This is a genomic window from Chitinispirillales bacterium ANBcel5, assembly GCA_029688955.1.
Taxonomy (GTDB): domain Bacteria; phylum Fibrobacterota; class Chitinivibrionia; order Chitinivibrionales; family Chitinispirillaceae; genus Cellulosispirillum; species Cellulosispirillum alkaliphilum.
Window position 1 is genome coordinate 57,672 of record JARUKZ010000003.1, and the last position, 57,671, is coordinate 115,342.

General features: G+C 43.6%; 51 protein-coding genes (1 of these 51 only partly in view). 22 read left to right on the plus strand and 29 right to left on the minus strand.

Going from position 1 to position 57,671, the window contains the following annotated elements; translation table 11 throughout:
• The 6 genes from QA601_02410 to QA601_02435 all read right to left on the minus strand — a co-directional run.
• On the minus strand, positions 1 to 905 hold the beginning of the coding sequence (locus QA601_02410) for an HDIG domain-containing protein (GenBank protein MDG5813915.1). Its footprint begins 1,399 nt before the window's first position; the window shows 905 of its 2,304 coding nt (coding positions 1-905); it begins with the start codon at positions 903 to 905; its stop codon lies off the left edge, out of view.
• 283 nt (positions 906 to 1,188) lie between these two features.
• Positions 1,189 to 1,461: a hypothetical protein gene (locus QA601_02415; GenBank protein MDG5813916.1), complete on the minus strand. Its 273-nt coding sequence runs from the start codon at positions 1,459 to 1,461 to the stop codon at positions 1,189 to 1,191.
• Between the two features lie 124 nt (positions 1,462 to 1,585).
• Positions 1,586 to 3,373 (minus strand): aspartate--tRNA ligase, encoded by a 1,788-nt coding sequence (aspS, locus tag QA601_02420; protein ID MDG5813917.1) that lies wholly within the window; start codon positions 3,371 to 3,373, stop codon positions 1,586 to 1,588.
• A 120-nt stretch (positions 3,374 to 3,493) separates the two neighbouring features.
• Positions 3,494 to 4,249 carry a nickel pincer cofactor biosynthesis protein LarB gene (gene larB / locus QA601_02425; GenBank protein MDG5813918.1) on the minus strand — a complete coding sequence of 252 codons (756 nt, stop codon included), beginning with the start codon at positions 4,247 to 4,249 and terminating at the stop codon, positions 3,494 to 3,496.
• Positions 4,250 to 4,253: 4 nt separating this feature from the next.
• Positions 4,254 to 5,213 carry a tRNA dihydrouridine synthase DusB gene (gene dusB, locus QA601_02430; protein ID MDG5813919.1) on the minus strand — a complete coding sequence of 320 codons (960 nt, stop codon included), beginning with the start codon at positions 5,211 to 5,213 and terminating at the stop codon, positions 4,254 to 4,256.
• 86 nt (positions 5,214 to 5,299) lie between these two features.
• Entirely contained in the window at positions 5,300 to 6,058 is a 759-nt protein-coding gene (locus QA601_02435; protein ID MDG5813920.1) for a glycosyltransferase, read from the minus strand.
• A 467-nt stretch (positions 6,059 to 6,525) separates the two neighbouring features.
• On the opposite strand from QA601_02435, the gene QA601_02440 reads away from it, so the two are divergent.
• From QA601_02440 to QA601_02485, 10 genes are all read left to right on the plus strand, one after another.
• A complete protein-coding gene (locus QA601_02440; GenBank protein ID MDG5813921.1) occupies positions 6,526 to 6,954 on the plus strand; it encodes a septal ring lytic transglycosylase RlpA family protein in 429 nt (142 codons plus the stop codon).
• A gap of 168 nt (positions 6,955 to 7,122) precedes the next feature.
• Positions 7,123 to 8,010, plus strand: a complete 888-nt coding sequence (locus tag QA601_02445; protein ID MDG5813922.1) for a radical SAM protein — start codon at positions 7,123 to 7,125, stop codon at positions 8,008 to 8,010.
• A gap of 227 nt (positions 8,011 to 8,237) precedes the next feature.
• Complete coding sequence (locus QA601_02450) at positions 8,238 to 8,507, plus strand: DUF5763 domain-containing protein (GenBank protein MDG5813923.1); 270 nt, start codon at positions 8,238 to 8,240, stop codon at positions 8,505 to 8,507.
• Between the two features lie 110 nt (positions 8,508 to 8,617).
• Positions 8,618 to 8,932 carry a hypothetical protein gene (locus QA601_02455; protein ID MDG5813924.1) on the plus strand — a complete coding sequence of 105 codons (315 nt, stop codon included), beginning with the start codon at positions 8,618 to 8,620 and terminating at the stop codon, positions 8,930 to 8,932.
• Positions 8,933 to 8,999: 67 nt separating this feature from the next.
• Positions 9,000 to 9,530 carry a macro domain-containing protein gene (locus QA601_02460; GenBank protein ID MDG5813925.1) on the plus strand — a complete coding sequence of 177 codons (531 nt, stop codon included), beginning with the start codon at positions 9,000 to 9,002 and terminating at the stop codon, positions 9,528 to 9,530.
• A gap of 156 nt (positions 9,531 to 9,686) precedes the next feature.
• Positions 9,687 to 11,096: a nicotinate phosphoribosyltransferase gene (locus QA601_02465; GenBank protein ID MDG5813926.1), complete on the plus strand. Its 1,410-nt coding sequence runs from the start codon at positions 9,687 to 9,689 to the stop codon at positions 11,094 to 11,096.
• A 376-nt stretch (positions 11,097 to 11,472) separates the two neighbouring features.
• Positions 11,473 to 12,999 carry an NAD(P)/FAD-dependent oxidoreductase gene (locus QA601_02470; protein ID MDG5813927.1) on the plus strand — a complete coding sequence of 509 codons (1,527 nt, stop codon included), beginning with the start codon at positions 11,473 to 11,475 and terminating at the stop codon, positions 12,997 to 12,999.
• A gap of 102 nt (positions 13,000 to 13,101) precedes the next feature.
• Positions 13,102 to 13,527: a CBS domain-containing protein gene (locus tag QA601_02475; GenBank protein ID MDG5813928.1), complete on the plus strand. Its 426-nt coding sequence runs from the start codon at positions 13,102 to 13,104 to the stop codon at positions 13,525 to 13,527.
• Positions 13,528 to 13,674: 147 nt separating this feature from the next.
• Entirely contained in the window at positions 13,675 to 15,444 is a 1,770-nt protein-coding gene (gene dnaG / locus QA601_02480) for a DNA primase (GenBank protein ID MDG5813929.1), read from the plus strand.
• Positions 15,441 to 16,988: a sigma-70 family RNA polymerase sigma factor gene (locus QA601_02485; protein ID MDG5813930.1), complete on the plus strand. Its 1,548-nt coding sequence runs from the start codon at positions 15,441 to 15,443 to the stop codon at positions 16,986 to 16,988. The genes dnaG and QA601_02485 overlap by 4 nt, the downstream gene beginning before the upstream one ends.
• A 399-nt stretch (positions 16,989 to 17,387) precedes the next feature.
• On the opposite strand, the gene QA601_02490 is transcribed toward QA601_02485, so the two are convergent.
• From QA601_02490 to QA601_02500, 3 genes are all read right to left on the minus strand, one after another.
• A complete protein-coding gene (locus QA601_02490; protein MDG5813931.1) occupies positions 17,388 to 17,711 on the minus strand; it encodes a hypothetical protein in 324 nt (107 codons plus the stop codon).
• Between the two features lie 70 nt (positions 17,712 to 17,781).
• Positions 17,782 to 18,552 (minus strand): PD-(D/E)XK nuclease family protein, encoded by a 771-nt coding sequence (locus QA601_02495; protein ID MDG5813932.1) that lies wholly within the window; start codon positions 18,550 to 18,552, stop codon positions 17,782 to 17,784.
• Between the two features lie 87 nt (positions 18,553 to 18,639).
• Positions 18,640 to 19,173, minus strand: a complete 534-nt coding sequence (locus QA601_02500; protein ID MDG5813933.1) for a hypothetical protein — start codon at positions 19,171 to 19,173, stop codon at positions 18,640 to 18,642.
• A gap of 525 nt (positions 19,174 to 19,698) precedes the next feature.
• On the opposite strand from QA601_02500, the gene QA601_02505 reads away from it, so the two are divergent.
• The gene (locus tag QA601_02505) at positions 19,699 to 20,478 is read left to right on the plus strand and encodes a hypothetical protein (protein MDG5813934.1); all 780 of its coding nucleotides are present in this window, start codon (positions 19,699 to 19,701) and stop codon (positions 20,476 to 20,478) included.
• 126 nt (positions 20,479 to 20,604) lie between these two features.
• Here QA601_02505 and QA601_02510 read toward each other — a convergent pair whose 3' ends face one another.
• From QA601_02510 to QA601_02520, 3 genes are all read right to left on the minus strand, one after another.
• Positions 20,605 to 21,114, minus strand: coding sequence for a hypothetical protein (locus QA601_02510; GenBank protein ID MDG5813935.1), 510 nt, complete (start codon positions 21,112 to 21,114; stop codon positions 20,605 to 20,607).
• A 1,027-nt stretch (positions 21,115 to 22,141) separates the two neighbouring features.
• Positions 22,142 to 22,795 carry a redox-sensing transcriptional repressor Rex gene (locus QA601_02515; GenBank protein MDG5813936.1) on the minus strand — a complete coding sequence of 218 codons (654 nt, stop codon included), beginning with the start codon at positions 22,793 to 22,795 and terminating at the stop codon, positions 22,142 to 22,144.
• Positions 22,796 to 23,051: 256 nt separating this feature from the next.
• Positions 23,052 to 24,263 carry a T9SS type A sorting domain-containing protein gene (locus QA601_02520; protein MDG5813937.1) on the minus strand — a complete coding sequence of 404 codons (1,212 nt, stop codon included), beginning with the start codon at positions 24,261 to 24,263 and terminating at the stop codon, positions 23,052 to 23,054.
• Between the two features lie 209 nt (positions 24,264 to 24,472).
• Here QA601_02520 and QA601_02525 point away from each other — a divergent pair, with 209 nt between their 5' ends.
• Together QA601_02525 and adhE are read left to right on the plus strand one after the other, a co-directional pair.
• A complete protein-coding gene (locus tag QA601_02525; protein ID MDG5813938.1) occupies positions 24,473 to 26,419 on the plus strand; it encodes a Ser-Thr-rich GPI-anchored membrane family protein in 1,947 nt (648 codons plus the stop codon).
• 571 nt (positions 26,420 to 26,990) lie between these two features.
• Positions 26,991 to 29,621, plus strand: coding sequence for a bifunctional acetaldehyde-CoA/alcohol dehydrogenase (adhE, locus tag QA601_02530; GenBank protein ID MDG5813939.1), 2,631 nt, complete (start codon positions 26,991 to 26,993; stop codon positions 29,619 to 29,621).
• A gap of 874 nt (positions 29,622 to 30,495) precedes the next feature.
• Here the strand turns inward: adhE and QA601_02535 are convergent.
• The gene (locus QA601_02535; GenBank protein ID MDG5813940.1) at positions 30,496 to 30,924 is read right to left on the minus strand and encodes a GNAT family N-acetyltransferase; all 429 of its coding nucleotides are present in this window, start codon (positions 30,922 to 30,924) and stop codon (positions 30,496 to 30,498) included.
• A 40-nt stretch (positions 30,925 to 30,964) separates the two neighbouring features.
• The gene (locus QA601_02540) at positions 30,965 to 32,236 is read right to left on the minus strand and encodes an aminotransferase class I/II-fold pyridoxal phosphate-dependent enzyme (GenBank protein ID MDG5813941.1); all 1,272 of its coding nucleotides are present in this window, start codon (positions 32,234 to 32,236) and stop codon (positions 30,965 to 30,967) included.
• A 1,838-nt stretch (positions 32,237 to 34,074) separates the two neighbouring features.
• On the opposite strand from QA601_02540, the gene QA601_02545 reads away from it, so the two are divergent.
• The 3 genes from QA601_02545 to QA601_02555 all read left to right on the plus strand — a co-directional run bounded on the left by QA601_02545 (position 34,075) and on the right by QA601_02555 (position 37,185).
• A complete protein-coding gene (locus QA601_02545) occupies positions 34,075 to 34,332 on the plus strand; it encodes a DUF4160 domain-containing protein (protein ID MDG5813942.1) in 258 nt (85 codons plus the stop codon).
• A gap of 3 nt (positions 34,333 to 34,335) precedes the next feature.
• Positions 34,336 to 34,596 carry a DUF2442 domain-containing protein gene (locus tag QA601_02550; GenBank protein ID MDG5813943.1) on the plus strand — a complete coding sequence of 87 codons (261 nt, stop codon included), beginning with the start codon at positions 34,336 to 34,338 and terminating at the stop codon, positions 34,594 to 34,596.
• Between the two features lie 1,254 nt (positions 34,597 to 35,850).
• Positions 35,851 to 37,185, plus strand: coding sequence for a hypothetical protein (locus tag QA601_02555; protein MDG5813944.1), 1,335 nt, complete (start codon positions 35,851 to 35,853; stop codon positions 37,183 to 37,185).
• Between the two features lie 177 nt (positions 37,186 to 37,362).
• On the opposite strand, the gene QA601_02560 is transcribed toward QA601_02555, so the two are convergent.
• From QA601_02560 to QA601_02575, 4 genes are all read right to left on the minus strand, one after another.
• Positions 37,363 to 37,554 carry a ferredoxin gene (locus QA601_02560; protein ID MDG5813945.1) on the minus strand — a complete coding sequence of 64 codons (192 nt, stop codon included), beginning with the start codon at positions 37,552 to 37,554 and terminating at the stop codon, positions 37,363 to 37,365.
• 148 nt (positions 37,555 to 37,702) lie between these two features.
• Positions 37,703 to 38,932: a DUF438 domain-containing protein gene (locus tag QA601_02565; GenBank protein MDG5813946.1), complete on the minus strand. Its 1,230-nt coding sequence runs from the start codon at positions 38,930 to 38,932 to the stop codon at positions 37,703 to 37,705.
• Positions 38,913 to 39,593 carry a hypothetical protein gene (locus QA601_02570; GenBank protein MDG5813947.1) on the minus strand — a complete coding sequence of 227 codons (681 nt, stop codon included), beginning with the start codon at positions 39,591 to 39,593 and terminating at the stop codon, positions 38,913 to 38,915. The genes QA601_02565 and QA601_02570 overlap by 20 nt, the downstream gene beginning before the upstream one ends.
• 69 nt (positions 39,594 to 39,662) lie before the next feature.
• Complete coding sequence (locus QA601_02575) at positions 39,663 to 40,085, minus strand: Rrf2 family transcriptional regulator (protein MDG5813948.1); 423 nt, start codon at positions 40,083 to 40,085, stop codon at positions 39,663 to 39,665.
• Between the two features lie 831 nt (positions 40,086 to 40,916).
• Between QA601_02575 and QA601_02580 the strand changes: the two genes are divergently transcribed.
• On the plus strand, positions 40,917 to 41,684 hold the full coding sequence (locus QA601_02580) for a T9SS type A sorting domain-containing protein (protein MDG5813949.1): 768 nt from the start codon (positions 40,917 to 40,919) through the stop codon (positions 41,682 to 41,684).
• Between the two features lie 158 nt (positions 41,685 to 41,842).
• Entirely contained in the window at positions 41,843 to 42,403 is a 561-nt protein-coding gene (locus QA601_02585) for a sugar O-acetyltransferase (protein MDG5813950.1), read from the plus strand.
• A 36-nt stretch (positions 42,404 to 42,439) separates the two neighbouring features.
• On the opposite strand, the gene QA601_02590 is transcribed toward QA601_02585, so the two are convergent.
• On the minus strand, positions 42,440 to 42,853 hold the full coding sequence (locus QA601_02590; protein ID MDG5813951.1) for a putative toxin-antitoxin system toxin component, PIN family: 414 nt from the start codon (positions 42,851 to 42,853) through the stop codon (positions 42,440 to 42,442).
• A 37-nt stretch (positions 42,854 to 42,890) separates the two neighbouring features.
• A complete protein-coding gene (locus QA601_02595) occupies positions 42,891 to 43,367 on the minus strand; it encodes a DUF6328 family protein (GenBank protein ID MDG5813952.1) in 477 nt (158 codons plus the stop codon).
• Between the two features lie 288 nt (positions 43,368 to 43,655).
• On the opposite strand from QA601_02595, the gene QA601_02600 reads away from it, so the two are divergent.
• Positions 43,656 to 46,235: a hypothetical protein gene (locus QA601_02600; GenBank protein ID MDG5813953.1), complete on the plus strand. Its 2,580-nt coding sequence runs from the start codon at positions 43,656 to 43,658 to the stop codon at positions 46,233 to 46,235.
• A gap of 16 nt (positions 46,236 to 46,251) precedes the next feature.
• The gene (locus QA601_02605) at positions 46,252 to 46,701 is read left to right on the plus strand and encodes a GNAT family N-acetyltransferase (protein ID MDG5813954.1); all 450 of its coding nucleotides are present in this window, start codon (positions 46,252 to 46,254) and stop codon (positions 46,699 to 46,701) included.
• 22 nt (positions 46,702 to 46,723) lie between these two features.
• Here QA601_02605 and QA601_02610 read toward each other — a convergent pair whose 3' ends face one another.
• From QA601_02610 to trpD, 7 genes are all read right to left on the minus strand, one after another.
• Entirely contained in the window at positions 46,724 to 47,857 is a 1,134-nt protein-coding gene (locus tag QA601_02610) for a hypothetical protein (GenBank protein ID MDG5813955.1), read from the minus strand.
• Positions 47,858 to 47,860: 3 nt separating this feature from the next.
• Entirely contained in the window at positions 47,861 to 48,595 is a 735-nt protein-coding gene (locus QA601_02615) for an outer membrane lipoprotein-sorting protein (GenBank protein ID MDG5813956.1), read from the minus strand.
• A gap of 22 nt (positions 48,596 to 48,617) precedes the next feature.
• The gene (locus QA601_02620; protein ID MDG5813957.1) at positions 48,618 to 49,859 is read right to left on the minus strand and encodes an FtsX-like permease family protein; all 1,242 of its coding nucleotides are present in this window, start codon (positions 49,857 to 49,859) and stop codon (positions 48,618 to 48,620) included.
• 15 nt (positions 49,860 to 49,874) lie between these two features.
• Complete coding sequence (locus QA601_02625; protein ID MDG5813958.1) at positions 49,875 to 51,134, minus strand: FtsX-like permease family protein; 1,260 nt, start codon at positions 51,132 to 51,134, stop codon at positions 49,875 to 49,877.
• Entirely contained in the window at positions 51,131 to 51,823 is a 693-nt protein-coding gene (locus QA601_02630; GenBank protein ID MDG5813959.1) for an ABC transporter ATP-binding protein, read from the minus strand. Before QA601_02630 ends, QA601_02625 begins: the two co-directional genes overlap by 4 nt.
• Positions 51,824 to 51,981: 158 nt before the next feature.
• Positions 51,982 to 52,887 carry a prenyltransferase gene (locus tag QA601_02635; protein ID MDG5813960.1) on the minus strand — a complete coding sequence of 302 codons (906 nt, stop codon included), beginning with the start codon at positions 52,885 to 52,887 and terminating at the stop codon, positions 51,982 to 51,984.
• Entirely contained in the window at positions 52,881 to 53,981 is a 1,101-nt protein-coding gene (gene trpD, locus QA601_02640) for an anthranilate phosphoribosyltransferase (protein ID MDG5813961.1), read from the minus strand. The genes QA601_02635 and trpD overlap by 7 nt, the downstream gene beginning before the upstream one ends.
• A gap of 477 nt (positions 53,982 to 54,458) precedes the next feature.
• Here trpD and QA601_02645 point away from each other — a divergent pair, with 477 nt between their 5' ends.
• Together QA601_02645 and QA601_02650 are read left to right on the plus strand one after the other, a co-directional pair.
• Positions 54,459 to 55,307, plus strand: coding sequence for a lycopene cyclase domain-containing protein (locus QA601_02645; GenBank protein ID MDG5813962.1), 849 nt, complete (start codon positions 54,459 to 54,461; stop codon positions 55,305 to 55,307).
• Positions 55,304 to 56,218, plus strand: a complete 915-nt coding sequence (locus QA601_02650; GenBank protein ID MDG5813963.1) for a prenyltransferase — start codon at positions 55,304 to 55,306, stop codon at positions 56,216 to 56,218. Before QA601_02645 ends, QA601_02650 begins: the two co-directional genes overlap by 4 nt.
• Positions 56,219 to 56,583: 365 nt before the next feature.
• On the opposite strand, the gene QA601_02655 is transcribed toward QA601_02650, so the two are convergent.
• Together QA601_02655 and QA601_02660 are read right to left on the minus strand one after the other, a co-directional pair.
• Complete coding sequence (locus QA601_02655) at positions 56,584 to 56,907, minus strand: hypothetical protein (GenBank protein ID MDG5813964.1); 324 nt, start codon at positions 56,905 to 56,907, stop codon at positions 56,584 to 56,586.
• A 239-nt stretch (positions 56,908 to 57,146) separates the two neighbouring features.
• Complete coding sequence (locus QA601_02660; protein MDG5813965.1) at positions 57,147 to 57,401, minus strand: DUF3820 family protein; 255 nt, start codon at positions 57,399 to 57,401, stop codon at positions 57,147 to 57,149.
• Positions 57,402 to 57,671: the final 270 nt, after the last annotated feature.

Consider the following 57,671-nt stretch of genomic DNA (forward strand, 5'->3'; position numbering starts at 1 on the left):
GGAGTTACTTCCTGATGCTTACGCACAATCTCGGTATCTTTGATTACCTTACCACTGGTTTCCCGAATCTCTTTTGCGGCCTCCTGGCGTCTTTGCATGGTGAGAGCACGGTTAACATTTATGTTTGGACGCACATACGCAAACAACACCTCATAGATAGTACTAAGGGCCTCATCATCCATTTGCAGGTCACGCTTGAGCCTGCTTACGACCTGCTCAAGAGCGATTTCCTTTACCGGAATCTCAGCCACTGAAACCACCAACTCAGAGTCTTCCCTGAGCAAGCTAACGAAGTTTTTATCGTAATGTATTTGCTGATCGAAATCGGTATTGTACTCTGCCCTGAGTTCTGCAAGGTGTTCCGGTGACCTGACAAAAAGCACCGACGCGACCCCCTTTTCGAGCATAAAGGAAGCCTGCTGTATCGCTTCATCTAAAAGCTTGGGGCGTTTTAGAAGAGTGCTGACTGCTCTCTCGGAGATATCTTTGGACAACTCCCTTTTAATATCTCTTTTAACCGAATCGGTTGACGATTCCTCTATGTAGCTTGTTACTTTACCCTTTGCTTCCTCAATACTTTTTACTACTTCCCTGGCAACGGTAACATCATAATCCATCACCAAAAGCACCTCATCCATGGCCTCCTGCCGCCTTCTCTCAAGCTCCTCGGGCAAACGCTTGATATCAAAGGTAAACGGAGCAATAATGGTCTCTTTGGCAGCTTCGCCTATTTTGGGTAGATCAAAAGGCTGAACAGTTTCATGATACGGAAACAGCAGCACAACAAACACTACCGTTACGGCAAGAATAAGCATCGGAAGGGTAATAAACTTCGGCAGTCTTATACCGGAAGAAACATCGGTATATATTTGTTTAATGTCTTTGTTCAGGATATTTTTCAGCATCAGGAGAAACCGGTTTCAATTTTTAACCATACATACCCCCGGGTAGAGGGAGGAGATATAAGAAAAAGGTACCATTTTTACTGATTGGAATCGTGTCTTATCGGCTCCACATCATCAGTAAAACATTCCTTCGTCTGTGCATGTTATAAATTTTGTTATAATTGAGAATATACTACCTGTGCGAATAACTGGGTTGAGTGTTGTTTTAGAATAAAACAGGAACACAGGGGTTGCGTATTCACCCTTATGTTCCTATAATTTTCAACTAAGTCACAGAGAAAATTTATTCTTCCTCTTGCTCTTCTTCAGGCGCTACGTCTTCGTTATCTTCCTCAACTTGGGGTTCTTCTTCGACTTCTACACCCTCCTCTAAAAGCCTTCTTTCGTGTCTGAGCTCGGCCAGCTTTCTTTCGGCTGCTTCAGCCGCCTCTCTTGCCTCATCCAGCCTGATCTGATCTTCTTCACTCACTCTGTAAGATGGACCACAGCCCACTGAAGCAATCATCAAAAATGCCCCTATCATTAAAAGGCTTATAGCTCGTACGGTTCTCGACATCTCTAAATCCTCCTGAATAAATCTATGGCTGAGATAATTTTCAATTATATATTACCTGTGATAATACCCATAATAATAGTTTCTAAGGAAGAGCCAAGTCAAGCGTAATCAACGATTGAATCAATTATTCTTCCAAAAGACTTAGCCCTAACTCTTTTAGCTGCTCCTGTGAAACCTTGTCCGGAGCATTATCCATAGGCGAAATACCTGCTGTGGTCTTAGGGAATGGTATCACCTCCCTTATGCTCTCCAATTCAAGCATCAGCATTATAAGCCTGTCTAAACCAAGCGCAATTCCTCCATGGGGCGGAGCACCATAGCTGAGCGCCTGAATGAGAAACCCAAACTTTTCTTTCGCCCTGGCCTCATCGATCCCAAGCAGTTCGAACGTTTTCATCTGAAGCGCTCTTTGATGAATCCTAATACTTCCACCACCAATTTCCGTTCCATTGAGCACCAGATCATACGCTCTTGAGCGGGCTTTGTAGTATTCATCACCTTCAAGAAGCTCTATGTCCTCCTCTAGAGGAGCTGTAAAAGGGTGATGAACGGAGGTGTAACGCTGCTCTTCATCACTGTACTCAAAAAGTGGAAATTTGTTCACCCACACAAACTTATACTCACCAGGGACTATCAAATCATTCACTCGTGCCAATTCAAGCCTTAACTGCCCCAAAGAGGTGTAACACACTTTCTTATCTGCTGCGACCGCAAAAATCATATCCCCGGGCTTTGCCCCCACCGTTTTTAAAAGAGCAGCGATCTCTTCATCGGTGAAAAATTTTGCCGATGGCCCCTCTACAGCCTTATCATCCCTAACTCTAAGCCACACAAGCCCCTTTGCTCCATACTGAGCAACCAGTGCTGTCAGTTTATCGATCTGTTTTCTCGAGAACTTAGCACTATCTCCAGAACAGATAGCTGCTATGTGCCCCTTATTCTCTAAAACCGAACTAAACACCTTAAAGCTGCTGTTCTTAAATACAGGTGCTATATCGTGTATCGGGAGGTCGAACCGAAGATCAGGTTTGTCGCTACCATACGTGCAGAAAGCTTCTTCATAGCTCATTTTTCTAAACGGTGTCTCAATATCAACAGAAAGACACTTTGAAAAGACCGTTTTCATCAGCCCCTCAAAGATTTCATAAATATCCTGCTCATCAATAAATGAAAGCTCTGCATCAATTTGGGTGAATTCCGGTTGACGGTCAGCCCGAAGATCTTCATCCCTAAAGCAGCGTGCCACCTGAAAATACCTCTCAAAGCCAGAAACCATAAGTATCTGTTTATAGGTCTGAGGTGACTGGGGCAGGGCATAGAAACGTCCCCGGTTTGTTCTGCTTGGAACCAGAAAGTCCCTGGCCCCTTCGGGTGTGCTTTTCATCAAAATCGGTGTCTCTATCTCAGAAAAACCCTGTTCCCAAAGAAATTTGCGGGCTTCCATAGAAACAGAGTGGCGAAAGAGAATGTTTCTTTGAAGCGCGGGCCTCCTCAAGTCCAGATAGCGGTACCTTAAACGTAACTCCTCAGATTCAGACTGCTCCGGATCGTTTATATGAAGCGGTGGAGTGGAGGATTCATTGAGTACTGTAAGCTCTTTAACTGCCACCTCAATGTCACCTGTTTTCATTTTAGGGTTGGCCATCTCTGCAGGCCGTAGATTTACCTCACCAGTAACAGAAATCACAAATTCGTGTCGTAACTGAGCCGCTCTTTTTGCAAGTTGTGGGTCACTGGTGGGATTAAACACCAACTGGGTAATTCCGGCTTTGTCCCTGAGGTCGATAAAAATCACCCCTCCATGATTTCTCCAGTTATGTACCCAACCAGCAAGAGAGACCATTTCACCTGCTTCTTTTGCATTTAATTCACCACAGCTGTGTGTGCGACGCCACGATCTTAATCCACTCATAGAAATCCCCGGTTAGATTAACCAAACCATTTTCTCTAAAATAGGTCTAAAAATAAAACAGACAGCTTAAAATAGCTATATCCAATTCATGAACCTATTTCAAACCTCAACACCTTTGGGTCATTTGGTATTCATCGCCGCAGCTGCACATGCTGCTCCAAACCCATTGTCTACGTTAACTACAGTAAGTCCCGAGGAACAGCAGTTGAGCATGGAGAAAAGCGGTACCAGCCCGTTTAAATGCGAACCATACCCCACGCTTGTGGGGACTCCAATAACCGGACAGGCTACTAAACCTGTCACCACGGAAGCCAAAGCCCCCTCCATACCTGCAACTACAATTATTACCGATGCCTGGAGTAAAAGCTCTCTTCTGGCCAAAAGCCTGTGAATACCTGCTACCCCTACATCAAAAAGCTCCTCTGAAGGGTGGCCGAGAATATCAAGGGTCCTGACAGTCTCCCGTGCAACTGCACTGTCCGCGGTTCCTGCAGAACAAACCAACACCGTTCCCTTAGTGTTCTCTTTTGGCTCCCAAAACCTCGATTTTCTCCAAAAAAGGGAAGCTTCCCGATCAATCTCAGCTCCCGGAATATTCTTCTCTACCTGGTCGAGAGTATCTTTAGATGCTCTGGTTCCAAAAACGGTCTCCTCCTGAGAGATCTGTGAAACGGCAATCGAAACGACCTGCTCCGGTGTTTTGTTCTGACAAAATATCACCTCAGGAAAACCCTTGCGCAGCACCCTGTGGTGATCAATGCAGGCAAACCCCATATCTTTAAAGGGCAGATCTTTAAGCGACTCCATGGCCTCCCCTGGTTCGATTTCCCGCTCATAAACAGATTTAAGCAGCGCTGCAATTTTTCCACTATCCATGTGTTTAGTCTCCCTGTTCTGAATAAGCCTCTTTAACCAGTTCACAAAGCTCTGAAATGGAACTTGAACGAAAAACCCTGTTACGCATAGTAGAAGCGCCTACATTACCTCTAAGATACCATGCCACATGCTTTTTCATCTCCTTAGAAGCCCGTAACTCTCCATGCTCCTGTGCGTACTTTTTTAGGTGATTGAGTACAACCTCTTCCTTTTCCCGCCTGTGAGGCAAGGTAATCGCACGGTTTTTAATACAAGCCCTGGCCTGCTCAAAAATCCAGGGATTACCGTAGCTGCCCCTGCCAATCATTACTGAGTCACAACCGGTTTCGGACAACATAGCAAGGGCATCCTCACCACTGCATATATCTCCATTACCAACCACCGGCACGGAAACTGCCCGCTTAACCTCTCCTATTCTCTCCCTAAAAGCTGTACCGGCAAAAACCATCGTTTTAGAGCGTGGATGCAGAGTAATGGCACTCACTCCGCACTGTTCAGCAACCCTGGCCAATTCCACATCAACCCACTCATATTTAAACCAACCTGATCGGATTTTTACCGTTACCGGAATCGATACTGCTTTCACCATCTCTTTGAGTATCCCTTCAAAGAGTTTTCTATCCTTAAGCAGAGCAGATCCACCATTTTTGCCCACAACCTTTGGGACCGGGCATCCGGCATTCAGATCGATGAAATCAGGGTTACAATAGTCCTGCACAAAACGCGCTGCATCAGCCAGGGAATTAGGATCGGCACCAAAAAGCTGTATTCCAATGGGACGCTCAGATGCTCTAAATTTCAAAAGCGAAAGAGTATTGGCCGAGCGGTACTTTATCCCCTCAGCAGACACCATCTCTGATACAACTATATCTGCCCCGTGTTCTCTGCATAGTTGGCGAAAAACGGTTTCGGTAATTCCTGCCATAGGGGCAAGAATAATGCTTTTTTGTCTAAAAATATCCATAGGGTAAAAATAGAATCGGGAAGTAACAATAAGCAGATTAAAAACAGCTGTTCTCTTTAGCTATCCAAACGCACTATCAAAAACAGCTACACAATGATACTATGGCTCATCTTTCCTTTTAGATTAACACACTTCACCGGCACATAATTATCTGAATCAGGGCTGGTTTCTGCACAGGAGGCAGGCAGGGAACCCAAGTGTTTGTTCATAAAACGGGAGCCATATAAGTGATACTGTTTTCCAAAAGAACCCGGAGAGCAATGCTTGGCCAATATATCGGTGGTGACCATTATTCTCCAGTTATTTCGTACCTGCATGCAAAAATCCAGGTCGTGAAAGTAGAAATCATCAAAGTTATCTTCATCAAATCGGGCAGATGCAAACACTTCACTTCTAACCGCCATAAACACACCTGTGCAGCAAACAACTTCAAAATCACCCTTTTGATCGGAGAAAAGAGTGGCGAAGAAATCTCCGTTTTCGAAATGATAAAGCAGCTGGCCCTTTAAATAGGGACGCCCAGCTGATGTCCAGGAGTAATTATCGGCATGAAGATATTGAGTACCAGCAAGTCCCACTACTCCCAGATACGGATTCTTTAAGAATTTATCCTGAAGCACCAGACCCCAGTCAGGCCGCATAAAAAAGAGATCATCGTGCATAAAGACCACAATTTCTCCCTTTGCCTTACTCAAACCAAAATTATATACCGAGGATAAACTGACCTCTCCTCCTGAATTTTTGATTATAAGCAGCTCATTCTCTGTACCTATAGTTTTTTTAATGTTCCTTTCAAGAGGCGAACCAGGTACAGGATTTCTAGCAGATACAACAACACTAATCATTTCTATTTCCTATTATTTGTTCTCTGTTTTTTTTATGAAAATCGGGTTAGCAGCTAAAAGAAAAATACAAAACTACCGCAGATACTGTAACAATTTTTAAGATTTTTTTTGAACCACACTATGGCTGGTAGTAGAACTGCCGAAGATGATTCAAAACAGAACGTTCGTTTTGGTTATCCAAAATTAGAAAAAAGATAGCACATATTCTCTGATTTCTGAAGAATAAATACTATTGTGAGAGGCAGGAAAACAAACCTCATCTTTGACAGCTAATATAACTCTCTATAGCACATTAGTTATGATGTGCCAAAAATCACGAGCCCTTTACTCTCCTGCCGACACAAAATATCATTGATCACTGTACGACTTTCGGCTTATATTTTATAATATCGTAACAATGGTCTGCAAGTAAGATGTGGCCATGTTACGGCTCTGTTTATGGTGATACTTTAAAAGGAAAAATATAGGTGTTAAAACATATCTTTCAATTCTGTGTGCTGCTGATTTTAATTTATGGGTGTGCTTCTTCACCCAGATATACTTCTTTTGCTTCCAATACTACTACCAGTGCACAAAAGAGCACTTCAACTACGACCAGCCGATCGTCGCACCAAAACGGCAAGGCTTCCTTTTATGGCAGAAAGTTTCATGGAAGACAAACCGCGAATGGCGAAATCTATAACATGCACGATATGACCGCAGCACATAAAGAGCTGCCTTTTAACACTATGGTGAAGGTAACTAATCTTGAAAACAACCGTACTGTAACAGTGAGGATCAATGACCGGGGCCCTTTTGTGCGGGGGCGTATCATTGATCTGTCTTACGGAGCTGCCAAAAAGATCGATATGATTGATGATGGTGTTGTGCCGGTGAAAATAGAGATTTTGGAATAAGCACTCGCCTGAAGTCTCCTTTTTGTGGTTCATTTTCTCCGGAGCGTCCATTATTTTACCCTTAGAAGAAATTACATAACAAGGAGATGATTTCTGAGACTTCTCTCACCTCGGGCATACCTTCGCACCGCAAAGGGCCTGCTATACAACCTATTCACGGGCACTCACGTGTTTCCCTTCTATGCATCTTTTAAGCTTACATCAAGATGCCACTTCGGCTGCCCTTTTTGTAACGTTAAAAAGAACGCAGTCCCGGACCTAACAACCGAGCAGATAAAAGCTGTAATGGATAACCTATCTCGCTCTTCGGTACTGATGACAAGCTTTGAGGGAGGAGAGCCTCTTTTAAGGGATGATATTGAGGAACTCTTACAGTATGCCCAACGGTGCCACTTTTACCTTCTTTTCACCACGAGTGTAAAAAACCTGACCGACTATCCACTCGAAAAATATGCTCAATATATAGATTTTTTGCATGTATCTATCGATGAGGGGCACGATAATCTCTCTTTGTTCGATTCATTGGATACCCTTACTTCATTAAATACCCAGGTGTCGGTGCAAACTGTGGTTACTGCCGAAACAGTACAAACTCTTGAACAGAAGGTTAAACGGTGTTTTGATACAGGGGCCAACATCGTCATAATTCCTGCTGCGAAAATGGACAATGCACAAAATTGTTTTCCGGATATGAAGAGTCTTAAAGCAGAAGTAGAAATGCTAAGGAAAAAATACCCCAACACAATCCATACCCCTGGCGGTTTTTTTAAAGCGTGGGAAAACGGTAAGTGTTCAAGTGCTTCCACCATAATTGCCCCCGATGGTCATCTTTACTATCCCTGCCATATACTGGGCAACAAGGGTGCGGATCTTAAGAGTACCGATCTCTCTGCCTGGCTGCTTTCCCAAAAAGCAGACTCACTGCGCAAACAGATGAAAAGGTGTAAACGAAACTGTGGATGGTATCAGTACTATTCAATCGCTTCATACACCTCCCTTACCTCAGTACTGCAGGCCCTTGGACCGGTGCTGAGAAAAAGAAAACAAAGGCAGTAGAACTTTTGGTGTTTCTAGTGATCACCAAAGACCTAAGGGTTATTTCAAACTGCGGTATCTCCTAAATGAAACAATTGGGGTAATGTAAACCTGAGGGTAATAGAAACGCAGCGCTTGCCTGAAAGCGTGCGTGTTGGTTATACTATAATAGTTATTATTCGCAAAAACCAGGAGCCTGGTGACCAACCAGACTCAATACCTTTTTCAGTTAAGAGCAGGTATTACGTATGGACATGCAGTGTAAAGGGATCACCAAAAGTGGAAGCCGGTGCAAAAACAAGGTTAGTCCTGAAGATGAATTTTGCACGGTTCACAGTAATCAGAAAAAAGTATCAAAAAAGAGCAAAAGACCATCCAACGATACCTCTAAAGAGCAAATCGAATCCAGCCAGCCTTATAGCCCTAATGTGGGCTCAGAAGAGGAAGTGAAACGGGAGTGGCTTCTTTTTATTATCGGAGTTTTGGTACTGCATTTGATGCTTCGAAAAAAGAGCTGAATTGTAATTATTCTTTAAAATTTCGGCCAGAATGAGCACCATTTATCCGTAGTATTTATAGGTAGGAAATATGTCTGTTTTGTAGGATAGAGGGGTGTTTAGCTATGTATATGACGGCCAGTAAAAGAAAACGGGCAACTGATGTAGGCGGCGCCGATACATTCGAAACTCCTCAGGTTGAACACAGGTCTGTGCCAGTACCTGAGGCAGAATTAGAGCATGTAGGTCCGGTCGAAATGAAAGCTGAAGATGTGCTTAAAGGTGAGCTGCCCAAAAGAAATGGAAGAAAAAAGAAAGAGTTACGAAACGAGATAATGAAACGACTCGAATCGATTGAGAAATACGAGGGTCAGGTTACTGAAACGATTCTAAAGATTGAAGATGAGAAAAACTGTATCAAAAATCTTGTCGATAAATTGATCTGAAAAGAGGGGGTGTGCCAGCGCTGGTACAGCCCCTCCTTTTGTCTTAACAAAGCTCCCGGAGAGTGGCATGGTAGTAAGAAAAGATAGTAAAAGCATTGAAGTCATCAGAGGCAACATTGTGGAGCAATTTGACATAGATGCTGTCGTTAATGCTGCTAATGCTCAGCTTCGAATGGGTGGAGGAGTAGCGGGTGCAATCCACAGAGCCGCCGGACCTGAGCTTGCGGCTGAATGTGAACCTCTTTCACCTATAAATCCGGGGGATGCTGTAATCACTGCTGCTTATAACCTTCCAAACCGGTATGTCATCCATTGCCTTGGCCCGGTGTATGGAAGTGACAGGCCCGAAGACAAGTTGCTCGCCAACTGTTATCGCAATGCCTTAAAACTTGCCGATGAAAAAGGGATCGCTTCAGTAGCTTTTCCTTCCATCTCTACTGGTGTATTTGGCTACCCTGTTGAGGAAGCTTCAAGGGTTGCGCTTACTGCAATACTTACTACTATCACCGGATTAAAAAACGTAACCTTAGTACGCATGGTACTTTTCAGCCCTGATGATTATGAGCTATATACATCCACACTGAACTCTTTAAGCTAAGGGGAGGGTTGTTTCTTTTAAACTGCTCAGCCCGCTGATCTGCTCCTCTTTTCTCTCATTTACTACTCTCCTTCCCTGGTACTCACTTTGCTAATACCTGCAGAGGTTACCTTCTTAATGGTTCCTTCTTCCAACTTTTAGAGGAGCAAAGTATCCATGATCGAATTTTCAGGCACCTACACCGATCAGTATGAACTCACAATGGCCCAGGCCTATTACAAAAAAGGGAGAATCAAAGAGAGAGCAGTGTTTGATTACTTCTTCCGCAAACTACCTTTTGGAGGCGGCTACGCCGTTTTTGCTGGTTTGCAGGATCTGCTCTCGGCGCTGCAGGGGCTCCGCTTTAACCAAAAGGACCTTGCCTTTTTATCTGAACAGGGGTTTCCCGATGATTTTTTATCCTATCTTGCGGATTTTCGCTTTACAGGAAATGTTTATAGCTGCCGTGAGGGTGAGATTGTATTTGGAACCATGCCAGTGGTCCAGATAGAAGCCCCGCTAATTGAAGCGCAAATTATAGAAACGCTCCTTCTCAATATTTTAAACTTTCAGACCCTTATAGCTACCAAAGCAAGCAGAATTAAACTGGTTGCCGGTGATGGGATGCTGGTAGATTTTGGATTGCGCAGGGCGCAGGGGGTGGGGGGATATCATGCAAGCAGAGCAGCCTTTGTGGGTGGATTTGACGCCACCAGTAATGTTTGCGCGGGCCGCGATTTCCACCTCGCGGTATCGGGTACCATGGCACACTCATTTGTGCAAAGTTACGATGATGAACTGAGTGCTTTTAGAGATTTTGCCCTCTACAGGCCCGACAATTGTGTGCTCTTAGTAGATACCTATAACACTCTTGAGAGCGGAGTGCCCAATGCCATAATTGTTGCCCGGGAGATGGAGAAAAGGGGGCAGAGGTTAAAAGGGATACGGCTGGATAGTGGGGATCTGGCATACTTAGCAAAAGAAAGCCGCAGAATGCTCGATGAAGCCGGGCTTGAAAATGTGAAAATCGCGGCATCCAATAAACTGGATGAATATGTGATTAGAAGCCTCAAACAGCAGCAGGCTCCCATAGATCTTTTCGGGGTGGGCACAAGTCTTGTCATAGGGCATCCCGACGGAGCACTTGATGGAGTTTACAAGATGGCTTTCGCTGGTGAAAAACCCCGTCTGAAACTTTCCGAAACTCTTGAAAAAATCACCTTACCATTTAAAAAGCAGGTGTATCGCATGCATACCAGTGATGGTACCTGGGTTGGCGCAGACGCGATATTCCTTGCAGATGAAACAGAAAGCCACAACATGCATCATCCTTTCGCACCACTTAAATCCCTTTCTCTTGAAGGGCTAAAAAAAGAACCACTGCTACATACAGTAATGGAAAATGGCACAATTAAACACGAGCATTCACTTCAAGAAAGCGCAAGCTACTGTAAAGAAAGACTGACCCGTTTACCTTCAGAGTACAAACGCTTTGAAAATCCCCATACCTATAAAATAGGGATAAGTGATCATCTGAAAAAAGAGCGGGATAAGTTAATTGAATCCTACAGAAGGGGGCATAAGTGAACGCGCCCCACTTTTAGAGATATACCTGGGGAATTTGGTACCCCTACTTGGAATTCAGTATTTTGGAATAGTGGCAACATTTAAAAAGGAATGGATTGGCGACTACCTCAAACGGGTGTTTCCATGATAAGCGTTACAGAAATAGCGGCCAGCGTGGTTATTAAAGTGCAAGATGTAATATTCCTCGTTTCAGCAAACTTGCGGAAAGATAACGCGTGAATCATTCCGTAAAGGCACTTCTGCAGTGAAGGTTTATGAGATTAGCCTTAAGTACGCTACCATCCTGTGCTGCGTTATGCAGCAGTAGTATTAAGAAGGAATTAAAAAAGAGATAATTGGTTAAATTTGTTACACTGTTAAAGGAATGAGTTACTTTATGTCCCCAAACGAAAATCAATCCAAAAAAGTGATAATTATTGGAGCAGGTATCGCCGGTCTCTCTGTGGCTTCATATCTCCGGCAAAATGGGTATGAAACCGAGATCTATGAAAAACACTCTTGTGCCGGTGGCCTCTGTACCGCATGGAAACGAAAGGGATACACCATAGATTATTGTATTCACTGGCTTTATGGTTCCAAACCGGGGACATCGTTTCATACACTGTACAATGAATTAGGCGCTCTGAGTGGCCCGGAAGGAAAACAGGTAGAAATTGTGGATTTCGAAATTTTTGGAACTATTGAGCTCTCAAACGGTGACTCCTTTACTCTTTACAGTGACATAGCACTGCTACAAAAGGAGATGCTGCGCATCGCGCCTGAAGACAGAAAAAAAATCAACTCTCTTTGCAAAGATATACGCAAAATCAGTAAATTCGATTTTGCTCAGGCTACAGAACAGTGGGGCCTAAGCGGGTGGCTTAAATATATATACACACAGGCGCCCCGTGTTCCGACTATATTGAAGAGAATTAACACCAAGGTTGAAGACGTTGTTTCAACCATTAAAAGCCCCCTTTTAAAGGAAGTTTTACTAACTAGAGTTCCCGCTGAATGGAGTATCTTTGCTCTGATATTTTCTTTATCAGCCCAGATCGGCAGAAATGGAGGATACCCCAAGGGCGGCTCGCTTTCTCTTGTTAATAATATGACAAACCGCTACCTTAGTCTTGGAGGTAAAATTTACTATAATGCACCGGTCAGTACTGTAGTAACCAAAAACGACCGAGCCAGCGGTGTAATTTTAAACGATGGCAAAGAGATACACGGTGACCACATCATCTCTGCTGCCGATGGGCACTATACACTCTTTACTATGCTTAATGGCGACTTTTTACCCGACACGTTGAAAAAAGCGTACAGCCAGTATCCTCTTTTCCCATCAACGCTGTTTATTGCTCTTGGCGTCAGGAACGATCTCTTGGATCTGCCCCATGCTGTATCTATGATTCTTAAGGAACCAATCGAAGTCGATGATGGCAGCGTTATTGATCGGCTTTCTGTGAGGGTGTTTAATTTTGATCCCTCACTATCTCCCCCCGGCAAATGTCTGGTTACGGTTACCGCTTACACGGGTAATGATCTTTACTGGGAAAATCTAAAGGAGCAGAGCGTAAAGCGTTATGAAAAACAAAAAAAGGCTATTGCCGAGAGAGTTATTGAGGAGCTGGATGTGCGGTTTAAAAACATCTCTGATGCAATAGAGATGGTCGATGTATCAACACCGCATACCGTTAAGCGATACACCGGAAACTGGCATGGCAGTATGGAAGGGTTCGCGCCCACACCGGCTTCACTTTCCAAATCCCTCCCAAAAACGCTTCCCGGGCTAAAAAACTTTTACATGACCGGTCAGTGGACAACCCCTGGTGGCGGGATTCCTCCTGCAGTATCGTCCGGGCGCTCAGTTTGCATCAAAATATGCAAAAGTGATGGCAAAAAGCCCAGATTCAGTACTTCCTGACTGAATCTGGCGGCGAGCCAATTTACTTCTTTTCTGCTGAAAGGGCTTTTGTATTTTTTACTGATAAACTTACCATAAACCTGATTTGCTGGGAGTGGCGGTATGCGGGTAGAAGAAATAATGACTCACGGGGTGGATTTTGCTAACCGAACTGATTCGGTTCAGGAAGTCGCCAAAAAGATGCAAAAGGATAATGTTGGAGCACTGCCGGTGTTTGATGGCAATTTTGCCGTAGGGATTATAACCGACAGAGATATTGCTGTGCGCCTTGTAGCCAAAGGGTTAGATTCGACTAAAACCAGTGTAAGCCAGATTATGACCAGGGATGTCTACTTCTGCAGTATCAATGATACTGTGGAGGAGGCTGCAAAGATAATGGAAACAAAGCAGGTACGGCGCCTTTTGGTAAAAAATGAGTATGATCATGTCACCGGCCTGGTATCTATTGCCGATATTGCCCGGGCAGACGGAGCGCTCACCGCCCGAATCCTTCTTAAAGTTACAACCCCGGCGCAACCAAGCTGGTAAATGAAGTGGCAAAAAAGGGCTGTTAGTGTAGAACTTAAAAATATTTATTCTTTTTTGCATAAGAATTTGAGAGATGAGTGGTTCAGGTGATATTTTAGAGAGAGTTAAATACTCAAAACGCCTGTTTCGATATTTGCAGTAGGATAAATGGTACAACGGTTTGATAGCACAGTAAAAGAGGACATTCGCAGCAGAGCAGACATTGCTTCTATTGTAGGCCGCTACGTTACTCTCAAGCAGTCCGGGCAGACCCTTAAGGGCCTGTGTCCTTTTCATAAAGAAAAGACTCCTTCATTTCACGTTAATCCGGTTCAGGGATTTTTCCACTGCTTTGGCTGTGGAAAAGGGGGGGATGTATTTACCTTCGTTCAGGAGATGGAGGGCATTGGATTTGTTGAAGCCCTTAAAATGCTTGCCGAAGAAACCGGGGTCATCCTTGAAACCACATCAAAAGAGCAGTTCACCCCCGAAAGCCAATCGGTTTCGGCCGTATCCAAAACAGAGCTTTTAGACATGCATGCTCTGGCAGGAACCTTTTTCTACACCCAGATCCGCTCTAACCCCAAAGCTATTGAGTATTTCAAATCCAGAGGGTTAAAAGCCGAAACGGTTAAAGAATTTGGACTGGGGTACGCTCCCCCGGGATGGTCAGCGCTTAGTGATTATCTTAAGAGCAAAGGGTTTAGTGAAACTGCCATAGTTCAGTCGGGGCTTGCGCTTCAAAAAGAAGAGGGCAGGATTTATGACCGGTTCCGGGACCGAATAATTTTTCCTCTGTATGATCTTTCGGGCAGAGTGATTGCGTTTGCGGGCAGAGGGATGGAAAAGGATGCTCAGCCAAAGTATCTAAACTCACCGGAAACACTTTTGTACAAGAAAAACCGCCTGCTGTATGGCCTGTTTAAGGCCCGCCAGAGCATACGTGAACAGGGTTATGTGCTGATAGTTGAGGGGTATATGGATTACCTGTCACTCTATCAGGCAGGGGTTAAAAATGTAGCGGCCACCTCGGGAACAGCATTCACCGCCGAGCATGCGCATCTTATCCGCCGCTTCAGTCGCAGGGTGATACTTGTTTTTGATGGTGATGACGCGGGGTTAAATGCCGCGCAGAAAGCCATAACTGTGCTTGCTCCGGCTAGTCTTGATGTCTCTATTCTTACCCTTCCAAAAGACCACGACCCGGATTCCTATGTTGGCGAATTTGGGGTAGAGGGGTTCAACGCGCTGATTAAAAGCGCCACCAGAGGGTCTTTGTTTCTTATTAAACGAGCGATGGAGGGACAGGATCACACCTCCGCACATGGTAAACGGCAGATAATTGAAACGCTTACCCCTTATATGAACGCTATTACTGACGCGCTTGTGCGAGAGGAGTTTCAAAAAGAACTCTCTGAAATGCTTAGAGTGGATATCCGCCATATTAAAGCTGCCGGTACCACAAACGAGCCTCAGAGTCAGCAATTTGGCAATTCTTTGACCTCGCGTGTAGATGAGAGGTATTTTCATACTCTTGAGGGCTCATTTTTAAGGATTCTTTTAACCAGTCCTAAACTTATTGAGCAAGCAAGAATGTACGTTTCACCCGAAACTCTTACGGATGAAGTTTCCGGAAATATATATTCAGTTATTCTGGATACTTATACCCAAACCGGTGGAGTGGACTCTCTGAGCAACAGAATCGATTCCAATTCATCGCTTAAGGGGTTGATATCTATGATGATGGTGAAGCCTGCGCTACTTGATCACATACAGGATGATCTGGTGCAAAAAATTATTCACCTCAGAGCGAAATTTTTACGGCATAAAATCCGTGATATTCGCCGGTTACTGAAAACAGATCCTGAGAACAGGGCTCATTATTTAGAGCAGTTAAAAGATTTTTCCATACAACTGAAAGAGCTGGACGAGGAATGATGACCAGGAAAAAAGAAGCCACGGCGAGTAAAAAGACGAAAACCAGTGCTGTTTCAGACAAAAAAACTCTCAGACTGCGCAAACTGGCTGCGCTTCAGGGCTTTGTTACAGAAGCACAGATTGAGGATGTGGCATCAGGGCCAAAAGATATAGAGGACATTAAGCAGATCCTTTCTCTGGAAAAAATCCAGATCAATACGTTTGTTAAAAACAAAGCCACTCCTCTGTATGAAAGAAGAATCAGGCACTCGGCTCTTCCCAAAAAGCATAATCGCTATGATGACCCCACGTGGGTGTATCTAAACAGTGTTGGACGGGTGCCACTGCTTTCAAAAGATCAGGAGATCGAATATGCCATGCAGATAGAGTATGCCCATGGGAAAATGTTCGACATGGCGTTTCGATCACAATGTGCCCTTAAAAGCCTCTGCCATCTTGCCGATGAGCTCAAAAGAGGTGATATACAATGCCTGGACATTCTGCAGCTGGATGACGCTTTTGATCCTGAAGATGAGCAGGAGCTTGAAAATATCAGAAAAGAATTTCTGAAAATGATTTCCCTTATCAAGAGAAAAACCACCTTGGCAGCGAATCTGTTTGAGCAAAACACCGATTCCACCATCGCTAAGGCAAAAATTCATCAGGATGATTGCATTGCGCTATGCAGAAATCTCAGGTTAAATCAAAAACAGATCGAGCTGATCCTTGAAAACTACAAAAAGCTGCTCCAGTCCGGTGATAATAAGGAAGAATTTGAAGAGTTCAAGCATTGGGAAGAAACCCGCAATCAGGCAAAGTGTGCTATAATCGAAGCCAATGTGCGGCTGGTGGTAAGTATCGCTAAAAAATACATTCTGAGGGGGATGGAGATTATCGATCTCATTCAGGAGGGTAACCGTGGTCTTATAAAAGCCGTCGAAAACTTCGATTACCGTAAGGGTTACAAATTCTCTACCTATGCGACATGGTGGATAAGACAGGCAATCTCACGGGCGATAAATGATAAATCAAAGGCCATACGAATTCCGGCCAACACTCTGGAACTGGTAAACAAAACAGTACGTCTGGCCAGAAAATGGGTTATGGAATATGGTTATGAACCTACCCATGAAGAACTGGCTGAAGCCCTCGACTGCCCCGTAAGTAAAGTGCAAATGGCCCTTGAATATTCCATGGAGCCTATATCTTTGGATATGGAGATCGGCAAGGACAGTAATTCGACCGTAGGTGAATACATTGAAGACAAGAAAATGATTGACCCTTCAGAGCGCATCTCCCTTCTGCACCTTAAGGAACAGATAAACCAGGTTCTTGACTCTCTGTCTATAAAGGAAAGAGAGATTGTGATGATGCGTTTTGGGCTGGATGATGGAAGAATTAAAACTCTTAAAGAGATCGGTGAAATATTTAATATCTCACGGGAACGAGTGCGGCAAATAGAGACTAAAGCGCTTGGCAAATTAAAACACCCCAGCCGCACCCGTCAGTTAAATGCCTGGAAAGAAGAGAGAAGCGAAACTTTAGCTGATGATGACTCCTTCTGACACGACCGTTTCTTTTCGGGATATCACTTTTTGGGCTATTGACGATTTATAATTACTGATTCCTTATCGATGTAAATCGGGATAGCCCTTCTTTGCCTTTCTCTGCTCAACGCACTCCCCACACAGCTTTTTTAGCCCCCCAACCTCTTCATTGCTTTGTCTCTTGATTGGCCTCCTGCGCAGATACCACGGGGAAGGGAGGGCAGGGAATGATGATTGAGGAAAAAAATATGATTTTTATGGGGCTAAAGGCGATAGATTGGGTCACCCCCGGGCGTCAATGGTGAGAGCGTGAAAAGACCCGTTTGGGGGGACCCTTAGGCTTTTATCGCGGGAGGAAGGGAAAATTTGGAATTTGGAATTTGGAACGAAGGAATGTATCTACACCTCAGCTGGGTATTATTGACAATGCAGTTCCTCGAGCATGCATTTAACGGCAAAATCCCGGGAGGAAGGGAGAATTGGAATTCCTGTCTCGCGCTCTTGCCATCCCACATTTCCCAAAGTCCCCAGATCGCCCCAGGTAGAGAAACCAGGGGCTAAAATAGAAAACCCCTTTGGGGTATTATATCGATATTTCCAGGCGTTGGTATAGGCAGAATTGAAATCTGCATCGTTTACTATAACTATACCTCTTTTGATTTCGGGTCGCCCGGCTCCCTTCCGTAGTAGCTCCGCAAATACGAAATTCCTTACGGGGGCACCAACAAACTTGCTTGCCACGTGTAACCGTGAGGGGAAATGATAACTTTGTACATACTTTTAACATAGTTAAGGTTTTAAATATGTCATTTTACATACTACCAGTAGCCTTCTTTAACTGTTCGAGGGTTTTTGCATTCGCTTGCTCTGGCATAAATGTGAATGCATCGACCTCATCGAAATATCCACATTCGATATTGCGAAAAGAGATTCCCGTTCTGAGTGATAGCATGAAGGCGTATAGAAAGACTTGCGTCATTGCATATTTTTCTTTGTATGCACCAGGCTTGTAATCCCAGATTTGAACCTTGAAATTTCTGTCCCCTAACGGGATATACCGTAGTAAGTCCACATGACCTGTCATGGCATCGCAGGTGCCAAAACACTTTGTGTAATCTGAGAATTCATTGGATTCAGCCCAAAGTGGTACTTCAACAGAGATTGTATGTCGATCGTTTTCTAGGAAAAATTTCTGAAGATTTTCATGACGTTCCTTCAATGAAGTCTGAATTCTACTCTGTTTAGCCAAATCGATGATCTCGTGTTCTGTATAGTGATTTAGTTTGAGATCCAGAAAAGTATTACACTTAGAACAGCGAAACCGTGATTTCTGAAAAACATGATTCGGGCAATTCTCAAAAGAAGAGGTTAGGAATTTGGAGAGGCTTCCATTAATGCTCTCAAGGCGAGGGTAGTGAACCCTATACCTGTAAAACCACTGATGTTTGAAAGAGTGTGTCCGTACATCCTTGAATTTGCGGTCTATCGATGGGACAAATAGACCATGTTTCTTTTCAAGGCTAAAGTGTTGAATCGGGGAGTGCCTCTTTCTGCTTAAAAAATTGCTTACAGTTTTTGACAAAGTACCATCTCGCTTTGGCCAGAACACTTCCTTGAGGGCATCGCGAATCTTTTCTGGTGCGCCTGAATCGATAGTAAGGCACCGGAACTAAAGCATAGGATTGAACTTTTCCCAGTTAGCAATACCACATTCCTTAAGAGTTAAAGTAAATTCAGAAACGTTGCCAATCTTTCGCATTGCTCTAAGAGCGCGAGAGTACTTCAGTGTCGTAACCGAACTAAGGATATTTATGGGAACAACAAAGAGATTGGGGTTTTCAACTGTCTTTGGCATTCTCTGCAGAAAATGTTCTTTGGCCAAATCCAAGTACTCGAAAAGGTTTTCTACACCAAGCGGTACTGAAGGTTCTGGGCTGGTTTCTTCGATAAGCGAAATATCACCGAATCTGAGTGCATTATATAGCCGACCCTGTGTTGTATGCACTTCCCGTTTTAGCTGATCGTCTCGTACGTTGGTGATTTCGACTATAAGAGTACTGTGCCAATTATCTTCAAAAACTGTCTTAGCATCATCCGACTTGAGAGAAGTATTTCCTCTTGAAGGAGCTTTCACTTGAATAATCCAATCCACTTTTTTCAAATCCCAACTTTCCTCATATGCCTTGCGTGTATTATAGAACATGTCTCCCTGCTCGATCTTGCAATAAGCAATTGCATCCGAGAAACCTTTCGGTAATGACCAAGCGAACTGATTAAAATATTTCACTTCTTGCTCTCCTTATAATAATAAATAACCATAAATAGGATGTAAGTATGCCATAATGTTTAAGCTGTGGTAAAGATAAGTTCTGTTCAAAAGTTCATGAAACTGACACCAAAGCATTACATAAAAACGGTGTAGGTTAGTACGTAGCCTATAACCGAAATATGTCAAAGTGCATGATTAATGTACAGTTATTAAATATATAATACCTCTAACAAGGTCAATAGATTAAAGTTCTAAGCTTTATTAAAAACAATCAATTCAAATTACGAATACCACAGATGTACTTTAAGCAGGGGAAAAAAGAACAAGGCCTGTTTTTGTACTCATTAAAAAATCATACAAACACTTGCATTTTATAGTACGGTAAATTTAATTTCTTAAATTAAAATGATACCTATCCGCACCTTAGATTTTAGCTCCTGCTAATAAGAAAGTTCAACAATGAACAATAACTTGAAAATCGAAGAGCTGGTGGAAGAGGAGATTGAGGCTTTGTTTAACAAAAAGCTCAAGCGGCCCTCTATGTCGAAAAAGGAGTTTTTGGAAGAGTACAGTGTGATACTCAACCAGGCACAAAAAGATAAAGCTGAACTGATCGGGGCAAATTTTGACTGGACTCTTATGCCTAAATTTGAAGTCTATCTGGAATTTCTGCTCATTTCTGTCGGTGAAGCACAATGTGCCATACTTGCCACTCCGGAGTTAAAAAAAGAGTATGAACTAAACTTAAAAAAGCTGCTGATTAACCTAAGTATCCTTAAAGATGTTGCCAGGCATATCATTTCTTATCCCAAAAATGCCGATGTGGTCAGTAAGTATAATAGAATAGTGAAAAACCGGGGTGATGCACAAGCTGCAACTACCACCATCGACCTCATAGCATTTATCGCAGAATACCCGGAAGAAGCTGCTCAGGTTTGTCCGTGCGGAGTTCGTGTTGATGAAAAGTACCTTGATGATGTCAGACAGCGCGCCCTTACGCTTATAAATACAAAAGGCTCTGTACTGATGGGTGGCAGAGTGGTGAGTGAAATCTACTCCAGGCAAAAGAAACTTATTACACTATCCATGGGAGCGATGCAGCTTATCAGGAGATATGCAAAAACAGCCTTTGTTAATAACAGGCAGTATTACAAAGACCATTATGTAAGTAAGGTAAGAAGGCGCCAAAACAGTAGATACAGAAGCAGTGGCAGTGACAGTCGAATAGAAACGTTGTAAGAATCTTACTATCCCCCCTCGAAAAATTCCTGTGAAAACTCTACGGTGAATATCGTTCTCCCTGTAACTTTCCTACGCTTTTTTTAAGTACTACAAAAACAACGCACTACATGGTTTCAGTAAGCACTATATGCGCACCGTGCAGTGTGCAGTGAGGAACACGCCTTGTGCAGTGAGGAACACGCCTTGTGCAGTGAGGAACACGCCTTGTGCAGTGAGGAACATGCCTTGTGCAGTGAGGAACATGCCTTGTGCAGTGAGGAACATGCCTTGTGCAGTGAGGAACATGCCTTGTGCAGTGAGGAACATGCCTTGTGCAGTGAGGAACATGCCTTGTGCAGTGAGGAACACGCCTTGTGCAGTGAGGAACACGCCTTGTGCAGTGAGGAACACGCCTTGTGCAGTGAGGAACACGCCCCGTGCAGGGGTGTTTGACCCATGTTCCTCACTGTTTGACCCATGTTCCTCACTGTTTGACCCATGTTCCTCACTGTTTGACCCATGTTCCTCACTGTTTGACCCATGTTCCTCACTGTTTAACCCATGTTCCTCACTGTTTAACCCATGTTCCTCACTGTTTAACCCATGTTCCTCACTATTTGGCCTGTGTTCCTCACTGTTTGACCTGTGTTTCACACTGTTTGACCTCTGTTTCACACTGTTTGACCTCTGTTTCACACTGTTTGGCCTGTGTTTCACACCGGTTGGCACTGCCTCCGAGGCTGCGCCGGAAGACTGGCTTACCCCGGGTTATCGTATGGGGTGATTGCAGCGCTTAAGAGGGAGATTAAGACTAAATCGTTCGATCTTTTCGGCGGGGTACGTTAGTTTCATCCAAGAACGTATCGTACGGTCTGCAATAAACAGTGTAAGCTATTAGCGGTGTAAAATCATGGTATTAATATGTGCCTGAAACATTTCCTAACCGGATAATCCTTGTATTCGGATATTGGCTGGCAAGGTGTTTATGAAGTTGAACAAGATATAAAAGTCTGAATTATTTGGTAAAGCAAGAAAGTACACAGGTGCGAACGGAAGTGAGCACCACGAGAAAATGTCAGGGATACCGATCCGCCCCGATCAGCGGCTCGTGAGTGTTTTCGCCGGTCTTTATCCCGGGGCCATCGAGTCCTCCCGCCTTCCGAAGCACGCTACGTGCGCCCGTACTCCGCAGTAGTCTGCTACGTAGGACGTAGAGGGCAGGCGAGTTTGGCCCCTCCCCGGCGAAATCACGAACAGAAGAATCGGTGCGGGGCTCTTAGGGCGTTCGTTCATGCAACCCCATCCTGGGTTGCTCCCTTCGGACCACCCGAAGACGGGATGGTGCTCGTAGGCCTCCATGGCCTACGAGTGCCTACTTTCTTTGGCCCTGGAAAGAAAGGGCATTGACCCCGGGACCATTGGTTATATGACCGGGACAATCGTTCATTTAGCCGTGTGCAGGGACGCAGGACCCAAACTTGAAGCAGTACAGATACGCATACACTTCCTCCTTCACAGCTCCTTACCAATAAATCCACCAATGGTACCAACAAGGCTCCTGAGAAACAAAAAACCGACCTCCTCTTCGTATAGGTGATGGTGCATACACCGTGAGCGAGAAAATGAAGAGAAGACCGGTTCAAACCGCACATCGATTATTTTGGCTTTGCTACCCTTATAGTTAACCCTTGCCCTTATTTTGGCGCAATCTGGTGCACAGCACTGCAAGGCCACTTGAAAGGTCCTCGTTTTGCACTACTACATTATCGGGTACAAGTATCTTTTCTGAAGTGAAATTCCACAATCCATAAATACCACAGGCAATGAGCCGTTCTGCAATGGCTTGTGCACTTGATGCCGGCACAGTGAGGATCGCCATGTGCACGTGCATACGTGAAGCCAGGTCTTCAAGTTTTTCTATATCCAGAACTTTTTTTCCGTGTATTACAGCTCCAACCTTGTCCTTAGCAACATCAAAAGCGGCAATAATGTTGAGATTATGCCTGAGAAAACCAGCATAGCCCAGAAGAGCAGTTCCAAGACTACCCGCTCCAATGAGAAACGCGTCGGTGGTGTTGTTCCAGCCAAGAAAATTTTCTATCGCCTCAATGGTCTCCCCAACCCCAAAGCCTATACGGGGCCTTCCTGCTATACCGGTAACAGCAAGATCTTTTCGGACCTGTATGGGCTCACAAAGCATCTTTTCTGCAATCACCGTCCCCGAAACAGTCTCAAGCCCCTCTTTTTTCATTGCATAGAGAATGCTTAGATATGAGGGGAGTCGCCTGATTGTGGGCAAAGCGGCCCTTTTACACTGTTCAGCCTGTTCTATCATCACCCTGAAATTCCTTCCTGCTGCATTTATCGATATTTTTTTATCGATAGATTACGATCTTAAAATAACCCTGTTTTCAACTTTTTGCAAATAGTTTATAAAAAGTTGTTAGGGCAGGGGTTTGGGGAGGGTTGGAACGTTAGGCCCCGGGGTAGGTTAGTAAGGTACACCCGGGGCAGGTTAGTGAGCTTCCGTTTGAGTGCCTGGAATCGGGCTGAACCGTTCAAAACGGTCCCACACTCCGCCCCTGCACCAATCACCTCGCAATGAATACAGGTGTACTAAAACCCTTGCCCGCATGCAGTATATAAAAACCAGGGGGAAGGTGGGAAGTATGCACAGTGAAACCGTCATTGGTGCGGTTGATTTTATTCTCCAGGCTTACTCTTCTGCCCTGTGCGTTGTACAGGTTAACAGAAGACTCCGCAATTGTTTTATTTACCGGAACAGTAACATTTAGCACACCCGAAAGCTGGCGAACGGTAAAGTGGCTGTTTAATGTGCTGTTAGTGAAATTGTTTGCGGAACTGGTAGGTTTTCTCAAAATTGCAATCTCCCCACGAGATGTGCAAACAACATAATACTCGCCATTGTAAGCTATTGACTCCAGACTAAAGCGGCTACTACCAACCACACGGTCAAGGTCTGTTCCGTCTTTGGTAGTATAAATTTCGTAATCAAATAACAGGAATTGCTCTCCGTCAAAATAGATATTGTTAGGAATCCATCTAATGGGATATTTAATTTCCCAGTCTTTTAAATCTGAAGAAACCGCAAGAGCTTCTCTATCCGTATTCACTGCCATAAATTTTCCATTTCCCCATTCAATCTCACCCCAAAACCACGGATTAGCGTAAGGATCATAGACCATTTCACTTTCCCACTCCAAACCATCTTCGGAAAAAAGGATATTAGTCCAACTTGCTGAAACAAACTTACCATCCGCATAAATAACATTATCATTCGGCATTTCCATCCCAGGTCTCCGGTGTATCGGTTCCCATTCGATACCGTCGTGTGAATAGTTAACATGCCCCCCTCCAACAACCAGAAACTTGCCTGAACCATAAGCAACGCTTCTGTAATCAATGTGGCGCCCGTCGCTTCCTGTGATATAGGTTGGTCGGACACTCCACTCTACACCGTCATGAGATGTAAGAATCGTTCCCCCGTTTCCTACCGCCATAAACATACTGTCAGCCCATATCACACTGTTGAGACTTCTGGTTGTATTTGACTCCTGGCTGACCCATTCTTTTCCATCTGAAGAGGTAAGGATTAAGCCGCTACCCCCCACTGCTACAAACATATCGTTTTCATAGATCACAGTAGTAAATAATGCGGTTGTATCGGAATATACAGACTCCCAGTTCCAGGTGTACTCTGCAGATAGTGAAGAAAGCAGGAGGAGCAACAATGAAAAAGCCATACTGATTTTTTTAGGAGTGAATCTTGTTTTATGGGGCATAAAGACCTCTTCTGTTGTGTGTGATTTATGTGTTTAGTTTTAGTTATAGAAGGCATTTATATGTATATGACAACCTAATTTGAACACACTGTATTCGTTACATCAATTAATATATAAAAGTACATGGATAAGATAAAGACATCTTATATATTTTCATAGACATAATGAAAACCATGTTTCAATGTATGCCCCTAAAGGAATCATCGATCATGAAAAACAAAGGTTTTAAAACAACAGTTCTACTTATAACAATAGCGTTTTCTACCGTTACTTCAGATGCTCGGGACACAACGGCAAATTGTCCTGCTCCAATAAATGTAAATCCCGATCCTCACGGAGAGCCCTGGATTGCAGGTGGCCTATGTCTGGAGGAGACTACAGACCATAAACCATCTTTGGAGAACCTGACGTTCTCTACCGGAAAACTGTCCAAAACAACATCGCTTCCATCACGGGTCGACAACTCTGTTTTCCCTCAGTTCAGGCCCATTTTCACCCAAATAGCCGGAACATGCACTCATGCTGCCAGTGTTAGCTATATCTATACCTATGAGATAAACAGCGCGCGCGGCCTCTCATCTGATATTCTGGCTAACCAGTACCCGTATGAATACAGCTATAATCTTCTTGGTCTGACAACCGGCTTAGGCTGTATTGCCAGGCTCATTAACGATGTCGGAGTACCAAATGCCGAAATTTATGGAGGATTTGGACTCGATAACCCCTACAGATGGGTCAGCGGGTATGATGTCTACAAAAACGCAATGTCAAACAGGTTAAAGGATGATGTTTTCATTCGTATAGAAACTCCTGAAGATCTGGAGAGAATGAAACGGTGGCTCCATGACCGGGACCGGGGCGATCCGCAAGGTGGTTTACTGTTTATTGGGGCCCAGATTAGTGATGTAGAATTAGTTACACTTGCACCGGGTACTCCCCGGGAAGGTAAACACGCTATAGTACAGTTTGGTGGTAGCGCGGGACATGCATTGACTATCGTTGGCTATGATGATTCGGTCCGTTATGATTACAATGATGATGGCGTGTATGAAAACCCAACAGATGATATAGGTACCTGGGAGATAGGTGCCGTAAAAGTTGCCAATAGCTGGGGTACCCGTTGGGCTGACAGCGGGTTTGCATATGTAACATATCGGGCTCTGGTCACCCAGGGCGCTCGTGGCGCTTCGGGGCTGGTGTCCGGATTGGTAATCGATCACAATGAGCCATACCACGAACCAAGGATTACCTATAAGATAAGCCTTACACATGAAAACAGTAACCAGGTATATGCAACAGCCGGTTTTGCCCGTAACACCGAGGCAACAGCTCCTTCCTTCGTAAAGCCTTTTAATTTTGGACAAAGGCTTGGTTTTTCCGCGCCACTTACCGATTATGATGGCGGACCATTTGAGTATGGTGTGGAAGTGAGCCATTTTGAGGAGGGTACACGAGACAGAGAGGTCGCCTTTTTCCTTGATATAAATACAACCGGTGGGTCCGGCACACTGCACAGCTTTTCTGTCATCGATTATACCGGAACAGATAGTGTGGAGTATAAGTATCCGGAAACCGATATCGAACTTGTTGGAGGTACAGATAATCGTTTTAAGTTGATCCGCCCCTACGAAAGATTTGAGGTTACATCCCCGAAGGGTGGAGAAGAGATTACACAAAACAACCCTCTTACAATTGCCTGGGATACCGATGTGCGGGACAGTGTTAAAGTAGAGCTGATCAGAGCCGATTCTGTTGTAGCATTAATTTCAAACACGCATTCAGATGAAGAATCTTTTGAGTGGGTAATACCTCACCATATTCCCTCTGACTCCAATTATTCGGTACGGATTACGACTTCTGAACACCACCCACAAAAGAGCTCTTCAAGCCAGATTTTTACTATTGGCCCGCCATCGGGCATCCATCCCTTCACACGATCACCTGCAGAAACCCCACAAGTAACTGTCCGATCAAACAGTATCGGTATTTCAGGTTATGATGGAACTGTGGAGATCCTTACTTTGAAGGGGGTGTCGGTTTTGCGTTCAGAATCGGTTAACAACTCGGTAACCATAGATACCTCCCGTCTTTCCGGTGCGGTGTACCTTCTCAAACTACAAAATCACGGAATGCGCCTTCTACGACTTATTAGATGAATCGCTACATTCATCGCCTAAGCCGCAGACTTCCGCACCCGTCAGATTGTATCACCCACAGGGAAATATGAGTGATTTTGCAGGATTTCATTGTTTTAGGTAAGTCATCGCTGAAAGTCACCAAGGCACGCTCGGGGAAAGTCACTAGGTTCAGCCTGGGGAACGTTATTTCAATAAAACCAATCCCTTACTTAACCGCTCGCCATCACAGTTCAAAGCTATTGTTATACTGGATTACAAACATCAATAAGGCAAGGCTACGGTACGTTGGTAAGGCCTGGTCTGGGCAAGTCAACAAGTTCAGCCAGGGGTAAGTCACTAAGTTTAGCCTGGGGCACATCACCAAATCAACCCCGGGCATCCATATTCCCAATCAATTCAACCCCTTAAACACCCCTCCCCAACCACGGGCACAAAAAAAATTCATCCCACCGAAAACTTTAATTGACTCTACCCCGTTTTATTGTTATTTTTATATCGATAATTTTTTATCTATATAAATGTATCAATATTAATTTATCTATTTAAAACGGCAAACTATCAATACCACCTCAATATAAGGAGAGAAGACGTGAAGGCAGAAAAGGTGATGGAGAAAAAAACAGCGGCTCCACAGAACAATGGCGATGAAGCGGCGCTCGGGCAGTTGGATCAACTGGTGGAGAGGGTGGCGGCTGCACAGAAAACATTTGCTACCTACACTCAACAGCAGGTGGATCGCATTTTCTTTAAAGCAGCCATGGCGGCAAACCATGAGCGTATCCGCCTGGCGAAGATGGCCCATGAAGAGACCGCGATGGGTATTGTGGAAGACAAAGTTATTAAAAACCACTTTGCGTCTGAATACATTTACAACAAATTTAAAACTGAGAAGACCTGTGGTGAGATCGAGACAGATGATGCTGCGGGGATAATTAAGGTGGCTGAACCACTTGGTGTTCTTGCGGGTGTTGTGCCAACCACCAACCCTACATCAACTGCCATATTTAAAGCACTGCTGGCGCTTAAAACCCGCAATGCCATTATCTTCTCCCCTCACCCAAGAGCAAAGAAGTGTACCTGTGAAGCCGCGAAGGTGGTTCTTGACGCCGCTGTTGAAGCCGGGGCACCTGCTGATATCATAGGATGGATTGACCAGCCTTCAGTTGAGTTATCTAACCGCCTGATGAACCATCCAAAGGTCAGTACAATCTTGGCTACAGGCGGGCCCGGGATGGTAAAGGCCGCCTATTCCAGTGGCAAACCGGCTCTGGGTGTTGGTGCCGGAAACACCCCTGCTTTGATTGATGAAACCGCTGATGTCCGTATGGCAATAAGCTCCATACTGATGAGTAAGACATTTGATAACGGAATGATCTGCGCGTCAGAACAGGCTGTTATCGCGGTAAAAGCTGTGTATGAACAGGTGAAACAGGAGTTCGCGGCCCAGGGCGCCTATGTGCTTTCAAAAAAGGAGAAGGAAAAGGTTGGCAAGGTAATATTCAATGAAGGACGTCTTAATGCAAATATCGTAGGTCAAAGCGCCCACAAAATTGCATCAATGGCCGGTATCGATGTAGATCCCGCGACCAAAATCCTTATCGGTGAAACCGAATCGCTAACCTCTGAAGAGCCCTTTGCTCACGAAAAGCTCTCACCGGTTCTTGCGCTCTATGGGGCGGAAAACTTTGAAGACGCGCTGGAGAAGGGACACGCGCTGATAGTACTTGGCGGTCTTGGACACACAAGTGTTCTTTACACCAATGGTGAAAACAGCGATCGTATCACCGCTTTCGGTGAAACGATGAAAACAGGACGCACCCTTATCAATACGCCATCAAGTCACGGCGCTATCGGTGACCTTTACAATTTCAGCATCGCTCCTTCACTTACGCTTGGATGCGGTAGTTGGGGTGGAAATTCTGTTAGTGAAAATGTAGCTCCGGCCCATTTATTGAACGTTAAAACAATAGCCAAAAGGAAGGAAAATATGCTGTGGTTCAGAGTTCCCGAAAGAACCTATTTTAAACGTGGTTCACTTAATGTCGCGCTTGATGATATTGCCGGAAAGAAAAAGGCTTTCATTGTTACCGATCGGTTCCTTGCTGAAAATGGCTACTGTGATGGACTGTACGAAAAGCTTCGTTCACTGAATATTACCTATGAAGTGTACTCAGACGTAGCGCCGGATCCTACTATCGAAACCGCTATCGATGGTGCTAAAAAACTCAGTGCGTTTGGTGCCGATGTGATTATTGCCATCGGTGGTGGATCACCCATGGACGCGGCCAAGATCATGTGGCTTCTTTACGAACATCCGGAGTCTGATTTTAAAGATCTTGCCATGCGCTTTATGGACATAAGAAAACGGGTGTATCAGTTCCCCAAACTTGGTCACAAGGCACTGTTTGTCGCGATACCAACTACCAGTGGTACCGGTTCTGAGGTTACTCCTTTCGCGGTTATTACCGATGAGAAGACAGACATTAAATACCCAATTGCCGATTATGAGCTTACGCCCGATATCGCGATCGTGGACGCGGATCTGGTGAAGGATATGCCTCCCAAACTTACTGCCTGGAGCGGCATTGATGCTTTAACACATGCCCTTGAAGCGATCGTAAGTACAGTGGCAACCGAGTTTACTACACCAATGGCAATGGAAGCGGTCAGGCTTCTGTTTGAATACCTGCCGCGCTCTTACCGAAACGGCAGCATCGACATGGAAGCCCGGGAGAAGGTTCACCACGCTTCAAACATCGCCGGTATGGCCTTTAGTAACGCCTTTCTTGGTATTTGTCACTCAATGGCACATAAACTGGGATCACGGTTTAAGCTCCCACATGGCCTGGCCAACGCACTGTTGATAAATGAAGTGATTCGGTTTAACGCTACCGACGTCCCCGAAAAGATGGGTACTTTCCCTCAGTATAAGTATCCTGAAGCAAAAGCACGTTACGCGCGGTTAGCCCGTTATCTTGAGATTGGCGGAAAAAATGACGATGAAAGTGTAAACAATCTGCTTGAACACATCGCGGCTCTCAAGGAAACTCTTCACATCCCCGCATCAATACGTGATGCAAATGTCGATGAGGGGGAATTTATGGCCGCGGTTGAGAAACTGGCAGAAGACGCGTTTGATGATCAGTGTACAGGTGCCAATCCACGATACCCGCTTTTTAAGGATCTTAAAGAGCTGTACATAAAAGCATATAACGGATAACTTTTCATTTCCACCTCCAAACAAACTCCCCTTTTCAGGCAGGGAGTTAAAGCATAGGGTCCCACAACCCTATGCTTTTTCAAAAAACCCTGGCTACACCAATTTTCTATAGTATAAAATTTTTCTTGTGCCAACCGGTTTACAACTCTGTTCGTAGGTTTTTACCGGTGCACCATTTTAATCCTGCACGGTAGTATCATTATAGATTCTGTAATCTAATAAATTAAGTTCAAAACCCTGAAGGTTTATGTGTTTATACTCCCTGGCTGCTGTCGCGCCATAATATTCAGGAATTCTTTTACTTGCACTGTTGCGTTTATCTACCGGATAAACAAGGTATTCAAACTCAATATTTTCGGCATTAAGGTAGTTAGATGTCTATAAGTGAAAAAGATAATGTATTGACCGGAAGGGTGAACGGCAGTGAGCCCTTAGAAAAACTATGGAAAAAGGGATCCGCCCCAATCACTGGCGAATGAGTGCTTTCGCCGGTCCTTCCCCAGGGCCAATTGTCTGAGTCCTCGAGTTTTGGCCCCTCCCCGGCGAAAGTGCGAATGGGAGAGCCAGTGTGGGGCTCCAGGCGTTCGTTCATGCAACCCCGTCCTGGGTTGCACCCTTCGGGCCACCCGAAGACGGGATGGTGCTCTTCGGCCATCCATGGCCTACGAGTGCCTACTTTCTTTGGCCTTGGAAAGAAAGGGGATTTAACAAAAACAGCGTTTCTTAACGCTGAATACCTTACCCTTAAGGAATGGAATGACAAAGTAGGTCGCCGAAGGCCCTCCGAGCCGATGCCCTGAGAGGCGAGTTCTTGATTGTGACAGTGAGAAAACACTATGGTTTTTGATGATAAAACTTTCAAACACACGCTATGTCACAGTTTTGGGATGCATCTACTTCCATAACCAACCCACAAATTTTCCAGAAGGGCCATATTTTCTTTTGCCCCTTGAATTATAGCCGTTATGGTTTCGAGACCATAGCCGTTTCCGTGAGATTGCTTTTTGGTCCAGATCCCAAGCTCTGGTGTATGGCTATCTATCTTATGCAGCCCCGCACAACCGATAAACTCTTTGGTATCCTTTTTAGTAATCACTAGCTGAAGCGTTGTTCCCTCCCGCAACTCCTTCAACGATGATTCGATAAAGCCATAGGTTTCATCAATCTTCTCCGCTGGTTTGGGATACATGTATTTAGTGATTTCATGATCAAACTCTCTGAAGATATCATCTGCCCAGGACTTATCAATTGGTAAAAGTGCTAGTCGCTCTGTTTCTATTACTACATCGAGCAATGATTTCATCGCTATTCTCCAGGTTCTTTGGTTTGTATAACAGAGTGTTTTACAACGACTCAAGAAACTGTTGCAGTACATCAGCTCCCTTTTTTAAATTGGGGAAGAATTTATCTATATGCTGGTCTGAAAAATTATCAGCGCCGGGCCAGTTACGCAAAACCGCGGCACCATCATAGTCTACAGATGCCATTCGTACGCCAAGGTGGGTTGCCGGAAGGTAGAAATCGGATGCGGGAAGGATCGCCACATGAATATTCTCCAAGAGATGGCGACTCAGTTGCGGTCCTGTAACAATACCACTGCGTTTCAGTTTCGTCCGGTAGTTTTCAAAATCGGGGAAAAGGTAAAACGCTCCGTCGGGTTTAGGGCAGTTCAGGTTCATCTGAATGCATCGTTTATGCAGATAAGTGCTGGCACAGCAGTGTATTTCTGAACAGGTTTTTATATGTGAACGAATTGATTCGAACTCACTGTAAGCTTTAAGCGCGGCATATTGAATCGGGGCCGAGACAGATGAGTATGTTTCACTGATAATAGATTTTAGTGCCTGCTTAAGAAGCCCCAACTCCTCTGGTACCAACAGTACCCCCAACCGATACCCGCCCGCCGAAAACGATTTGGAAAGCCCGCCGGAAACAATCGTGCCTTCCGGGTAGTAGTGGTGCATACTACTTTGCTTTTTTTGTGTAAAATCGATCATAGCGTAGATTTCATCTGAGATTACCACGATATGATACGCTCTGCAAATGGCAGCCAATTCAGCCATTTCCTCATCGGTATAAACACAGCCGGTGGGGTTGTTTGGATTGTTTAAAATAAGGAGTTTTTGTGATTGCCCCAGTCGATAGCATGCTTTATCAAGTTCTTCAGGAGTGATTTTGTAGTTATTATCCCGTTTTGTTTCGATAGGAACAATAGTTTTTCCACGCAGCGCGGCCTGAGGGCCATAGCTTACCCAGCTTGGCGCGGGTACCAAAAGTGGCCCTTCCATAAGATAGATGGTCTGAAAAATCAATTCTTTACTTCCCGGCCCGATAAAAACGTCTGAAGCGGTAAATTTATGTCCATACTCGTTCTTGTAAAATGTGGCTACAGCCTCACACAATTCCGGAAGACCGCGGGTTGGGAGATAGTGATTTTGATGACAATTTTCCCGAAGAGCGCTCTGTATCGGCTCCGATACCGGAAAGGGTGATTCACCAAAGCCAAAGTGATAAACCTCTGTTCCCTGTTTACGCATTTTACATGCTTCTATATTTACTGCCAGAGTGGCAGATTCTTTAAGGCTTAGCACAAGCGGGTTTAGTGCTGGTATCATAAGTGATCCTCTCTTCTTGTAGTTTTATCGCTACTCTCTTTAGCGCACCCAAAAGCAATCGTTACACTGTTTGAGCATAGTCTCTATAAACAGATTGTATCCTAAAGTACTCAGATCGGGAAGATGGTTGCTATACCACCGTTTCTATTAATATAGGTAAAGGTAACACATGGTGTAAATATCGATTTTCTATACTTTTCCTGAGTTTAGCTGCTGTCCAACGTGGGTCTTTATCAGGTAAAACACGTCTGTTTTTGAATCATGTATGTGCATTTTATAGTCAATAGTTTGGCGGAAAGCGCCTTCCTGGCGCTTAAAGAGATGTAAGCTGATAAATTTTCAAAAATAAGTGATAATTCTTTTCAGAAAAAAAAGAACATTGAATTGAATAAAGAATACCGATAAGAAAAACTTTTGAAGAGAATAGATTATAAGAAAAACTTACAATAAGAGTAGTATGTTGTTAAGAATATTTTGATGAGGTATAAAAGTCTAAATTGATTGGTAAGGAAAGAAGATAACACAGGTGCGAACGGAAGTGAGCACCTCGAGAAAACGTTAGGGATATAAATCCGCCCCGATCAGCGGCTCGTGAGTGTTTTCGCCGGTCTTTTTTTCCGGGGCCATCGAGTCCTCGAGTTTATGGCCCCTCCCCGGCGAAATCACGAACAGAGGAGCCGATGCGGGGCTCTTAGGGCGTTCTTTGCCTACTTTCTTTGGCCCTGGAAAGAAAGTAGGTCGCCGATGGCAGTTTAAGAGTAAAGTGAATACAATAATGAAAAGAACTATTAATGAATATAAAAAAAAGAAGTAATAGAGAGCCGTCCATGGCAGGAGCCAAACTACAGCCTATAACACAGGCATGCAAAATTGTGGCAGACCGCAACTTCTGCATGCCTGGGAACGTTTGCATTATTTCAAAACCCGAACCGACCTTTTCATTTACTATGCAGCCCGGATCTTTGTTTTAACGCCCATTCTGGTTTAAGTGAGGACAGTTAGAAATGGGAATGTTGGCACCTGAGCGCCGTGATACTAATCAAACGCAAAGCAATTGAGATATCCCGGGCGCCTGCCGCGGACGGCACCGGTTCTACCCATTCTGGCACAATGTCCTCCAGGCTCGTCGTACCTCCTCGGTGTCTCGTTTGTAGCGCTTCGAGGACTCCGCTTTTTGAGGGCACTGGTACTTAAGAAAGTGCCACCTTCCGTCCCCCCTGGCGCGTTTTACCCGTGCATCATTTCCCTTCCCCTTCCGTGTGTTCCGTGCCTTCCGTGGTTAAAAATCCTAAGATTAACAACCACAGAAAACACGGAAGGCACGGAAATAAGAAAAAACAAAATTCAGAGGTCTGAAGTCAGCACTGAGCCAGAAACTAACCTCTTATCTCCCTTCCCCTTTCGTGTGTTCCGTGCCTTCAGTGGTTAAAAATCCTAAGAATTACAACCACGGAAAACACGGAATGCACAGAAATGAGATAAAAAAAATTTCAGTGGTCTGAAGTCAGCACTGAGCCAGAAACTAACCTCTTATCTCCCTTCCCCTTCCGTGTGTTCTGTGCTTTCCGTGGTTAAAATCCTAAGAATTACAACCACTGAAAACAGTAGACAACACACAGATTGCCTTACTTAACGCTTTTTAGTATTATTGTAGAAAAAGCCGCCCATATCTAAAAAGTCTTACACTAAGATGGGCACCTGAATAGTAAAAAAATGAGCTATCATGAATTGTAATCTTTTAGAGGATAAAACCGTAATTAACCAGGAAGTTATTATCGTATGGTTCTTTCGTTCTAGTACAAGCAGAAGTGAGATTACCCGCTATAGGGGGGAGAGAATTGCCAGTAATTAGCAGATTTTTTGGAATCATTGTGTATATGTACTGGAGAGACCATTCACCACCTCACTTTCATGCAAAATATGGTGGTCAGGAAGTTATTGTTGATATAATCACAGGTGATGTCAAAGGGACTCTTTCAAAAACAGCCATAGCACTGATACAGGAGTGGCGGGTCAAACATATTCAGGATTTACTTGAAGACTGGAACCTCGCTGAACAGAAAAAACAAATGCGTGAGATACCACCACTGGAGTAGACAATGTTTTTACATATTACCAAAGCAGAGTACCTGGCGGAGTATAAAATAAAGGTAAGTTTTAATAACGGTCATAGTGGAATTGTTGATCTGAAGCACCATCTAAATGGTGACATGTTTGAGCCGCTAAAGGAGATTGAACAATTTAAGAATTTCAGGGTGGATCCTGAGATTGAAACCATCGTCTGGGAGAATGGAGCTGATCTTGCCCCCGAGTTCTTGTTTGAGATTTGTGATTTATTAGCTGTGAGAGATGAGCTTTGAGCAGGAAAAAAGAGTTTCATCTCATGCATAATCCAATTCTTAGCTCTTTTTGTTTTTCTCATTCCCCTACTCTTTAAACAACAAGTAACACCATTTCCAACCGACCCTCTAACTCTTATACCAGCAGTTTGTTTTCCTCGCCCGTGGGGACGACATATCTGAAGAAAAAACACTGCGTATTACAACCAAACACCTAAATATTCCACCAAACCCCTCACGCTTGCGCGGCAGGCAGGACGGAAGGTGAGGGGTAAACGGCAGTGAGCCCCGAAGACAAAGCGAGGACGGCGCGGTCTTCCGCGACTACGAGCTTTGGCCGAGGAGGTACGACGAGCCTGGAGAACATTGTGCCCGAATGGGTAGTGCCGACCCGAGTCTGCGAGGGTGCCGCCCAAAAAAATAATTACCAATTCCTAATTACTAGTGACTAATTACAGGAAAAAGGAATTGTGCCCTGATTAGAGTTGAGTTATTAGCAGGAAAAAAGCATACCTCAGCACTCTTTATTCTTTATCATTTCCCTAATACTCTTGAGACAAAAAAGGTAACATTTGTTCCACCAAACCCCTCACGCTTACGCGGCAGGCAGGACGGAAGGTGAGGGGTAAACGGCAGTGAGCCCCGAAGACAAAGCGAGGACGGCGCGGTCTTCCGCGACTACGAGCTTTGGCCGAGGAGTAACGACGAGCCTGGAGAACATTGTGCCCGAATGGGTAGTGCCGACCCGAGTCTTCGAGGGTGCCGCCCAAAAAAATAATTACCAATTCCTAATTACTAGTGACTAATTACAGGAAAAAGGAATTGTGTCCTGATTAGAGTTGAGCTATTAGCAGGAAAAAAGCATACCTCAGCACTCTTTATTCTTTATCATTTCCCTAATACTCTTGAGACAAAAAAGGTAACATTTGTTCCACCAAACCCCTCACACTTACGCGGCAGGCAGGACGGAAGGTGAGGGGTGAACGGCAGTGAGCCCCGAAGACAAAGCGAGGACGGCGCGGTCTTCCGCGACTACGAGCTTTGGCCGAGGAGGTACGACGAGCCTGGAGAACATTGTGCCCGAATGGGTAGTGCCGACCCGAGTCTGCGAGGGTGCCGCCCAAATCAATACCTATTAAGCCGCTGCAGTTTAAATCACCGTAAGCAAAAACAAATAATTTGGCGATGAAAATGGAACTGCATATTTTAAAACAAGAGTAGTACAATGATTATGTACAATGCTGTATTTACCACCTTTTTTACCAGGGAGCAGAAATGTTTAAGTACCTGCTGATTCTTACTTTAATGATCTCGTGTGCAACCAGATATGAAATAGTAGAAGAAAAACGGACACCGGAATCGGTAACCATTGATGGCAGAAGTGTGATCAATACGCTTTCTGATTATTTTTTCGGACACAACTATTGGATGTGGGCTCCTACCTGGGGCAATCAGATCATGGGAACCGAATCCCTTATCTCAGACCTAAACCTCTCGCTGCTTCGTTTTGGCGGGATTCAGGTTGATTTGGGGCATCCCGACTCGGTGACAGAAGCAAGGATTGCTCAGTACATAGAGTACTGCGAGGCTGTTGGTGCCAAACCCGTTATTCAGATGCAAATCGCGCGATATACCACCACTGAAGAGCGGGTGGAGAATGCTGTTAAGATGTTTAACTATTTCAGAACATTATACCCTGTCAGGTATGTTGCTATAGGAAACGAACCCGACCTCTATTTCGACAATCTGGCAACCAACCCCGAATACAACGCGCAGTATTTAAGAGATTATACCATAGATGATTACATCAGGGATTTTAACGCCGTTGCTTCAGAGCTAAAGAGTATCGACCCGGACATAAAGATTATAGGACTTGACCTTTCACACCGGTACGATCAGTGGATACCTCCCTTTGTAGCAGAGTGCCGCGACAATGTGGATATAATTTCTGTTCACTATTATCCGTTCCACGCTGCACAATGTACCTACAATGTCGTACATGACCATGCACCCGCAATAAATACTTTTTACTCCGACATTCGTACTCTTATAGACCAAAACGCGGGGGACAGGGAAATCCCTTTAATGATAGGAGAAACAAACATCTCCTGGGATGGGGATCCGGCCAATTCCACAAGGGATGCTTCACCGGGAACATTTAACGCGGCGCTGTGGTTTGCGGACTATGTGGGGGTTTCGAGTGCCCAGGACAATTTGCTTTCGATAATGCCCTGGAGTATAAGTGAGGGCTGGACCCTTGGCTTCATTGATGCCTCCAGGAGGGTTAAACCGGTTTATTATGTGTATAAAATGTTCTCAAACCACACAAAAGAACATCTGATCCACAGTGAAAATGTTAATCAGTATTTAAGAGTATATGCTTTTAAGGATGACCTGGGTGGTGTGTCTGTATTTCTGATCAACTGGGACAGAAATGCCTCATATGACCTTGATTTATCCTTCACCGATGTCCTTGATGATTCATCTGTAACTCACGTTGTCCCCCCTCACTCTGTCTCTGTCATCAACCTCTCTTCCGGTTTAGAACACACGGAAATAATTGAGTACAGGTCTGATAACAAAGAGGATGGACCGGTTTTAAATCCATAATCTAATACTAAGCAGGTGGCATCTTGTCACCTGCCCTTTTTATGGTATAATCGATTGCTGCCTTCCGTACACTGTTTTACACAGTACCGCAAAAAAGCGTCGACGGCTTCCCGGGGTCTGGTCTTAGCTTATGAGCCGGGGAAAGCAGGCCCCCCCCCGGATAAGACCACTAACAGCTTATGTTTGAACGGTGATAACCTGAACCGGGCAGGTCATGGAAGCGTGACGGCACTTCTTCTGCAGCTCTGCGGCGACCGAATCTGTTTTGATAACAGCCATTTTGCTGTCATTCATCTCAAAAACTTCCGGGCAGATCCTGACACACAGCTCGCACCCGATACAGCCTTCACTGTCGATTGTGACTTTCATGTTGTTTCCTTTTCTGAGGAAAAAGTGTGCTTTTAAAAATATATACAGAGGCCTTGACTCATGCCCTGCCTGTGTGACTGGCAGGGACATAGTCAAGGCTGTATTTCAAGTATACGTTTGGCCACTTTGTATTTTCGTTGACCCTTTTTTAGTTGTGGCCGATTTTGACCACCCAGTCTTCAGGCCCCTGCAGCTCATACTCCCAACTGAACTGACCACCGTGTTCGGCCTGAAACTGATAGTAAAGCGGCTTGGGGTCATGATCATTGGTAATTCGCAGTACCCCACCCGAAGGTAAAGCTCCCCACTGCTCAAAAATCAGATCATGCCGTTCTCTGGGGGGAAGAGGACGAAGATCAAGGTCCTGAAAGGGGACCTGATCCTGAGGCTTAAAGCAACAGTAGCCTATCTTATCACAAGCCTCTTTGACCTCTTTCCAGTCCTGTTCAGTGAACATCTGAAGAGCGATTTGGTAGAGTATGTTATCTTCTTTAAAGATGTGGTTTTCAAGTTCCCGCGTGATAAATTCACCATGATCCAAAACCTCCTTTTTAAACTCGCTAAACGGCGTTCCCTGACCCTTGCAAACGAGACCGAACAAAGCCCGTTTTCGGGCGCGAAACTCAACATGTTCTTCTTCCATTATATGTGGAGGCTCGGTAATATTGTACTGATGCAGTTTGGGGAAAAGCGCCTCTTCTTCCCGCTGGTGATGCAACTCCGCTTCAACCAAAAGATGTGATGCCTCTTTGAGCTCATCAAAGTCATTCCCCATCTCATCAAAACTGTTAGCTGTTTCGAGCCGCCCGACAATCTCCTTTATCTTGTGAAGACCGCTTACAATTAACCTGTGCTCTTCCATCAAAGTATGAACAGGGTGAGGAGCACTAACTTCAATCTGTTTTTCCACCAGAGCATCCCGCATCGCTTCCAGGTGTATATCACAGAGACTCTCACGTATCTCCTGGTGAGAAACACCTTCCTGAATCAGCTCCTGTTCCAGCATGCCCAGCGTCATGGCATCGACACTGTTGAGCAGTTTCTTTGCACGCTGTTTTGTCTCTTCTGTTACATTATCTGATCGCAGTTCACGCAGTAGTGATTTAAGTGTCTCCCTGGTCATTGTTTCGTTCTCCTTGTGCTGGGTTTCGCCTTGCTTTGTGATCTCAAGAATCCATTCTTCGGGGCCTTTCTTATCCTTTCTTACACCGATCCCCGGTGTGGTGGTAAGCATGTATAACAGCGGTTCCGGGTCAAAATCAAAGACTACTCTTAGTTGGTCGCCTTTGCCAAGAGCATTTAGCATAGGGAAAAGCTTCTGTTGCTTTTCTTCATGTGAGAGTCCTCTTGCATCAAGTTTATGTAATTTTGGCATCATATACCTCTTTCGTTTTTATGTTAAGCCACAAGGGTCTGTCCTTTTCTTCTGATACAATCTTTTGGATCTGTTCCATCCATAAGTTTTTGAATTCCGTTCGCTCGTTGGCTCCTGCGATTTCCCAAATGTTGGGAGTTAACAGATCTGCAAGGCGACGAGCTTTATCAGGAGCATGTGATGGCAGTGCCTGGGGGTTTAAACTCACCATACATTGCGCTTTGGTGTCATTTCGCCTTACGGTAAACTGCACATGGTCCTTATCCATTTGTTTGCCATATCGCAGGAGATTGTTTCGTCTATGCAACCCGCCCATCCCCTTAAATCCGGTTTCAGGACACGCGCCGGTAATAAGGCTAAAAACCTGTGCCATAACACCATAAGAGCCATCATCCTTTTCACCATGCACAATGACCGACATATCCCCTCGTTGACCTATTCCATCGGGAAACAAAGCTTTTACAACGTATTTGCAGGCTACATAGGTCATGGAAATGGTAGGGCAAGCGTGTCCCGCGGCCTTAATAACATCGGTGAAACTGTATTCTATTATGTCATTTTCACCCTTAAAAGCCCCAAAGAGCGTAGCCAGTGGATCACGCATCCGTATTGGTTCAACTGCTGCAAAAAAATCGCGGTATTCTGAAGTAGTGGTATGTTCCATTATTACTTTTCCTCTTAGATCGATGACATCTTTTTACTGGTGCTATCTGACCCTTTGCTTCCATTATCCTCACGCGAGACAAGCTTCGCTCATGTTGGCAAATGCATCAAGTTTGGTGTTTCTCATCACCTCTTCCATCTGCTGGTTGTGCTCCTTAAAGGCACATCCCAGAGCACATAAACCGTGTGTACACGAGGCAATCTTAAAGGGACACCCCTCATCCGATGCGCCTCCTTCGATGGCGACCCATATATCCAAAAGGGAGATAGAATCGGCGGGTTTTTTAAGAACAATGCCACCTGAAGGACCGCGCTCGCCTTTGACGATGCCACTGCGGGCCAGCGTTTGCACGACCTTTGCCAAATGAGCTTCGGAAACATTGCAAAGAGAGGCAATTTTTCCTATAGACATCTTCCGTGGATGATTGCGCGCCACCATAGCCATTGCATGCATACCAATGGTGAAAGCGGTTGTTGTTCTGATCAGGTGCATTTTTAGTTCCAGTCCTCAGGTTAAATCATATTTAGGTATTGGTATACCTTAATACGGTATTTGCGCCGCATTATTTCATTTATGCTCATTTTTTGATGAAATATGGGGTTTTTTCACGATAAGGGTCTATTACGGCATGGGGCAGGGCTATAAGAGGGAGTATTATCGATCCGTACACCGGAGCAATTGCCAAAAAAAATAATGCTTCAGACTGGGTAGAAAAGATCAGTAACTTGATCATTTTGATGCACACAGAACCCGAAAAGTTCATGGAAATGAAACAATTCACCAGAAATCACATAATGATGTCCTAAACTGGAATGAAGTATTGGATACTATAATGAATGACAAAAGAGCACCAGTTATTCCACTGCCTTCCAAAACCGCAAACCCAAAACTTTCTGCAGAACTTTAAGTTATTCCTGCCTGCCTAAGTAACCCTTCTGTCTAAAATCCTACCCCACGACAGAGGGGTTTTTTTCAATAATGTGACACATTTTATCACTCATGTCCAAAGTAGGATACCCGTAGAAGTTAACATAGATAATTGGTAATCATGCCAGTAGTAAACATCCGCTCCGGAAGTGAGCTATAAAATGAACGACAAAATAGATCTCGCTTTCTTTAATTAGTAATTAGTGGCTCAGAGTGGAGCTACGACTAAAGCGTCTTTCCGCCTTGGAAAAGTATTATAGAGACGCACAGGCTATACACTCTGAGCGCCTTTTTTACCGCAATCAATAATATTTTGATCTTTTAGGTAAATAAATGCTACAAAAAAAGAAACACCCTAACTGTAAGCAACCCTGTTATCATCAAGGAGGTTTTTGCATGGGAAAATCTATCATGAAAGCATCACTGTGGTCCATACGTTCCGTTTTTTCTATTTACAGTAAATTTATAGCCCTTGTTTTTGCCTTATTTTGTGTTGCAAGCGGTCAGGTACAAAACAATAGTGGTACAGAGTCACAAAATGAAAAACCCAAAATCAGGGGACGGGCTTTAAGAGCTACCGATTCGACAGTTATCGCTAATACAAAAATTATTTTGTCTTCCACAGCTGCGCCTCTATACGGTGTTTCTAATTATTATCCCAGAGATGAGGACTACTCATCAAATTTCTTTCACTTACCAATTGATTCAACAAAGAGTGATGAAAATGGGTATTTTGAGCTAACCCTTGATTACTTTGATCGCCTTTCACAGATGGAATTTGTTGCAAAACTGGATGAATCTGAAGGAAAAGTTCTCTACGCAACAGACAATACCTTCATTTCTCCGATCGATCCAGACTCCGTATATACATTCTATTTATCCCCAAAAGGTAGAGTACCGGTTACTCGCCAGATAGAAAATCGCGGCAAAAGGCAGCTTCAGGTGAGCCGGGGCAGAACCATAAGCATTACAATTACCGACTGGAATGGTGCAAAAACGTCAGATATCTCTGTTATAGATCTCAAAGGGAATACTGTCGCCAGGTTGCAGGCTTCCGAAACGGGGGTCATATCCTGGGACACTCAGAACACTCCAGGAGGAGTCTATCTGCTCAGACTCAATAACAGTCTTCGGGATATCTATACGCGCATTGTGGTTAAATGAGTCTAATACCGGGCAGGTGTATAGTGTTCACATCAGACGCATGGATCACCCGCGCACAATCATACTCCTGCAGTGAGTCGTGGTGTTGTTAGGCCCTTTAAGGATCCGTTTAAAGAATCTATGAAAAGCTCAGCACCAAGCTGTGATTAAGAGGAAACATGAAAAGCGAAAAAGAAAAAATGCTCTCTGGTGAGCTCTACAGCGCTTTCGATGAGCAGCTGAGTGCTGATCGCAAAAAAGCCCGTATGCTTCTTCACAGATTAAACTATCTTGACTATGGTAATGAATCCGCGACCAGCGGCATTTTAAAGGAGCTGATGCCTGACGCAGGTGAGGAGCTGTGGATCGAGCCACCCTTCTATTGCGATTATGGCTACAATATTATCACCGGAAAGAATGTTTATTTCAACTTTAACTGCGTTTTGCTTAATGTAATGGAGATACGTATTGGGTCAAATGTTTTGTTTGGTCCCGGAGTTCATATTTACACTGCAACCCATCCCATCGATGCACAGGAGCGCAAGAAAGGCCTCGAGAGTGCTAAACCCGTTACGATTGGTGATGATTGCTGGATTGGCGGAGGGGCTATTATTAATCCGGGATTATGTATCGGCAATCGGTGTGTGATTGGCTCAGGCGCAGTGGTAACAAAATCGGTCCCGGATGATACTATAGTAGTTGGAAACCCTGCAAAGCCAGTTGAGAAGAGAGATAGTTGAAAGACTTGTAAGCTGCACACACAGACCCTTTAACTATCAATAGTTATCCAAAAAGCGGGTGCTAAACTCTTGTGGGGAGAGGACTGTAACTTTTAGAGCTCTCCGTTTACCCAACAGGTGCATGTCGCTGCTTATAAGAGTCGAGTTGCTCTCAAAAGCTAAAGCTGCAAATTTTCGGTCTGCGGGATCTTCTATAGACACATAGTCTTCTTCATTTAATTTTTTCTCAAATTTTTTATCCCTTCGAAACAACCTTTCAACAGATTTGGATGATAGTAACGGAATCCGAGAAATCGTAAACACTATCTCATCTCTGGTCCGATCATTCCAAACCATATTTACAGTGTTATCACCGATAGCCCTGACTATACGCGCCGAAGCGGAGTTGGCATTAAAAGCTGCAGCTACAAAAACGTTTGTATCAACCACAACAGAGGCATTGGTATTCATACCAGTTTCCTTAAGCTGAGCTCAACCGCGCCCGTGTTCATAGTTGCGATTCTGAACTTTCTCCTGAACGATTGCGGTTACGAATCGGATGTAGATACCACAGCAAAAACACCAGAATCGCACCTGTTCCTGAAAACACTATCCCTACAGCCGTGCTGTTGAAAAGAAACCTGATGACCACAAACAGGGCACAACAGGTTGAGAGTGCCAGAAATGACAATCCGTATAGAGTAGTCAGTATTCCATAGCGCAGCCTCCCTGTACGGTCATGCCTTCCCGCGAGCCTGTGATATGCAGCAGGAGCCAGAAAAAGAATGGTTGATGCTGCAATAGCCATGAGTGAAACAGTAAACACTACCTTCCCTAACAGGTCGATAAGATGAAAACGTGCAGCAAAGGGCACGGTAAGCAAAAAGGCCAGCAGCACCTGAACACCGGGTATGATAGTCCGTAGCTCCTCTAAAAGCTCACGGTACCGTTCTCGTTCTTCATTGGTTGGGCTATTATTGTTCATTAACTATATCAGCACCTATCCATTGAAAGAGATTCGTTATTATCGGGTGAGATGAGGTACTTATCCGTGATGATCTAAAGAACTCGGGGCAATCTTCATACCAAAAAGTCTTAACGAATTTTAGGCTAATCTCCAGTGATGCACTCAGAATAAATGCTTTTCCTTAGTGTTTTGTTTATATTAAGGTAACACTACAATTCCGAAAATAAGACAGAGCCGGTATAGAAGCTCCCGTATACAAATACTAAAGAGTCCTTTAAAGCGGCCTGAATTGAGAGGAGAGCTTAGATGTATGCACGAAAAAGCATTGTAATCACTATTTTGATGCTGCTGTTCACTACTGTTTTCTCCCGTGAAGTTTGTGAGCTTGTTATCGAAAGCTGCCCTGAAGATTTTAGTGATGATACCATTTTTGTTTCGGAAAAAGTTGTAGCACTGTCTTCAAGTGTAAGAGCCTGTGAGTATTTAGAGGTTCTTGAAGATGTGTACACTGACCCGCCCTCCATCATGTTCGTTATCGATCATTCAACTTCCATGTACAGGGAGGGGTTTGATCCTCAGGGAAGCCGCTTTACGGTGACAACAGACTTAATTACCATGCTCTACCGTACGATTCCCAATGCTGAAATCGGTTTGGCTCCCTTTCGCAGGTTTCTGTTTTTCGATCACAGAAACTATGATTACATGGTAAACCTGCCACTTGGCAGACACCAGGAGGGGGCGTATATGCCTTTGTTAACACTCAATCAGAGGTACCCCTGTGGAAGGCTTGGCCATGAAATCCTGATCGACATACTTGAAACTGAAGTTACTGACGTAAACACAGGAACCGGCGAAACTTTTTACGATGTTGTGGATCTGGTATATCAGCCACTTTTTGATGCTCCTTTTGGTACCAATATCAACTCTGGTTTCGATGCAGCTAAAGATGCATTCAGTAATACCGACAACTCCAAGGAGAACCATTTCATAATTTTTCTCTCCGATGGCGAGGCCAATCGTCCTCAGTACGGCAATCCCAGGGAATTTGTGGCAGGAACCGATGTACCAACCACTTTTACCGTCTTTTTCGCACCAGAGGGCAATGAGGCACCGGAGATGATTGTGGAGATGACCGAAAATGTCAGAAACAGCGGCTACACTCAAAATAATATACACAGTGATCTCTGGACAATTCAAACTAACCATGACATCCTCTTAGATCTGTTACAAAATCAAATTCTTACGCCCATTCTAAAGTTGGTAACCGGAACTCCGGTTACCATAGCTGTTAACAGAACTTTTTCCGATACCGTTGGCGATAGTTCCACCTTCATTTTCACACATCCTTTTCCGCTTCAGGATACTTCCACTCAAATTGAGATGGTAATTGACTACGAAGTCAGGGATGATGATACCGGCCAGTCCGGTTCACTTCAAACAAAGACAGATTTTACTGTAATACGAAAACCGAACGCGCCAGTCCCCGATGGGTTCAGTCTTGTCTGTTGGGAGCGACCGGATCTGAGCCTTCGCTATAGAGAAGCAAGGGTAAATATTGTACACGAATATATGGATACGCTTGAGGTCGTTTTTGATCCGGGCAGTAAAGAGTTTGAAGAAGTAGGTATCGAGCTCTCCAACTTCGAGCAAAGAAACGATCTTGAGATGCTAAATCTCACTAGAGCGAATGATGGAACCTGGGTTGGAACTTTCGGTCGTGAAATCAGCGAAAATGCTCTCAGGGGCGACGGTACTCTTCAGCACAGAATTACAGACAGTATTGTAGTCACCTACCGTAACCCCGAGATCCCCCTTGATACCATTCGGGTTTCGGTGCCTTTCAGGATGAGCAGGTTTGTTGAATCACTCAGTGCTGCCTACTTTGATATCAATGCCGATGGGTTTATTGACAGTATATTTATTGGGCTCAGTGATCCCTTATCGGATGATGATCTTATGGATTATGTTGATCGGCTGCAATTACCTGTCCATAGAATGTTTAGTGTAGATTCTGTTTCCACTGTAGCAGGAGGAATAGCCCTGCATGTAACGGAACAGGGTAGCACTATCCCCCAAACCAGTGTAACAGAATTTGACGTGATAACTGTAACGGGTGGTATGTCTGAAGGCGCGGGTTATATAAATCCTGCTGAACTGCCTGCACATGACAGTGTCGCACCTGTTATAACCGGGGCCAGGCTTTTGCAGGGCGTTAGGCAGGAGGATACACTGGTTGTAACCTTCTCGGAACACGTACGTGAAATTAACGATGATCAGCCATTTCTTTTCTCCACCCCCTATGCTCAAAACTACAGGGCAGCTCTTTCCTTTTTAGATGGGGAAGGTGATCAGATGAGGTTTCTTGTAGAGGATATTAGAGGTGTGCAGGATATGACAAGCAACGATTCCATATGGATCAATTTTGAAGCTGGTGTAAGTGATCTGGTGGGTAATGCACAGCTTAACCCTCGAAATAGAAGAGCTCTTCTGGAAGTCATACCCCCTCCGTTTAATCTGGATGTAAAGGTTATCAATAACCCCATGGATCCGGCAAACTCTCCGATACCCGACTTTGTCAAAAATGTTCCTGGTTATAATGCAGGTCCCAGGGGTCTGGTTATAATTGTCGAACCTACCATTGATATAAGATTTGCTCTTGAAGGAACTGTTCATCTGTATGATGTAGTTAAAAATCCGGTAGCCAAAATAGATGAAGGTAATGGTGCCTTTTTTGATGAGAACCAAAATAGGCTCTATTTTGTTTGGAATGGAAGAAATGAAAATGGAAGAAATGTTGGAACCGGGACCTATCAGGCTGTGATTAAGGTAACCGGCAGTGATACTGTTAAAGAGACTGTTACTGTGCGGGTTGGGGTGAGACGGTGAGGTGTGGAACATGACTATGATGGTCAGACTAAGAGATGCATGCAGAGAAGATTATGAGTTTTTATACGACTTATTAAAATCGACCATGATGCATTACTACAGCGAAGCTTTTGGTGATTGGGATGAAACACTGGAACGACAATATTTTGACGAAAGTTTTTCGAGGCATAAATACCAAATAATCATATATGATAATTGCGACATCGGTTGTATCTCCCTCACTCAGAGTAATAAGGCACTGTTTATTAATGAGCTTCAGATTGTACCGCAATATCAGAACAGAAGCATTGGGAAACAGGTTATGAAATCTGTTATCGAAGACTCCAACCGCTTATCTGTTCCTATTACACTTGAGGTCCTTAAAACAAACAATAGAGCTGAGGCATTTTACAGTCGTTTGGGATTTAAAAGAAACGGGCAAACCGAATCTCACTGGTTGATGTATAGGGGAGCTTGTGGGAAATAAAGCGCTAATGACTGAAAAATGCTTAAAACGCCACCTCTACTCTTGCCGAGTAGGTAAGATCTGGACCGGAAAATGCATCCCCATAAAAATCTCTATGCACTGCCTGAATGTAGCTTGTAAGGTTCACATTTTGTAGAAGATTATAGCGCACAAGCAGTGTGCCCACAAGTCCGCGGCCATCAAAGTTATATAAAATATTACCGGAAAGACGCAACAGTTCATTCACACTGTAAGATGCATTAAAAAAGAGATAATGAGTCCTAAAAAAGGGTGTTGGTAGTTCTGCTGTTACACTATCGGTGCTCAAAGAATCGGGATGGATCGTTAGGCCATTATACAAATACTCAAGCGAGAAAATAAGATTATTTCTCAAAAACGAGTAATCTGTACCGAACATGAATTCGAAATGAGAGCTTTTTAAAGCTTCCTCAAAATGAGTCACCATCTCGCCGTAAATACCAAAATGAACATCTCCCTTAAAAGCAAGACCCGCCACACCAGTTTGTGATCGGTGCCTGTAGATACCAATAAGGTCCAAGTCAAAGCCCCTGAAGGTGGTAAAGTACTTTAGCGCCGAGGCATGTTCATTGTCTCCCACCGGTAATTCTGATATAAAATCAATTCCGGAGAGAATATTACGGGGAACCCTTACGCTTACCACATCGCTGCCTTTTCGCTTGAAATAGATATCCCTTATATCGATTGTTGAAAAAATATCCAGAGGCGAAAGAACCGCTCCTCTTCCAAAAGTGACTATCTGACGCCCAACAGCAATATCAGCAAATCTGGGGTAAAATGCCATATAAAGCTCTCTGAGATCAGCTACAACCGGAGCTTCCCCAAGTGCGAGTGAGGAACCGGTCTGCTCTTCCATCTGTTTTACGAAAACATTGGCATAATCTCCATAGAGCATGTGAAAATCGGCTTCCAATCTGACCATTCCATATTCACGGTTGGTATTGTGCCCTCTGAGCTCAAGAGTGTTCATACCCGAAAACCTAATGTTTTTTTGTTCACCCCTGTAGTGATTGGCAGAAAGAACAGAATAAAGCACACCACCCAGTTCAAATCCACCAAACGGACTGGAAGCTATAAGAGGAGACATTGAGAGAAGAATAAACACTGACATACCCTTCATGGTAGCTAAAGCAGACATTCCTTACCTCCGCAAATAGCGAATGGAAAATCTACTTTCATCCATTTCTTTATCAAAAACTACTTCATGCATTTCAAAAACAGTTCTCGAGTCCTTTCGTAACTTGTTTACCATTTCCATTTTTACCGGAACGGTTCTTTCGCCAACCACTTTGACTTCCAGAAGATTGGCCTTTTTGAGCAATCTGCCGCTTCTGGCATACATCTTCTCTTTTACAGCAACGAATTTTTCTTTTTCGACCCACATTTTACGTTTGTAATAGGGTACATTTCTTACCTTTGCATCAAGTTGAATAATAAAGCATTTCCGTCCTTCAATGCTCTCCTCACCGATTACAGAGACGCTATATTTTTTTCTCAATTCATCTGACCTCAAAGCATCCTCATATGAAAGATCGCTGCCCATCATTCCTTCTTTAAGCATATGGCCCGAAATTCTCACAACATCTTTTTCGCTGGGAAAATAGATCCAAAGGTTATCGCCTATCATAAGGTATTTTGTTCCGCGATCTTCAGGGTTTGTAAACTCAACCATAGCTTTACGTTCTTCACCAGAGATCGCTTTTACTGTCATCTCTTTTGTACGGGTCTCATTCCCGACTATGATTGTCATTGTAGCCCTGTACTGCATGGAAGAAAAGTTTCTGTTCTGGTCCATTTTTAGGAGTATCTCATCACCACTCATGGAAAAGACCTGCACAGCACTAATCAGAGTAAGTATAACAGCTCTTAATTTCATCACTCCTCCTATTCTTATATTCTCAGTATGCACTCTTCATCGTTTCAACAGCACTCATTTTAGAAGCTCTCCTGGAAGGCCCCAAAGAGACAAGTGCGGATACCCCCACAGCAAGAAAGGCTACTTTAAAAAAATTAGAAATCTCAATTGAAAAATAGATCACATTATCCAAAGGCATATTTAAAGAACCAGTAATGGACGAAAAGTCAACTCCGTTAAGATGCATCCATGTAACAATCGATCCTCCCAAAATCATACCCATCACACTTCCAAGAAAGCCCATAATCGTCCCCTCGACCAAAAAGAGGGTAACAATTTCCTGGTGCTTTAAACCCATCGACTTTAAAATACCGATTTCTCTTCGCCTCTCCATAACTACCATCATCATTATGTTGCCGATGATAAAAGCCCCAAGCAGTGCCACCACGATGTAAACAAGACTGTACATATTCTGGGCCATGGTGACATAATTTGCGTAATCCCCAATTTTAGTCCATGGAACAACAGACAGATCTTTGCGCCCAAGGCTCTTTTCAATTACCCCTGCCAGGAAATCGGCTTTTCTATAATCATTAAGCATGATTATAATCTGCTGAGTGCTATTGTCCATTTTTAAAAGAATTCTTGCGTCCTCTACATCCACCTGCATTACAGATTCATCAAGCATGTTTAAGCCGGTTTCAAACAAACCCGAAATGACAAACTTGCGCATATTGAGGGAATAATCACTTGCCTGAGTAACTACGCTTACACTGTCACCGACTTTGAATCCCATAGCGGTTGCAAGTTGTATTCCCAAAATCATGTCTCGTTCATTCTCCAGGTATCGTCCACCGGGAATAATAGAACGGTCAAGCATCATTAGGTTTCTTTCTGTATCCGGATTCACACCAAGAACTACAGCACCTCTGTTATTGCCCTCATTTGACAAGAGCACCTGAACTTGCACACGCTCGGTAATCAGTTCAATGTAGGGTGAGATATCGGGATTGTTTTTTATGCTCTCTAAAACAGGCACATGGGAATCAATATTTTCTGTAACGGGTGCAAATGTTTGCTTTTCTTTAAACTCATCTGTGGAAATCCTTATATGGCCGGTTTGATTTTTAGTGTAATTTAGGACTATAGATGACAGAAAACCACCTAACATTCCCTGCATAACTAAAATAAGGGATACGGAAATAGCCACAGAAACTGCTGCGAGAAAAGTTCTGCGTCGGTTACGCATCACATTCCTTAATGCTAATTTTAGAATGTATACCATTACACTATTCCTAACCTATACATGCCTAAGAGCTTCAGTTATAGAAAATCTTCCACCCTTAACCGATGGATATATGCCGGCAATTGTTGCTATCACAATAGCAAAAATTGCTGAGAACAGAAAAGAAAAGAGATTCCATTCACCATAAATAGTTCCCCAAAAAGGCATATTAGCAGCTACACCGATAGTGCCTCCGAAAAATAATTCGAATGGAAACCCATACACGGTTAAAAAAACATTGGCAATAACTCCGCACACCACACCCATTAAACATCCAACTACACCAGTGAAAAATCCTTCAAGGCAAAATAACAACGTTACTTCTGAGGGGCACATGCCATGAGCCCGCAAAACACCTATTTCTCTTGTTCTTTCATACACACTCATCAGTACAGTATTAAAAATTCCTACAGCAGCAATAAGAAGTATTACCCCCATGAATATTGAACTGTACGCTCTTTTCTGTTTTGATAGTTCAAAAAAAGCCGCACCGATTTGATCGAAGGTAAGTGGTACTACCTCGTCCATATTGTTAGCAATTCTTTTTCTTACATGGTCTGCATCTTCAATCAAACGATCAAGATTTGCCCTGTGGTGAAGGCCAATATTCATCTCTGTAGCAAGCCCTTCCAGATCGAGAAAATCATTTGCTGCCTTAAAAGTAATCGTCACACTAGTACTGTTTACAGTCGGATCAGAGGTATTAATAACTCCCACCACCCTGAACTCATCGGCGTTTCTGCTTTCGTATTTTGTCATGGCATACAGTGTTATGTATTCTCCAACCTCAACACCAAGATCTTTTGCCAATGCACTGCCAAGCATAATCTCCCGTTCACTTTCCTGTGAAAAGTTTTCACCTTCAACATAATTGTGAAATGAAAAGACTGTAGAATCAGTTATGGGTTCGATAACCGTACCTATAACAGGCAGAGCTTCACTGTAATTTGAAAGTTTGGCGAAAAATTGTGTTCTGGGCGTAATTCCCTTCACGACTTCATCATTCCCGAGAAGCTCAACAAAGCTATCCAACTCCCCAACTTCATAATCGAGTGGAAATGCATGCTTCTTCTCTTGATATCTTAGACTATGTACTTTAACGCCGGCTGTAGTCAGGTTTATTGTATTGTCGGTTCCAATGCGATCCATTCCGGCAAAAAGAGAATCAAGGAAAATGTATACCGTTAATGTAACTGCTACCGTTACAGCAGAGCGCATGGTCCTACTTCTATGGCGAAGTATATTGCGCCAGGCAATTTTTACCAATACTTTCATGACACTTTTCTTTGATCAGAATGAATCATTCCATCCCTGAGGACAACGACTCTTAAGGCATGACTCTCAACGAGCTTGTCGTGAGTCGAAAAAACAAAAGTGCTTCCAAGATCTTTGTTTATGGTTTGCATTATAGAAACAATCTCTTCAGCAGTACTGGAGTCAAGATTTGCCGTAGGCTCATCAGCAAGAACAATGAGTGGCCTTTTTACAAGTGCTCGGGCGATTGCAACCCGCTGCTCCTGGCCGCCGGAGAGCTCGCCCGGGCGACGATGTGCTTTAGATTCCAACCCTACCAGCTCTATCATCTCCATCGCCCTTTTTCTTATCTCTTTTTTTGAATGCCTCTTCTCTATAATCAGTGGAAGTTCCACATTTTCTACAACAGAGAGAACCGGAATAAGATTATATGATTGAAAAATAAAGGCGATATTGTGTTTCCGATATCCAGAGAGCTGATTTTCAGTCAAACCACCAAGCTGTTTGCCATCATAAATGACACTTCCCTCTGTTGGGCTGTCCAAACATCCGATTATATTAAGCAATGTCGACTTTCCACTCCCTGATGGACCAACGATCGAAAGGAATTCTCCCTTCTCAATCGACATATCAACACCCCTTAGTGCATACACACGACTCTCGCCCTTACGAAAAACCCTCCTTACATTGTGCAACTGTAATATAGGCATTACCAACACCTTTCTGTTTTCAGCAAAACAGGTCTGCTAACAACTCCTGCAGAAAATATGAAGATCTCCCTAAAAATCCGTTTTAACAATACAATTACAGGGAGCAAAACTATCTATATAAAGATTGATGAGCAACTCTGAAAAATTACGGTTAAAACTTATATAGACAGTGTCAAAAAGGTCAGTGCTACACCTGTAGTGATTGTAAAAATCAACCGGTGAAGATGATATTTGAATTTGCCCAGAGATTTAAGATCCTCTATATCTGCCCGTTTTTTATAGCGTACCACTATGTAAAAGTGGATTCCAGGTATAAGTACAAGAAAAAGAGCTCCAATCAAAGTAAAGAAATGGATTGAAAAGAGAATTGCTATCAGCAGTGAAAAAAACGAAAGAGCCACTATCAAATTTTTTGCACTGTTGAGACCGTAGAGAACGGCATAGGTTCTTTTACCGGTTTTTTTGTCTGAAGGCATATGCTTAAGTCCGCTCGAAAGTGCGCTGGCCAGGGCAAGCAGGAAAAGAAGAATAAACGGAGCAAGTGTATCGGGCACTAATTTACCTGAAGTAAAATAGAGGGCTGATAACGGAAGTACGATTCCCACGCCTAATGCTTCAAACAACTCTCCCATTCCTCTATAATTAAAACGATAAGGGCCAAAACTGTACAAAGTGAGGATCAGTACAGAAACCAAAGCAGCTACAGGTGCAAATAGACGGCCCAAAAGAATTGCATAGAGTACTGCTGTAGCTAAACAGAGAAGTGCTGCTATACATCCGGCTGTGAACATTGCTCTCTTTGATATCTGGCCCGTAGGGATCATTCGTTCATCGATAAGATGAGGATAGTGTTTCATGTGGTAGCAATCAGCATCTGCATCTGCAACATCATTCATTAACACAATAAAGATCTGAAGAGACAGGCCGTAGAGAAGTAAGAGTATAAAACCAAGTGAAGAGAATGCCTCTGCCATCCACACACCCACGGAAAAACCAGCAAGAAGGGGAAGTATGATCTTGGGAAGTGATCCCGGCTTAACAGCAACGATCCAGGGCTTTAACATGCACAAGCCAGTTTTAGAGTTTTATAGCCGGTTGAAGGATTGCGGTTCTGACATCCCACCCATTCCTGAAGTTTTTCAAACGCTGCACCATTCTCTAAAAGATCTTTTGCCTTGGCAAAACCCGCTTCCAGCGTATCAACCTTATCCGCTATATAGAGCAGCGGGGCGGTATTAAGCAGTACAATATCTCTCTGAGCTTCTGTTGCCTTGTTTTGAAGAACACGACAGACGATCTGTGATGCCTCAGCAACAGACTCCGCGTTTTTAAGCTGCTCATATGATGCCCGTTTAATGCCGAAATCCTCAGGACTTATGCTATAGTGGTGAATCACTCCCTTTTCATCCAGTTCATAGATTAGTGAATTGCCCAAAGTCGACAGCTCATCCATTCCTTCGTTCTCGCCACTGCCGTAGCCATGAAACACAAGTGCTCTCTTATATCCTATGGCCTTCATCGTTTCCACCGTTTGTTTAAGCAGATGAGGGCCATAGACGCCCCTTACACCATGGGTGGGATTAGCTGGATTGGCAAGAGAACCTGCTATATTAAGAGTCGATCCAAACCGAATCTGAGAGAGAATTCTAAAGAGTGCTTTTGGATGAACAATTTCGCTCATCCCGTTAAATATGCCGATACCACAATGGTGTATACTCTCCTTAACCACCTCAAGCGGTGCTTCCACATCTATCCCCATATGCTCCAGAACATCAATTGTTCCACATTTGGATGTAAGCGCACGGGCTCCATGCCTGGCGATAGTAACTCCATCAGAAGCTGCGATTATTGCTGCTGCAGTGCTGATATTGAATGTCTTAAGGCTATCCATCCCTGTGCCGCAATTTTCAACGAGTGGATATAAGTGTGACAAATCCACCTTCTCTGTATCCAGCTCATACACCGCTTCCCAGGTTCCTGCAATCTCCTGAGCAGTTTCACCTTTCATGGAGAGCGCTGCCATAAATGCACCCTGCTGTAGATCTGGCTGGTTATTTGTAACTATCTGCTGCCAGCACTCTCTGGCTTGCTGCTTTGAAAGGTGCTCTCCACTCATTAATGTTGTAATGAAACCTCCAAAATCCTCCAGAGTGCTCATTAATCCGCTCCTTTTGCCTCTTACCATATAGTTTGTGATACCATAAAATACTTATGTGGATATCTCATTTCACAGATTAATTACCTGAATAGTTGTTCACAGATTAACTCAGTTTGACGTAGTTAAAATGAATCTTTTATTTCTTCTATAAAATGGGTGGGTTGGAACTGTTTTCGGAGAAAGTGGTAGGAGTGGTATATATAGTTGTATAAAATTATTTCACGGAAAAATATGTTGATTTCAATAGTTGGATAAAATAGCTTTTATTGGTAATGTGGAGTGCAAATCGCTCGTACCCTGCTTAAAAAATGCACTCTGATTCCCTAAAAAGCTTCTAGATAAAACTAAACAGGTTTGATTGGTTGCATTTAAATATTTTTAATTCTAACACAGAGATCGTGTTACATTATCAGCAAAATACTGCTACACTGTTCAATTTTAAGATTCTGATCTAAAAAAGAAAGATGAATTAGTTATATGAATTTTTTGAGTCAGTACCCTTTTTTGATGCTGAATATCCTGATTTGGGTAGCGGTCCTCCCGGTGCTGATTTTCCGTAAAGATCTACGAATTCACGCAGCTAAACTGTCGATTCTCTCTATACCATTTGGCTTTACAGAGTTTCTGTTCTATCCCGATTACTGGAACCCACCATTCCTTTTTGATTTGGCAGAAAGAATTGGTTTTGGTATTGAGGACTTTATGTTTGTAACCGGTTTAGCATCTATGTCTATAACATTACCCCCATTTTTCCTGAAAAAGGCACTTATAAAAGCAGTGGTTGTTGATGATACAAAAAACGCTGTCACAGTAAAAAGTCCTAAGGTTGCAATACCTGAAAGTTCTTACAGTTCTATGCAAGTCAATAGCAGTAGTGATGTTCAGCGTGCAGAAAACCAGGCAAGTGAACCTTTTCACAAAACTTCTTTCTTTAGCGGTAAAAGGGCGCTGTATTTTGGATTAATTCTCTCGGTAGCAATATGTGCGATTGCTGTTGTTACAGTTTTTTGGGGAGTTCCTGCAATTTATGCGGCAATAATCCTTATGACTCCTATTTGGATTATACCGGTTAAGTATCGAAAGGATCTGATACCTATGGCTCTTTGGGGCGGGTTTATAGGATTTATAGTTTATGGACTCCAGTGCTTAATTTTTGAGCTTCTCTTACCGGGAAGCTTTGAAACTTACTGGCATACCCATAAATTATTGGACTTTTATGTCTGGCGAATTCCGCTTGAGGAACTGTTATATGGTAGTGTCGCTTTTGCCTCTGCACTGTGTTTATATCCATCCCTTTTCAACTTACGTTGGAAACGATTGCAATGAAAATACTACGAGCCTGGCTCAGGGCATCACGTTTACCGAGCCAGACCTTTATACTTTTCCCAATACTGTTTGGAGTATCAGTAGCTTTTTCAGTGGGCTATCAGTTAAATCTTGTATACCTTTTAGCAGTGCTTTTATTCAGCATAATGATTCAACTATACATCGTATATGCAAACGATTATGCAGATTACGAGCTGGACCTCCTTAATGATACCTATACTCCATTTTCAGGTGGTTCCAGAGTTCTTGTTTACAACCACCTGAAAAGAGAACAGATTGGTTTGGGTGCAGTGGTCTCTGGGTTTTTGTGCCTTTTACTTGGCTTCATACTGACGCTGAGTGGAAGACCATATGCTCTTATCCTGGTTTTTTTCTCATTAACACTACTGTGGCTTTACAGTTTTAAACCTGTAGAGCTATCCTACCGGGGAGGCGGAGAGTTTCTTCAGATGGTGGGTGCTGGTTTCATCCTGCCGCTATTTGGATACTATGTTATATCAGGAGACATTCAAAGCTTTCCATTTCAATATTATCTATCATTGTTGCCACTAAATCTTGGATGTGCTATTTCTACAACGTTGCCCGATGAACCATCAGACAGAAGGGGCGGTAAGAGAACTTTGGCCGTTCTGGCCGGAAGAACAAAAGTTCAAATAGCTGTAATCACCCTACACTGTGTGGCTGTTATCTTCTTTGTTGTTGTTGTTAAGGAGCTAATTCTTAATCTATGGATAGTTGCAGTAATTATCCTTCCATTGATCTCTATTATCGTAATGATTGTATGCATGAAAAAAAGCAGACCAGGTAATAAAACCATGTTTGCTTTTGTGCTCTTCTCCATTCTCTCCACTTTGTCCTTTACGATTTTAATAACAGCAGCGATGCTTTTTGGAACTCACAAATCCTCATGACGTACTGTGGATTGAGCGGTGTAAATGAATACTTAATGAAATACTGTACGAAAAGCAAAAGAGATACTACCTACTGCTGTATAGTTATTCTTTCTGTTAAAAGAAAGATCTTAGAATACCCGCAGTGAAAATAAGTGCTCCGGAAGTATATTAGACCTAAAATGCTTTAGGGCCAAGGAGAGCGAATATGGTTTTGTCAGATATAGAGGCATAGAGCAGAATAGAGGTTTTGCCAGCAAGAGAACCTTTAAATGTATCATTGTCGCCCCCGGTGGTTACTACGGCATGACCCGGGTTATTTTGTACAAGTTTTTTACAGTCTTGCTCTTGCAAGTGCGAGCAAAACTCTCAACCTAATAATTTGTTTATCGCTCAATTAACCCACCTTTATCTCTGTATTTACACAGTGCATAGATTGCTGATGCATAAATGGCGACCGAAAAAATTCCTACCGAGAAAATACCCACAGAAAAAACTCCAATCGAAAAAATACCTATGGAGAAAATGCCTGCCGAAAATATACCTGCAGCGAAATTACCGGCTGCAAAAACTCCGGAAGAAAACATTCCGGAGGCAAAGTAATTGTTTGCAAACAGGCCCGCTGATCCCGGTTCTTCAACTACTATTATACCGATAACGATTAGAATGAGTGCAAGAATGATGATGCCATATTTGGATACTATTTTCATAGTTGTTGCTCCTGTGCTCTGTTTGTTTTGAGCTAAATGATTAGATATCTACTTATAGCAATTTTCTATCCATTTGAGTAGCTCTTGTAGGATAAAGGTAGCCTGAATGTGGATGGAGGTGGGTATGAACAGATACTCCTGTAAAATCTCCTGAAGGGTGATGGCAGAGATATCTGTGTTCGTAATTTCTTTAATGAGTGTTTAATAGAGTAGTGTAATTAAAAGATATACACCAAAAATTAATGGTTAGATTCTGGAGCGACTCTTTTAAGTGGTTCAAAAAGATACTCTAACCCATTTACCTTTATTTCATAAACAGCCCTGAGCATCTCCCCCAATGTGTTCTCAGGAAACCCTTTACGGTTAAACCATACCACATAGGGTTCGGGTAAGTCTATAAGAAGTAACCCCTTGTATTTGCCAAAAGGCATCCTTGTACGTGCAAGCTTCAGAAGATAAGTGGGATCAGAAAAAAGAGAATCGGAAGTTGGCATAATCACTGTTCCTGAAAAAGGTGAATCGGTGAATATACTTTAAGAATAGATCTATTCCTTGAAAACTTTTTCTAAAGCACGAAGAGTAAACAATTTTTACTTCAATTAAACTTCTGTAATCTTTGAAAGAAAATGCAATAACCGTTTTTCCATTATTTGATTGACATAAATGTCCATTAAACCTCTGAATGTTTTATATCACTTTAGATAGAAAGTAGCCAGTGTTTTTCTAATTGTATACAATGTTTTCTAACTTTCAGCAAAACATCT

Bases quoted from the DNA above. Each gene is read 5' to 3' on its own strand.
- QA601_02540 (MDG5813941.1), bottom strand. From the start codon at position 32,236: ATGATACCAGCACTAAACCCGCTTGTGCTAAGCCTTAAAGAATCTGCC.
- QA601_02620 (MDG5813957.1), bottom strand. From the start codon at position 49,859: ATGGTATACATTCTAAAATTAGCATTAAGGAATGTGATGCGTAACCGA.
- QA601_02615 (MDG5813956.1), bottom strand. From the start codon at position 48,595: ATGAAATTAAGAGCTGTTATACTTACTCTGATTAGTGCTGTGCAGGTC.
- QA601_02650 (MDG5813963.1), top strand. From the start codon at position 55,304: ATGAAAATACTACGAGCCTGGCTCAGGGCATCACGTTTACCGAGCCAG.
- QA601_02470 (MDG5813927.1), top strand. From the start codon at position 11,473: ATGTCCCCAAACGAAAATCAATCCAAAAAAGTGATAATTATTGGAGCA.
- QA601_02415 (MDG5813916.1), bottom strand. From the start codon at position 1,461: ATGTCGAGAACCGTACGAGCTATAAGCCTTTTAATGATAGGGGCATTT.
- QA601_02630 (MDG5813959.1), bottom strand. From the start codon at position 51,823: ATGCCTATATTACAGTTGCACAATGTAAGGAGGGTTTTTCGTAAGGGC.
- QA601_02525 (MDG5813938.1), top strand. From the start codon at position 24,473: ATGAAAAACAAAGGTTTTAAAACAACAGTTCTACTTATAACAATAGCG.
- QA601_02590 (MDG5813951.1), bottom strand. From the start codon at position 42,853: ATGAATACCAATGCCTCTGTTGTGGTTGATACAAACGTTTTTGTAGCT.
- QA601_02595 (MDG5813952.1), bottom strand. From the start codon at position 43,367: ATGAACAATAATAGCCCAACCAATGAAGAACGAGAACGGTACCGTGAG.
- QA601_02550 (MDG5813943.1), top strand. From the start codon at position 34,336: ATGTTTTTACATATTACCAAAGCAGAGTACCTGGCGGAGTATAAAATA.
- QA601_02575 (MDG5813948.1), bottom strand. From the start codon at position 40,085: ATGCACCTGATCAGAACAACAACCGCTTTCACCATTGGTATGCATGCA.
- QA601_02635 (MDG5813960.1), bottom strand. From the start codon at position 52,887: ATGTTAAAGCCCTGGATCGTTGCTGTTAAGCCGGGATCACTTCCCAAG.
- QA601_02455 (MDG5813924.1), top strand. From the start codon at position 8,618: ATGACGGCCAGTAAAAGAAAACGGGCAACTGATGTAGGCGGCGCCGAT.
- QA601_02660 (MDG5813965.1), bottom strand. From the start codon at position 57,401: ATGCCAACTTCCGATTCTCTTTTTTCTGATCCCACTTATCTTCTGAAG.
- QA601_02450 (MDG5813923.1), top strand. From the start codon at position 8,238: ATGGACATGCAGTGTAAAGGGATCACCAAAAGTGGAAGCCGGTGCAAA.
- QA601_02520 (MDG5813937.1), bottom strand. From the start codon at position 24,263: ATGCCCCATAAAACAAGATTCACTCCTAAAAAAATCAGTATGGCTTTT.
- dusB (MDG5813919.1), bottom strand. From the start codon at position 5,213: ATGGATATTTTTAGACAAAAAAGCATTATTCTTGCCCCTATGGCAGGA.
- larB (MDG5813918.1), bottom strand. From the start codon at position 4,249: ATGGATAGTGGAAAAATTGCAGCGCTGCTTAAATCTGTTTATGAGCGG.
- QA601_02505 (MDG5813934.1), top strand. From the start codon at position 19,699: ATGAACAATAACTTGAAAATCGAAGAGCTGGTGGAAGAGGAGATTGAG.
- QA601_02535 (MDG5813940.1), bottom strand. From the start codon at position 30,924: ATGAAATCATTGCTCGATGTAGTAATAGAAACAGAGCGACTAGCACTT.
- QA601_02645 (MDG5813962.1), top strand. From the start codon at position 54,459: ATGAATTTTTTGAGTCAGTACCCTTTTTTGATGCTGAATATCCTGATT.
- QA601_02485 (MDG5813930.1), top strand. From the start codon at position 15,441: ATGATGACCAGGAAAAAAGAAGCCACGGCGAGTAAAAAGACGAAAACC.
- QA601_02515 (MDG5813936.1), bottom strand. From the start codon at position 22,795: ATGATAGAACAGGCTGAACAGTGTAAAAGGGCCGCTTTGCCCACAATC.
- aspS (MDG5813917.1), bottom strand. From the start codon at position 3,373: ATGAGTGGATTAAGATCGTGGCGTCGCACACACAGCTGTGGTGAATTA.
- QA601_02475 (MDG5813928.1), top strand. From the start codon at position 13,102: ATGCGGGTAGAAGAAATAATGACTCACGGGGTGGATTTTGCTAACCGA.
- QA601_02605 (MDG5813954.1), top strand. From the start codon at position 46,252: ATGATGGTCAGACTAAGAGATGCATGCAGAGAAGATTATGAGTTTTTA.
- QA601_02500 (MDG5813933.1), bottom strand. From the start codon at position 19,173: ATGTTCTATAATACACGCAAGGCATATGAGGAAAGTTGGGATTTGAAA.
- QA601_02580 (MDG5813949.1), top strand. From the start codon at position 40,917: ATGGGAAAATCTATCATGAAAGCATCACTGTGGTCCATACGTTCCGTT.
- QA601_02555 (MDG5813944.1), top strand. From the start codon at position 35,851: ATGTTTAAGTACCTGCTGATTCTTACTTTAATGATCTCGTGTGCAACC.
- QA601_02435 (MDG5813920.1), bottom strand. From the start codon at position 6,058: ATGATTAGTGTTGTTGTATCTGCTAGAAATCCTGTACCTGGTTCGCCT.
- QA601_02460 (MDG5813925.1), top strand. From the start codon at position 9,000: ATGGTAGTAAGAAAAGATAGTAAAAGCATTGAAGTCATCAGAGGCAAC.
- trpD (MDG5813961.1), bottom strand. From the start codon at position 53,981: ATGAGCACTCTGGAGGATTTTGGAGGTTTCATTACAACATTAATGAGT.
- QA601_02625 (MDG5813958.1), bottom strand. From the start codon at position 51,134: ATGAAAGTATTGGTAAAAATTGCCTGGCGCAATATACTTCGCCATAGA.
- dnaG (MDG5813929.1), top strand. From the start codon at position 13,675: ATGGTACAACGGTTTGATAGCACAGTAAAAGAGGACATTCGCAGCAGA.
- QA601_02655 (MDG5813964.1), bottom strand. From the start codon at position 56,907: ATGAAAATAGTATCCAAATATGGCATCATCATTCTTGCACTCATTCTA.
- QA601_02585 (MDG5813950.1), top strand. From the start codon at position 41,843: ATGAAAAGCGAAAAAGAAAAAATGCTCTCTGGTGAGCTCTACAGCGCT.
- QA601_02610 (MDG5813955.1), bottom strand. From the start codon at position 47,857: ATGTCTGCTTTAGCTACCATGAAGGGTATGTCAGTGTTTATTCTTCTC.
- QA601_02565 (MDG5813946.1), bottom strand. From the start codon at position 38,932: ATGATGCCAAAATTACATAAACTTGATGCAAGAGGACTCTCACATGAA.
- QA601_02570 (MDG5813947.1), bottom strand. From the start codon at position 39,593: ATGGAACATACCACTACTTCAGAATACCGCGATTTTTTTGCAGCAGTT.
- QA601_02560 (MDG5813945.1), bottom strand. From the start codon at position 37,554: ATGAAAGTCACAATCGACAGTGAAGGCTGTATCGGGTGCGAGCTGTGT.
- QA601_02600 (MDG5813953.1), top strand. From the start codon at position 43,656: ATGTATGCACGAAAAAGCATTGTAATCACTATTTTGATGCTGCTGTTC.
- QA601_02465 (MDG5813926.1), top strand. From the start codon at position 9,687: ATGATCGAATTTTCAGGCACCTACACCGATCAGTATGAACTCACAATG.